This window comes from Bacillus sonorensis NBRC 101234 = KCTC 13918 (genome assembly GCF_001592005.1).
GTDB lineage: Bacteria > Bacillota > Bacilli > Bacillales > Bacillaceae > Bacillus > Bacillus sonorensis.
On record NZ_BCVZ01000006.1, the window covers coordinates 114,593 to 171,716 of the forward strand.

General features: G+C 47.6%; 57 protein-coding genes, 1 other RNA gene and 2 pseudogenes (1 of these 60 only partly in view). 34 read left to right on the plus strand and 26 right to left on the minus strand.

The genetic code is table 11. The annotated features are described in order from the left end of the window. The first annotated feature begins 18 nt into the window (after positions 1 to 18). From eno to BTR1S_RS09985, 3 genes are all read left to right on the plus strand, one after another. A complete protein-coding gene (gene eno / locus BTR1S_RS09975; RefSeq protein ID WP_006639135.1) occupies positions 19 to 1,311 on the plus strand; it encodes a phosphopyruvate hydratase in 1,293 nt (430 codons plus the stop codon). A 570-nt stretch (positions 1,312 to 1,881) separates the two neighbouring features. Then, entirely contained in the window at positions 1,882 to 2,832 is a 951-nt protein-coding gene (locus tag BTR1S_RS09980; protein WP_029419544.1) for an ABC transporter substrate-binding protein, read from the plus strand. A gap of 126 nt (positions 2,833 to 2,958) precedes the next feature. Then, a complete protein-coding gene (locus BTR1S_RS09985; protein ID WP_006639133.1) occupies positions 2,959 to 4,752 on the plus strand; it encodes a zinc ribbon domain-containing protein YvbJ in 1,794 nt (597 codons plus the stop codon). A 41-nt stretch (positions 4,753 to 4,793) separates the two neighbouring features. On the opposite strand, the gene BTR1S_RS09990 is transcribed toward BTR1S_RS09985, so the two are convergent. Next, positions 4,794 to 5,600 carry a DUF6574 domain-containing protein gene (locus tag BTR1S_RS09990; protein ID WP_029419543.1) on the minus strand — a complete coding sequence of 269 codons (807 nt, stop codon included), beginning with the start codon at positions 5,598 to 5,600 and terminating at the stop codon, positions 4,794 to 4,796. Between the two features lie 166 nt (positions 5,601 to 5,766). Between BTR1S_RS09990 and BTR1S_RS09995 the strand changes: the two genes are divergently transcribed. Next, positions 5,767 to 6,399, plus strand: a complete 633-nt coding sequence (locus BTR1S_RS09995) for an NAAT family transporter (RefSeq protein WP_006639131.1) — start codon at positions 5,767 to 5,769, stop codon at positions 6,397 to 6,399. A 68-nt stretch (positions 6,400 to 6,467) separates the two neighbouring features. Here the strand turns inward: BTR1S_RS09995 and BTR1S_RS10000 are convergent, their stop codons facing one another. Continuing rightward, a complete protein-coding gene (locus tag BTR1S_RS10000) occupies positions 6,468 to 7,004 on the minus strand; it encodes a GbsR/MarR family transcriptional regulator (protein WP_006639130.1) in 537 nt (178 codons plus the stop codon). A gap of 259 nt (positions 7,005 to 7,263) precedes the next feature. On the opposite strand from BTR1S_RS10000, the gene BTR1S_RS10005 reads away from it, so the two are divergent. The 4 genes from BTR1S_RS10005 to BTR1S_RS10020 are packed head-to-tail and all read left to right on the plus strand — an operon-like array spanning position 7,264 to position 10,703. Then, the gene (locus tag BTR1S_RS10005; RefSeq protein WP_006639129.1) at positions 7,264 to 8,406 is read left to right on the plus strand and encodes a betaine/proline/choline family ABC transporter ATP-binding protein; all 1,143 of its coding nucleotides are present in this window, start codon (positions 7,264 to 7,266) and stop codon (positions 8,404 to 8,406) included. Positions 8,407 to 8,422: 16 nt separating this feature from the next. Continuing rightward, the gene (locus BTR1S_RS10010) at positions 8,423 to 9,076 is read left to right on the plus strand and encodes an ABC transporter permease (RefSeq protein ID WP_006639128.1); all 654 of its coding nucleotides are present in this window, start codon (positions 8,423 to 8,425) and stop codon (positions 9,074 to 9,076) included. A 13-nt stretch (positions 9,077 to 9,089) separates the two neighbouring features. Then, the gene (gene opuCC / locus BTR1S_RS10015; RefSeq protein ID WP_029419542.1) at positions 9,090 to 10,007 is read left to right on the plus strand and encodes an osmoprotectant ABC transporter substrate-binding lipoprotein OpuCC; all 918 of its coding nucleotides are present in this window, start codon (positions 9,090 to 9,092) and stop codon (positions 10,005 to 10,007) included. An 18-nt stretch (positions 10,008 to 10,025) separates the two neighbouring features. Then, positions 10,026 to 10,703: an ABC transporter permease gene (locus BTR1S_RS10020; protein ID WP_006639126.1), complete on the plus strand. Its 678-nt coding sequence runs from the start codon at positions 10,026 to 10,028 to the stop codon at positions 10,701 to 10,703. 43 nt (positions 10,704 to 10,746) lie between these two features. Here BTR1S_RS10020 and BTR1S_RS10025 read toward each other — a convergent pair whose 3' ends face one another. Further along, a complete protein-coding gene (locus BTR1S_RS10025; protein WP_169802091.1) occupies positions 10,747 to 11,145 on the minus strand; it encodes a helix-turn-helix domain-containing protein in 399 nt (132 codons plus the stop codon). A gap of 152 nt (positions 11,146 to 11,297) precedes the next feature. Further along, positions 11,298 to 11,702, minus strand: coding sequence for a helix-turn-helix domain-containing protein (locus tag BTR1S_RS10030; protein ID WP_006639124.1), 405 nt, complete (start codon positions 11,700 to 11,702; stop codon positions 11,298 to 11,300). Between the two features lie 155 nt (positions 11,703 to 11,857). Between BTR1S_RS10030 and BTR1S_RS10035 the strand changes: the two genes are divergently transcribed. The 7 genes from BTR1S_RS10035 (at position 11,858) to ssrA (ending at position 17,037) form a co-directional block, all read left to right on the plus strand. Next, a complete protein-coding gene (locus tag BTR1S_RS10035; RefSeq protein WP_006639123.1) occupies positions 11,858 to 12,088 on the plus strand; it encodes a helix-turn-helix domain-containing protein in 231 nt (76 codons plus the stop codon). A 29-nt stretch (positions 12,089 to 12,117) separates the two neighbouring features. Then, a complete protein-coding gene (locus tag BTR1S_RS10040; RefSeq protein ID WP_006639122.1) occupies positions 12,118 to 12,402 on the plus strand; it encodes an AbrB/MazE/SpoVT family DNA-binding domain-containing protein in 285 nt (94 codons plus the stop codon). Positions 12,403 to 12,561: 159 nt separating this feature from the next. Then, positions 12,562 to 12,792, plus strand: coding sequence for a preprotein translocase subunit SecG (gene secG, locus BTR1S_RS10045; protein ID WP_006639121.1), 231 nt, complete (start codon positions 12,562 to 12,564; stop codon positions 12,790 to 12,792). A gap of 130 nt (positions 12,793 to 12,922) precedes the next feature. After that, a complete protein-coding gene (locus tag BTR1S_RS10050; RefSeq protein ID WP_006639120.1) occupies positions 12,923 to 13,669 on the plus strand; it encodes an alpha/beta hydrolase in 747 nt (248 codons plus the stop codon). 13 nt (positions 13,670 to 13,682) lie between these two features. Continuing rightward, positions 13,683 to 15,977, plus strand: a complete 2,295-nt coding sequence (gene rnr, locus BTR1S_RS10055; protein WP_029419540.1) for a ribonuclease R — start codon at positions 13,683 to 13,685, stop codon at positions 15,975 to 15,977. A gap of 112 nt (positions 15,978 to 16,089) precedes the next feature. Next, a complete protein-coding gene (gene smpB / locus BTR1S_RS10060) occupies positions 16,090 to 16,563 on the plus strand; it encodes an SsrA-binding protein (protein WP_006639118.1) in 474 nt (157 codons plus the stop codon). A 116-nt stretch (positions 16,564 to 16,679) separates the two neighbouring features. After that, positions 16,680 to 17,037, plus strand: a transfer-messenger RNA (tmRNA) gene (gene ssrA, locus BTR1S_RS10065). 427 nt (positions 17,038 to 17,464) lie between these two features. Here the strand turns inward: ssrA and BTR1S_RS10070 are convergent. From BTR1S_RS10070 to BTR1S_RS21850, 5 genes are all read right to left on the minus strand, one after another. Further along, a complete protein-coding gene (locus BTR1S_RS10070) occupies positions 17,465 to 18,007 on the minus strand; it encodes a YcxB family protein (RefSeq protein ID WP_006639117.1) in 543 nt (180 codons plus the stop codon). A 383-nt stretch (positions 18,008 to 18,390) separates the two neighbouring features. Next, positions 18,391 to 18,876, minus strand: coding sequence for a DUF6022 family protein (locus tag BTR1S_RS10080; RefSeq protein ID WP_006639115.1), 486 nt, complete (start codon positions 18,874 to 18,876; stop codon positions 18,391 to 18,393). Positions 18,877 to 18,986: 110 nt separating this feature from the next. Continuing rightward, a complete protein-coding gene (locus BTR1S_RS10085; RefSeq protein WP_006639114.1) occupies positions 18,987 to 19,388 on the minus strand; it encodes a YrvL family regulatory protein in 402 nt (133 codons plus the stop codon). 71 nt (positions 19,389 to 19,459) lie between these two features. Next, positions 19,460 to 20,614 (minus strand): oxalate decarboxylase, encoded by a 1,155-nt coding sequence (gene oxdC, locus BTR1S_RS10090; protein ID WP_029419539.1) that lies wholly within the window; start codon positions 20,612 to 20,614, stop codon positions 19,460 to 19,462. Positions 20,615 to 20,707: 93 nt separating this feature from the next. Further along, positions 20,708 to 20,857 (minus strand): YvrJ family protein, encoded by a 150-nt coding sequence (locus BTR1S_RS21850; RefSeq protein ID WP_006639112.1) that lies wholly within the window; start codon positions 20,855 to 20,857, stop codon positions 20,708 to 20,710. A gap of 156 nt (positions 20,858 to 21,013) precedes the next feature. Between BTR1S_RS21850 and BTR1S_RS10095 the strand changes: the two genes are divergently transcribed. The 4 genes from BTR1S_RS10095 (at position 21,014) to BTR1S_RS10110 (ending at position 23,681) form a co-directional block, all read left to right on the plus strand. Then, on the plus strand, positions 21,014 to 21,595 hold the full coding sequence (locus BTR1S_RS10095; RefSeq protein WP_029419538.1) for a sigma-70 family RNA polymerase sigma factor: 582 nt from the start codon (positions 21,014 to 21,016) through the stop codon (positions 21,593 to 21,595). After that, positions 21,570 to 21,788 (plus strand): sigma-O factor regulator RsoA, encoded by a 219-nt coding sequence (rsoA, locus tag BTR1S_RS10100; protein WP_162148100.1) that lies wholly within the window; start codon positions 21,570 to 21,572, stop codon positions 21,786 to 21,788. Before BTR1S_RS10095 ends, rsoA begins: the two co-directional genes overlap by 26 nt. Before the next feature lie 197 nt (positions 21,789 to 21,985). Continuing rightward, positions 21,986 to 22,954, plus strand: coding sequence for an oxygen-dependent tRNA uridine(34) hydroxylase TrhO (gene trhO, locus BTR1S_RS10105; RefSeq protein ID WP_006639109.1), 969 nt, complete (start codon positions 21,986 to 21,988; stop codon positions 22,952 to 22,954). Positions 22,955 to 23,045: 91 nt separating this feature from the next. Next, a complete protein-coding gene (locus tag BTR1S_RS10110) occupies positions 23,046 to 23,681 on the plus strand; it encodes an FMN-dependent NADH-azoreductase (RefSeq protein WP_029419537.1) in 636 nt (211 codons plus the stop codon). Positions 23,682 to 23,712: 31 nt separating this feature from the next. Here the strand turns inward: BTR1S_RS10110 and BTR1S_RS10115 are convergent, their stop codons facing one another. Further along, a complete protein-coding gene (locus BTR1S_RS10115; protein WP_034326662.1) occupies positions 23,713 to 24,765 on the minus strand; it encodes an oxidoreductase in 1,053 nt (350 codons plus the stop codon). A 175-nt stretch (positions 24,766 to 24,940) separates the two neighbouring features. Here BTR1S_RS10115 and BTR1S_RS10120 point away from each other — a divergent pair, with 175 nt between their 5' ends. The 4 genes from BTR1S_RS10120 to BTR1S_RS10135 all read left to right on the plus strand — a co-directional run bounded on the left by BTR1S_RS10120 (position 24,941) and on the right by BTR1S_RS10135 (position 28,914). Next, entirely contained in the window at positions 24,941 to 26,116 is a 1,176-nt protein-coding gene (locus BTR1S_RS10120; protein WP_029419536.1) for a macrolide family glycosyltransferase, read from the plus strand. Positions 26,117 to 26,396: 280 nt separating this feature from the next. After that, positions 26,397 to 26,870 carry a MarR family transcriptional regulator gene (locus BTR1S_RS10125; protein WP_006639105.1) on the plus strand — a complete coding sequence of 158 codons (474 nt, stop codon included), beginning with the start codon at positions 26,397 to 26,399 and terminating at the stop codon, positions 26,868 to 26,870. A gap of 111 nt (positions 26,871 to 26,981) precedes the next feature. Then, on the plus strand, positions 26,982 to 28,211 hold the full coding sequence (locus BTR1S_RS10130) for an MFS transporter (protein WP_029419535.1): 1,230 nt from the start codon (positions 26,982 to 26,984) through the stop codon (positions 28,209 to 28,211). A gap of 22 nt (positions 28,212 to 28,233) precedes the next feature. After that, positions 28,234 to 28,914, plus strand: coding sequence for a peptidase E (locus BTR1S_RS10135; protein ID WP_029419534.1), 681 nt, complete (start codon positions 28,234 to 28,236; stop codon positions 28,912 to 28,914). 29 nt (positions 28,915 to 28,943) lie between these two features. Here the strand turns inward: BTR1S_RS10135 and BTR1S_RS10140 are convergent, their stop codons facing one another. Further along, a complete protein-coding gene (locus BTR1S_RS10140; protein ID WP_029419533.1) occupies positions 28,944 to 30,131 on the minus strand; it encodes an MFS transporter in 1,188 nt (395 codons plus the stop codon). 201 nt (positions 30,132 to 30,332) lie between these two features. Between BTR1S_RS10140 and BTR1S_RS21855 the strand changes: the two are divergent. From BTR1S_RS21855 to BTR1S_RS23215, 10 genes and pseudogenes are all read left to right on the plus strand, one after another. Next, positions 30,333 to 31,506, plus strand: a pseudogene (locus BTR1S_RS21855) (SDR family oxidoreductase). Between the two features lie 52 nt (positions 31,507 to 31,558). Next, positions 31,559 to 31,948: a sensory rhodopsin transducer gene (locus BTR1S_RS10155; protein ID WP_029419530.1), complete on the plus strand. Its 390-nt coding sequence runs from the start codon at positions 31,559 to 31,561 to the stop codon at positions 31,946 to 31,948. Next, positions 31,941 to 33,161 carry an L-rhamnose isomerase gene (rhaI, locus tag BTR1S_RS10160; RefSeq protein ID WP_029419529.1) on the plus strand — a complete coding sequence of 407 codons (1,221 nt, stop codon included), beginning with the start codon at positions 31,941 to 31,943 and terminating at the stop codon, positions 33,159 to 33,161. The genes BTR1S_RS10155 and rhaI overlap by 8 nt, the downstream gene beginning before the upstream one ends. Beyond that, positions 33,158 to 34,648, plus strand: a pseudogene (locus BTR1S_RS10165) (rhamnulokinase). Before rhaI ends, BTR1S_RS10165 begins: the two are co-directional and overlap by 4 nt. A gap of 77 nt (positions 34,649 to 34,725) precedes the next feature. Beyond that, the gene (locus BTR1S_RS10170; RefSeq protein ID WP_006639099.1) at positions 34,726 to 35,487 is read left to right on the plus strand and encodes a DeoR/GlpR family DNA-binding transcription regulator; all 762 of its coding nucleotides are present in this window, start codon (positions 34,726 to 34,728) and stop codon (positions 35,485 to 35,487) included. Between the two features lie 83 nt (positions 35,488 to 35,570). Beyond that, positions 35,571 to 36,119 (plus strand): DJ-1/PfpI family protein, encoded by a 549-nt coding sequence (locus tag BTR1S_RS10175; protein WP_006639098.1) that lies wholly within the window; start codon positions 35,571 to 35,573, stop codon positions 36,117 to 36,119. Positions 36,120 to 36,221: 102 nt separating this feature from the next. Continuing rightward, positions 36,222 to 36,527, plus strand: a complete 306-nt coding sequence (csoR, locus tag BTR1S_RS10180) for a copper-sensing transcriptional repressor CsoR (protein ID WP_029419528.1) — start codon at positions 36,222 to 36,224, stop codon at positions 36,525 to 36,527. Positions 36,528 to 36,622: 95 nt separating this feature from the next. Continuing rightward, positions 36,623 to 36,832 carry a copper chaperone CopZ gene (gene copZ / locus BTR1S_RS10185; RefSeq protein WP_006639096.1) on the plus strand — a complete coding sequence of 70 codons (210 nt, stop codon included), beginning with the start codon at positions 36,623 to 36,625 and terminating at the stop codon, positions 36,830 to 36,832. 78 nt (positions 36,833 to 36,910) lie between these two features. Continuing rightward, positions 36,911 to 39,346, plus strand: a complete 2,436-nt coding sequence (locus BTR1S_RS10190) for a heavy metal translocating P-type ATPase (protein WP_029419527.1) — start codon at positions 36,911 to 36,913, stop codon at positions 39,344 to 39,346. Further along, positions 39,343 to 39,477: a hypothetical protein gene (locus BTR1S_RS23215; RefSeq protein WP_255265710.1), complete on the plus strand. Its 135-nt coding sequence runs from the start codon at positions 39,343 to 39,345 to the stop codon at positions 39,475 to 39,477. The genes BTR1S_RS10190 and BTR1S_RS23215 overlap by 4 nt, the downstream gene beginning before the upstream one ends. A 41-nt stretch (positions 39,478 to 39,518) precedes the next feature. Here the strand turns inward: BTR1S_RS23215 and BTR1S_RS22795 are convergent, their stop codons facing one another. From BTR1S_RS22795 to BTR1S_RS10265, 15 genes are all read right to left on the minus strand, one after another. Beyond that, positions 39,519 to 39,743: a hypothetical protein gene (locus tag BTR1S_RS22795; RefSeq protein WP_006639093.1), complete on the minus strand. Its 225-nt coding sequence runs from the start codon at positions 39,741 to 39,743 to the stop codon at positions 39,519 to 39,521. A gap of 24 nt (positions 39,744 to 39,767) precedes the next feature. Continuing rightward, positions 39,768 to 40,619: a tagatose bisphosphate family class II aldolase gene (locus tag BTR1S_RS10200; RefSeq protein WP_006639092.1), complete on the minus strand. Its 852-nt coding sequence runs from the start codon at positions 40,617 to 40,619 to the stop codon at positions 39,768 to 39,770. Positions 40,620 to 40,642: 23 nt separating this feature from the next. After that, positions 40,643 to 41,101 carry a PTS sugar transporter subunit IIA gene (locus BTR1S_RS10205; protein ID WP_029419526.1) on the minus strand — a complete coding sequence of 153 codons (459 nt, stop codon included), beginning with the start codon at positions 41,099 to 41,101 and terminating at the stop codon, positions 40,643 to 40,645. A 5-nt stretch (positions 41,102 to 41,106) separates the two neighbouring features. Further along, positions 41,107 to 42,510, minus strand: a complete 1,404-nt coding sequence (locus BTR1S_RS10210; RefSeq protein WP_006639090.1) for a PTS fructose transporter subunit IIC — start codon at positions 42,508 to 42,510, stop codon at positions 41,107 to 41,109. A 16-nt stretch (positions 42,511 to 42,526) separates the two neighbouring features. Next, positions 42,527 to 43,441, minus strand: coding sequence for a D-tagatose-1-phosphate kinase (tagK, locus tag BTR1S_RS10215; RefSeq protein ID WP_006639089.1), 915 nt, complete (start codon positions 43,439 to 43,441; stop codon positions 42,527 to 42,529). Positions 43,442 to 43,524: 83 nt separating this feature from the next. Beyond that, positions 43,525 to 44,313, minus strand: coding sequence for a MurR/RpiR family transcriptional regulator (locus tag BTR1S_RS10220; RefSeq protein WP_006639088.1), 789 nt, complete (start codon positions 44,311 to 44,313; stop codon positions 43,525 to 43,527). A gap of 129 nt (positions 44,314 to 44,442) precedes the next feature. Then, complete coding sequence (locus BTR1S_RS21860; RefSeq protein ID WP_081723766.1) at positions 44,443 to 44,772, minus strand: four-helix bundle copper-binding protein; 330 nt, start codon at positions 44,770 to 44,772, stop codon at positions 44,443 to 44,445. A 107-nt stretch (positions 44,773 to 44,879) separates the two neighbouring features. Further along, positions 44,880 to 45,815 carry a metal ABC transporter substrate-binding protein gene (locus BTR1S_RS10230; RefSeq protein ID WP_006639086.1) on the minus strand — a complete coding sequence of 312 codons (936 nt, stop codon included), beginning with the start codon at positions 45,813 to 45,815 and terminating at the stop codon, positions 44,880 to 44,882. A 19-nt stretch (positions 45,816 to 45,834) separates the two neighbouring features. After that, positions 45,835 to 46,692, minus strand: coding sequence for a metal ABC transporter permease (locus tag BTR1S_RS10235; protein ID WP_006639085.1), 858 nt, complete (start codon positions 46,690 to 46,692; stop codon positions 45,835 to 45,837). Further along, a complete protein-coding gene (locus tag BTR1S_RS10240; RefSeq protein WP_006639084.1) occupies positions 46,692 to 47,435 on the minus strand; it encodes a metal ABC transporter ATP-binding protein in 744 nt (247 codons plus the stop codon). Before BTR1S_RS10240 ends, BTR1S_RS10235 begins: the two co-directional genes overlap by 1 nt. A 226-nt stretch (positions 47,436 to 47,661) precedes the next feature. Beyond that, positions 47,662 to 50,598, minus strand: a complete 2,937-nt coding sequence (locus BTR1S_RS10245; RefSeq protein ID WP_029419524.1) for a glycoside hydrolase family 3 C-terminal domain-containing protein — start codon at positions 50,596 to 50,598, stop codon at positions 47,662 to 47,664. 13 nt (positions 50,599 to 50,611) lie between these two features. Then, positions 50,612 to 52,924: an alpha-xylosidase gene (gene yicI, locus BTR1S_RS10250; protein ID WP_029419523.1), complete on the minus strand. Its 2,313-nt coding sequence runs from the start codon at positions 52,922 to 52,924 to the stop codon at positions 50,612 to 50,614. Between the two features lie 16 nt (positions 52,925 to 52,940). Then, positions 52,941 to 53,759, minus strand: a complete 819-nt coding sequence (locus BTR1S_RS10255; protein ID WP_006639081.1) for a carbohydrate ABC transporter permease — start codon at positions 53,757 to 53,759, stop codon at positions 52,941 to 52,943. A gap of 2 nt (positions 53,760 to 53,761) precedes the next feature. Further along, entirely contained in the window at positions 53,762 to 54,652 is an 891-nt protein-coding gene (locus BTR1S_RS10260) for a carbohydrate ABC transporter permease (protein WP_006639080.1), read from the minus strand. A gap of 25 nt (positions 54,653 to 54,677) precedes the next feature. Continuing rightward, complete coding sequence (locus BTR1S_RS10265; protein WP_006639079.1) at positions 54,678 to 55,895, minus strand: ABC transporter substrate-binding protein; 1,218 nt, start codon at positions 55,893 to 55,895, stop codon at positions 54,678 to 54,680. A 258-nt stretch (positions 55,896 to 56,153) separates the two neighbouring features. Between BTR1S_RS10265 and BTR1S_RS10270 the strand changes: the two genes are divergently transcribed. After that, positions 56,154 to 57,124, plus strand: partial view of a heavy metal translocating P-type ATPase gene (locus BTR1S_RS10270; RefSeq protein WP_006639078.1) — the beginning only. 1,144 nt of this gene lie beyond the right edge of the window; 971 of the gene's 2,115 nt are visible here — the first part of the coding sequence; the start codon lies at positions 56,154 to 56,156; its stop codon lies beyond the right edge, outside the window.

Genomic DNA, 57,124 nt, shown 5'->3' on the forward strand with positions numbered 1-57,124 from the left:
TAAAGGAGAGAAACAAACATGCCATACATTGTTGATGTTTATGCACGTGAAGTATTAGACTCCCGCGGTAATCCGACGGTTGAAGTTGAAGTATATACAGAATCAGGAGCTTTTGGACGCGCACTTGTCCCAAGCGGCGCTTCCACTGGTGAATATGAAGCTGTCGAGCTTCGTGACGGCGACAAAGACCGCTACCTTGGAAAAGGCGTTTTAACTGCGGTAAACAACGTAAATGAAATCATTGCTCCGGAGCTTCTCGGCTTCGATGTGACAGAACAAGTGGCGATTGACAAATTGCTGATTGAACTTGACGGAACTGAAAACAAAGGCAAGCTTGGCGCAAACGCGATCCTTGGCGTATCAATGGCCGTTGCCCGCGCTGCCGCTGATTTCTTGCAAATTCCTCTATATCAATACCTTGGAGGATTCAACTCTAAAACGCTTCCTGTACCGATGATGAACATCGTAAACGGCGGGGAGCATGCAGACAACAACGTTGACATTCAAGAATTCATGATCATGCCTGTCGGTGCGGAAAACTTCCGCGAAGCGCTTCGCATGGGAGCTCAAATTTTCCACAGCCTGAAATCAGTCCTGAAAGAAAAAGGCCTGAACACTGCTGTTGGTGATGAAGGCGGATTTGCTCCAAACCTTGGATCAAACGAAGAAGCATTGCAAACGATCGTTGAAGCGATCGAAAAAGCCGGCTTTAAACCTGGCGAACAAGTAAAACTTGCAATGGATGCTGCATCTTCTGAGTTCTATAACAAAGAAGACGGCAAATACCATCTTGCAGGCGAAGGCGTCGTCAAAACGTCTGCTGAAATGGTTGACTGGTATGAAGAGCTTGTTTCTAAATACCCAATCATCTCTATCGAAGACGGACTTGACGAAAACGATTGGGAAGGCCACAAGCTTCTTACTGAGCGCCTTGGCAAAAAAGTTCAGCTTGTCGGTGACGACCTCTTCGTTACAAACACGAAAAAACTTGCTGAAGGCATCAAAAACGGCGTAGGCAACTCCATCCTGATCAAAGTTAACCAAATCGGTACATTGACTGAAACATTCGATGCGATCGAAATGGCAAAACGCGCAGGCTACACTGCTGTTATCTCTCACCGCTCCGGTGAAACAGAAGACAGCACAATCGCTGACATCGCCGTTGCAACAAACGCAGGACAAATCAAAACCGGTGCTCCGTCCCGTACGGACCGTGTTGCGAAATACAACCAGCTTCTTCGCATCGAAGATCAATTGGCTGAAACTGCGCAGTACCACGGGATTCAGTCTTTCTACAACTTGAGCAAGTAAGCATAAAAAGAGCTTGGCCGCATGACGCGGCCAAGCTTTGTTTGTTGTTCGATGGTTTTAGCAAATAGGCGGGGAGGAATCCGGTAAGGCCAATTATGATGAAGCCTATAATAGATAATATCGCTATCATCATTGAGGAGAGAAAATCATGAAGGCTATATGCTGTGCTGGATAACATTATTCCCAATCCTAAGCTAATCAGAATTACTTTTTTATTTTTAAAAAGTAAATGTCCTGATTTCCTGAACTTGTTATAAATCAAAGGAAGACCAACATAGCACCCGATCATAAGTGCAAATAGCATTGCTAACATAAATTGCGGTAAAGTTGAAAAATCATTTGTTCCAATTATTTCACCAAATGAAACCGACCAACTGCTTAAGATAACAAATCCGAAAAGGTACAAAACCGACAGCACCAGTTTGAACATTTGCAAAGCCCCCAATCTTCCTTCATCTTACCATCAAATATGAAAGGTCTGCAGGATTTCATATTGACAATTCACATACACATTATATAATCTAATTGATAATGAAAATCATTTGAAAAAGGGGATACTTACATATGCCGATGAAACGAATAAAATGGGTTGCGCTTTTTGCGGCGCTTTTCCTGATCCTTTCGGCCTGCGGGAATCAGAAATCTGCAGGTTCGAATAAAGGCTCGGAAAAAACAAAAAGCTCATACGAGGTAAAGCATGCAATGGGAACGGCGACCATTAAAGGAACGCCGAAAAGGGTTGTCGTGTTAACGAATGAAGCGACAGAGGCCGTGCTTGCCCTCGGTGTCAAACCCGTCGGAGCCGTTCAGTCATGGCTCGGTGATCCGTGGTATAAGCATATCAAATCGAAAATGGACGGCGTTGAAAACGTCGGTACGGAAGTGCAGCCGAATATCGAAAAGATCGCCAGCCTAAAGCCTGATTTGATTATCGGGAACAAAGTGCGCCAGGAAGAAGTGTACGATAAATTAAGCGCCATCGCGCCGACCGTCTTTGCCGAAACGCTGTCAGCGGATTGGAAGGGCAACTTTAAGCTGGCGGCTGAAGCGCTGAATCAAAAAGAAAAAGGCGATCAAGTCATCGCCGATTTTGATAAGCGGGTTGCAGATCTTCGCAAAAAGCTCGGCGACAAGGTGAAGCAAAAAGTCTCACTCGTCCGCTTTACAGATGCCGATGCCCGCATTTATCATAAAGCCTCATTTGCCGGAACGATTCTTGACCAGCTCGGCTTTGCAAGGCCAAAAGGACAGGAAGCCAACGATTTGGGGCAACTGAAGGTGACAAAAGAACAAATTCCCGATATGGATGGGGACGTGCTCTTCTATTACACGTATGAGACTGGAGATGACAAAGCAAGCGCGATCGAGAAAGACTACGTCAATGATCAGCTTTTCAAAAACTTGAGCGTTTATAAAAAAGGAAACGTCCATAAAGTAGACGACGCCGTCTGGAATACGGCAGGGGGCGTTCTTGCCGCGAATCTGATGCTGGATGATATTGAAAAGTACTTTCTGAAGTGATCGTGCACCGCCAACCAAACGGGTGATTTACCATTCGTTTGGTTTTTTTATTTATGAAACACTCCTCCTTTTCGTAAATATAGTATAAAATAACTATTATAGAAACAGAATAATAGGAGGAAAGACATGAATTTTTGTAAAGAATGCGGGCGCGAGCTGTCAGAGCAAGCGCAATTTTGCAAACATTGCGGGACTCCTGTGAATGGCGGACAAGCAGCCGCGGAAGAACCCGTCAATCAAGATCCGGTACATAAACGAAAAATCTCAAAGAAAAGCGTGATCATCTGGGCAGCGATTGCCGCGGGCTGCGTCCTCCTGTTTGCGGGCTATAAGACCGGAGAAGCACTAACCTCAAAGGAAAAATTGATCGGCGACTTTGAAAGCGCGCTTAAGCAAAACGATGAAAAGAAAGTCGCCTCACTGCTTCATTCATCAGACGTAGACTTGACGATTACGAAACAGAACGTCAAACCGCTGATGACGTATTTAGACGAGCACCCCGATGAGAAAAAAGACCTGATCAGCTCTTTGAAGGATCAGAGCGGGGACGGGCTTGTTTCCATCGAAAAAGCGGGAAAACAATTTTTGATTTATGACCGCTATGTGCTGAATGTGGAACCGGTCTATTTGACGGTTAAGACAAGCGAGAAAGGCGCCGGCCTTTACATAAACGACAAAAAGGTGCTGACAACGGAAAAGGAAAACTTCGAGAAAAAATTCGGCCCGTTCGTTCCCGGTTCGTACGATGTGGAAGCAAAGCTGAACTCCGATATCGGCGAACTGAAAAAATCAAAGCATATCAATGCGCTGGACGAGGACGCAAGCGCTGATGCGTCCCTTGATGCGCAAAAAGCGAAGCTCGTCTTTGACGACGGTTATGATAAGCTGAAAGGAACGTTATGGATCAACGGTCAAAAAGTAAAGATCAATCCTTTTCAAGGAACGTCCTTCGGTCCCGTACTGACAGACGGTTCAATGTCTGCTGCCGTTGAGGCCGAATTTCCCTGGGGGAAACTCAAAAGCGAAAAAACGCCGATTGACAGCACAGAAATACATGTCAACCTTGCTTCAGATCAAAAATTCATGAACGAGATGATGCAAAGGATCGCAAAGCATACGAAGGAAGAGGCAAAAGCTTTTGCAAGCGGAAACGCCGGAGAAATGACCGCTGCCGCCCCGGCTTATAAAAGCGATGTAAAAGATATGATTGAAGGCTTTAAAAGCAGTAATACCTATTTTAAAGACGCTTATTTATCGACCGAATTTGACTTGGATTCCTTCCATCTGTATAACGAAGACGGCAAATGGAAAACGGATGTCAATGGAATTGAAAAGCACAAATCGGCCTACTATGACGATTACAGCACGCCTGATTTGGAAGAAAACAAAAATGGATATACGTATACGCTGGTCTACTCTGATAACCAAAAGAAATGGCTTGTCGAAAAAAAGGACCCTGCAGGCTTGGCGTCCTTTAAAAACAAAAAAGAAATCAGAAATGACAAGCCGGAGGAATATACATCAGCATGGGCGTCATCAAAAGGGTCATCCAAAAACGCTTCAGCAGGCGAAGAACTGACAGATCATAAAGTCTATTCAGCAGTTGAAGACTATTTATACAATCTTCAAGATGCGATTAATCTAAATGATTTTGAACTCGTCGCCGACAGCCTGAAAAAAGGAAGTTCGCTTTATGCTGATCAAAAAGAGCTGGTCGCAAAGTTAAACCGCAGCAATATCGAAGAGGAAGTCGCCGATTTCAGCATCGAGAGCTGGGATCAAAACGGTTCAGACGCTACCATCAAAACAATTGAGAAGATCAATGTGATCAAAAACGGCAAAGAGCAGCTGAAAACGTATCATTGGACATATCATGCCGTTGTCGAAGACGGAAAGGTGCTCCTGACATCAATTGAATAGCAAAAAGGCTTTTTTCCACCTGGAAAAAAGCCTTTTTTTACTTAAAATATCCGGCCCAAAATCGAGCCGCCGAGCTTGCCCAAGTATTCAAAAAACAGGTCTCCCATCACCCGGACGGAAATAAATGTCATCAAATAAACAAGCAGTGTCGCGTACACGATGTCAACAGCGCCCTTTGCCCGCTCATGGTAGCTGTAAAGTACGGCCGGCGGGATTAAAAAGACGATGGCGCAAAGTCCGAATAATAAAACATGCATAAACAATGATGTCTGCATCAGCGATAAAAGCAAAGCAACAAGGATAATGACCGTAAAAGGAATCAGCACCGTCCCAAAACGGCCCATGACTTCTTTAAATGAAGCCTGAACCCTTTGAATTCTCACGCCGGCGTATGTAAAAACAAATAATAAGAAAATATAAATAGCAAAGGTAAATGCCGGCTTCAGCACGATATCAAAGAACGACGGCATAGCATAGGAGCGGCTGAATATTCCCGAATAGTGCCCCAGAGAATCAAAAAATCCTTTCAGGCCGAAATAAAAGATCGACGGAACGGCAAGGGCAAATACCGCCATCGTTATGATGCTGTGCAGAAAATGCTGTTCTCCCGCGCTTTTCATCTCTGTGTACGGGTTTTTCAGCACCCTTATGCAGAACGAAAAGTACATGGACGAAGCCTTTTTCGTCGCTTCCACATACTTTTGAGCCTGCAATCTGTCAGCGGCATTCTGAACGCTTTCATCAGCTGCGGCATGATGGACGTTTTCGCTGTCCGCGCTCAGATTGGCACCGCAGTTTTCGCAAAATTTTCCGCCATCTGTTTGATGGCCGCATTTCGAACATGTCATAAAAGTAGATTCTCCTTCTTGAAATAGTTATTTTGTCCTATCTGAGAACTCATTATAAATGAAAATACAGTTGAATGTAATCACTTTATGAAAGTTTAATAAAGCGTCTCCCGAGGTAATAAATCGAATATCCGCTGATGTTTTATATCCAGAAAGGAGAGAACTTATGGTTTCTTTTATCATTCATGTTTTTGTTTCTTTGTTCGCCGTCACAAATCCAATCGGCAATGTTCCGCTCTTTTTGGCCCTGACTGAGGGCTATCAAGCGGAAGAGCGCACCGCTTTGGCGAGAAAGGCTGCCATTTTGTCATTTCTTATTTTAATTGCGTTTCTCATCTTCGGTGAATTCATCTTCAGGCTGTTTGCTATTAACATCCATGCGCTCAGGATCGCAGGCGGGATCTTTATTTTCGGAATCGCCTACAATCTGCTGAATGCCAAGCAATCGCACGTTCAGTCGCTCCATCATAACGAACACCGGGAAAGCAAAGAAAAGGAGGATATTTCCGTGACGCCGCTCAGCATTCCGATTATTTCCGGTCCGGGAACGATCGCCACTGTGATGAGCCTTTCAGCGGGGAGCCGCGGCCTGGTTCAGTTTGGCGGAATGATCATCGGGATTGCCGCTGTGCTGTTATTGACATTTGCGGCCTTCCATTATTCAACACTGATCACCAAAAGGCTTGGCCAGACGGAGATGAACGTCATCACCCGGTTGATGGGTTTGATTTTGGCGGTAGTAGCGGTCGGCATGATCGGAACGGGGCTGAAGGGAATGTTTCCGATTTTGGCGGGATAAAAAGCCGCGCGTTGAATTAAGCTGTGCGGCGCCGCCAAATGAAAAAGCTGCACGGTCTGCAGCTTTTTTTAAGGCTTTGGCACATATTTGAATATGTCATCGCTTTCAAGAAACTCAATCAGGCTGTCGAGCCATTGATAGTAATCAAGCCATTTTTTTGTTTCTTCCAGCAGGTCGTTGATCTTTTCTTCGGCTTCAGGCGAAAGGTTGTCCTCTTCCAGCGCCTCCAAAAGCTCATTTCTAATCTTTTTTCCGATCATCCGGTTTTTTTTGACGACTTTGCTCCAATTGGCGGTAAACAATGAAATAAACGTCTGGTAATAATCCTGTTCGACATCGTACAAGTCTTTGCGGACGCCTTTTTCAAAGACTTTTTCCGCTATATTTAAGTCGAGCATTTCACGCACGACCTGGCTCATTCTTGTTTTGCTCATACCCGTTTCTTCGGACAGCTCATTTAAGGTCAGCGGTTTTCTGTTCATGTAGATAATACCCAGCACGCGGCCGACAGTTGATGATATACCGTACGTATTCATATTTTCAGCGATTTTTTCGATAAAGTGTTCTTCCGCTTGTTTAATCGTTTGTAAAGCCTTTTCTTCCAAAGTATATCATCCCTTCCGACAGCCGATTTTACTGTCAACAATATACCATAAATTTGTTATCTGTTGAAAACGATAAAACGGGAGAAAATAAAAGGAAACGGTTGTTATTTTAAGCATAAACGATCTCATAAAGAGTAAACATATTTTTTTATGTCTTATTCAAATCATTTGAACATATTGTAAACTTTTTATTTTACAAAGTTTATCCTATAATAAATGAGATGTTGGATTTTTCAAAAAATTATTCGGAGGTGTGCTGATGCTGAAGTTAGACAATGTATCAAAGGTTTATAAAGGCGGCAAAAAGGCCGTCAGCAATATCAACCTTGATATAGAAAAAGGTGAATTTATCGTCTTTATCGGGCCCAGCGGATGCGGGAAGACGACGACGATGAAAATGATCAACCGGCTGATTGAGCCGACTTCAGGAAGCATTTACATCAATGGAGAAAACATCTTGGATCAGGACCCCGTAGAGCTTCGCCGAAAAATCGGCTATGTCATTCAGCAAATCGGGCTGTTTCCCCATATGACGATCCAGCAAAATATCGCTCTTGTGCCAAAGCTGTTAAAATGGCCGGAAGAAAAAAGAAAAGAACGGGCAGAAGAATTGCTTCAGCTCGTCGATATGGGCCCGGAGTATTTGAACCGATACCCGCACGAATTAAGCGGCGGACAGCAGCAGAGAATCGGGGTGCTGAGGGCGCTTGCGGCCGAGCCGCCGTTGATTTTAATGGATGAGCCGTTCGGGGCTCTGGACCCGATCACCCGTGACTCGCTTCAGGAAGAGTTTAAAAAATTGCAGAAATCATTAAACAAAACGATCGTATTCGTCACTCATGATATGGATGAAGCGATTAAACTCGCCGACCGGATCGTGATTCTGCGAGCGGGTGAAATCGTTCAGGTCGGAACGCCTGATGAGATTTTGCGCAATCCCGCGGATGAATTTGTCGAGGAATTTATCGGAAAGGACCGCCTTCTACAGTCACGGCCCGATATTGAGCGCGTCGAGCAGGTCATGAACCTGAATCCGGTCACCATCACAAGTGAAAAAACCTTGTCTGAAGCCATCCAGATGATGAGGCGCCACCGTGTCGACTCACTGCTTGTCGTTGATGAAAAACATGTTTTACAAGGCTATATCGATGTCGAAATCATTGACCAAAACCGGAAAAAGGCCGTCACGGTAGGCGAAGTCCTCAATACAGACGTCTATACCGTTCAGCAAGACGCGCTGATCCGCGATACCGTCCGAAAGATTCTGAAAAGGGGCTTTAAATACGTACCTGTTCTCAATGAAAATAAGCGCCTTGTCGGCATTGTTACAAGGGCGAGCCTCGTTGATATCGTCTATGACTCCATTTGGGGCGAAGAAGAGGAACATGCCGTCATCAATTAAGTGAGGAGGTGGAATGATGGATCAGGTGATTGATTTTTTGCAGAAAAACGGCGGGGAGATGCTTTATAAAACATGGGAGCACTTATATATTTCCCTTTTAGCAGTGCTGCTCGGCATCATTGTGGCCGTTCCGCTCGGTGTCCTGCTGACGAGAATGAAAAAGGGGGCAGGTGTCGTGCTCGGCGTCGTTAATATCGTACAGACTTTGCCGAGTTTGGCGATCTTAGCGTTTTTTATTCCCCTTCTCGGAGTGGGAAAGATTCCGGCGATTGTTGCGTTATTTTTCTATTCAGTCCTACCGATTCTAAGGAATACCTACACCGGTGTAAAAGGTGTCAATCGGAATTTGCTGGAGTCTGGAAAGGGAATCGGTATGACTGCATGGGAACAAATCCGCCTTGTCGAACTGCCTCTGTCGGTTCCGGTGATCATGGCGGGAATCCGTACGTCGACCGTCTATTTGATCGGCTGGGCGACACTCGCTTCATTTATCGGCGGGGGCGGTCTTGGCGACTATATTTTTATCGGACTCAACCTGTACCAGCCTGAATATATTATCGCCGGAGCCGTTCCGGTCACCATTTTGGCCGTGCTGATCGATTACATCCTCCTGAAAACCGAAAGCAAAGTCACGCCTGAAGGATTGAAAGGGATGAAGGAAGTTTCATAAGGAGTTGGCTGATATGCAGAAGACAACATTAAGATTGCTTGGAGCCATTATGCTGGTGTTTGCGCTTTTCAGCAGCGGCTGTGCGCTTCCCGGACTTGGCGGGGCATCTGATCAAACGATTAAAATCGGCGCGCAAAACCTGACGGAATCCGAAATTCTCGCCAATATGATCTCACTGCTGATCGAACATGATACAGACTTAAATACCGTACTGGTGAAAAACCTCGGCTCAAACTATGTGCAGCACCAGGCGATGCTTGGCGGGGACATCAACATTTCCGCCACGCGCTATTCGGGAACAGACCTGACGAGCACACTCGGCCTCGAAGCGGAAAAAGACCCGCAAAAAGCGCTCAACATCGTCCAGAAAGAATTTAAAAAGAGGTTTGATTATAAATGGTTTGATTCCTATGGATTCGATAATACGTATGCTTTTACGGTCAAGCAGGAACTGGCGGAAAAAGGGAACTACCAAACCATTTCTGATTTGAAAAAAGACGCGAAAACGCTGAAGCTTGGCGTTGACAATGCCTGGCTGAAAAGAAAAGGCGACGGATATCAGGGATTTAAACAGACTTACGGTTTGGAATTTGGTTCAACCTTTCCGATGCAGATCGGGCTCGTCTATGATGCCGTCAAAAACGGCAAGATGGATATCGTCCTCGCTTATTCGACAGACGGCCGGATCAAAGCCTACAACTTAAAAATATTAAAGGATGACAAGCGATTCTTCCCTCCGTACGACTGTTCCCCTGTCGTACCGGAGAAAGTGCTGAAGGAGCATCCTGAACTTGAAGGCGTCATCAATAAATTGATCGGAAAGATTGACACCGGGACGATGCAGGAGCTGAATTACGAGGTTGATGGAAAATTGAAAGAACCATCTGTTGTCGCAGAGGAATTTTTGAAGAAACACAATTATTTTCAGTGAACAGGAGGGAGCAGGAACATGGACGTTCTTCAACAGCTTTGGACGTATTACGCGCAAAACGGAGGCTACGTTCTCCAGGAATTTTTCCGCCACTTTTTAATGTCTGCCTACGGCGTCTTATTCGCAGCAATCGCCGGCGTTCCGGCCGGGATTTTGATCGCGAGATACCGAAAAATAAGCGGCTGGGTCTTTTCGGTCACGAACGTGATTCAAACGATTCCGGCCCTCGCGATGCTGGCCGTGCTCATGCTTGTCATGGGACTCGGCGCCAACACGGTCATCCTTTCCCTGTTTTTGTACTCGCTCCTGCCGATCATCAGAAATACGTATACGGGAATCGTCAGCATTGAGCAAGCCTACCTGGAATCAGGGAAGGCGATGGGGATGACGAAGCTTCAAGTGCTGAGGATGGTGGAGCTTCCCCTTGCATTGTCCGTCATCATGGCAGGTCTGAGAACCGCCTTGGTGATCGCGATCGGCATCACCGCCATCGGTACGTTTGTCGGCGCCGGCGGCCTCGGCGACATTATCGTCAGAGGGTCAAACGCCACAAACGGAACAGCGATCATCCTCGCCGGCGCAATCCCGACAGCGCTGATGGCCGTCATCGCCGACCTTTTGATGGGCTGGCTGGAGCGCGTCTTGAGCCCGGTTAAAAACAGCAAAGGGCGTACGCCCGATGCGAATGCTGTATAAGCTGAAAAAAAGCCGAATTTCTTCAAAAAAGAAATTCGGCTTTTTAAGGTTTCCGCTTTTGTGCTTCATTGACCAAAAAATGAAAATACTGTTCCAAATTCAGAATATCCTCGCGGGAAAGCAAGTCCCACTTTTCAGTCTCAAACAGCCACAAATCCTTTATATCCCGCTCTGCCGCTACATCATAAATGGTTCGGTATTCAGGCGGCTGTTCGCGGATTTCGCCCGCGGTCATGTAGCCGGCAATGTCCATTAACTGTTCATACGGAATTTTCAGGGCATCCGCCAATTTTTTGATCGTCGCCGGCTTCGGGACTCCAGGGTGCCCGTTTTCAATCCGGGAGATCGCCGCAGCGCTGACTCCGGCATACATCGCAAGCTGATTGACCGATAATTTTCTTTGTTCCCGCAGCTTTTTCAGCTGCTCTCCAAACGTTGTCACCGCCATCACCTCGGGAATCTCATGATATGTAACATTTTAATGCAATTATTGACTAAAGGAAACAGTTCAGAGGGAAAAATATTGACAAAAGTTAACGGCAGGGATAAAATAACAGAAGGAAATGCCGGAGGGCGAAAAATATCAGCGGAGGATCAGGATATGCCGTTCCGGCCGCTTGCTTCCTTGACGAGAAAGTTAAAATATTTATCAAGGTTCTCTATGTCCTTCTTTGAAAGGAGCTTCCATTTTTCGCTGTCGAACAGGGACAGATCTTCCAAGCCATGCCGGGAAACGATATCATAGATGGAATCATAGCCGCTTCTCGATTCCTGCACCGTGGTGGCGCTGATATAGCCCGCTGATGCCATCAATTCCTCATAGGGAATTTTCAGGGCGTTCGCAAGCTTCCGGATCGTCGCCGGTTTGGGAACCCCGCGCTTCCCGTTTTCGATTCTCGAAATGCCGGCAGAGCTGACGCCGGAATACATCGCAAGCTGGTTGACCGTCAGTTTTTTCCGCTCCCTTAATTGCCTTAAATGATCTCCAAAGTGTGTCATGGCAAAAACCTCACAATCTCTTATTATCAAATATTTTAGTATGAATATTGACTATAGGAAACATCTGGATGATAAAAGTATTGACAAAAGTTAACAAAGCGTTTATGGTTGATATAGATAAAAAGAAATATAAGAGTGGGTTAGGGGGAGATAAAATGGTAAAAAAGATTCATATCAGAAGAGATTTCGTCCTTCAATATATGATTGAGCATAATCTCTCTTTAAATCAGCTTGCCATCGAAATCGGCGTATCCCCGGCAACACTGAGCAGAGTTTTAAATGGAGAAAGGAGGCCGGGGCAGCTTGTCATCGGCAAGATGATTCAGTACTTCAATAAAAAGTTCGAGGATCTCTTTTACTACAAAGATGTTGACAAAAGTCAATAAGAAGGAGGAAAAAGGAGGCTTTTCAGACAATGAAGAATACCGGAATTGTAAGAAGAATCGATGAGCTTGGCCGGGTGGTCCTGCCGGTGGAACTGAGAAGGGTGCTGAATATCAAGGAAAAAGATCCGCTTGAAATTTACAGCGACGGCGACAATATCATTCTTGCCAAATATGCAGCAAACATGGCCTGTCTGATGACCGGTGAAATCACGACACAGAACAAAACGTACGCAGGCGGCAAAATCATCCTCAGCCCGCGCGGCGCCGAAATGCTTTTGGAAGATTTGCTGGAGGCCTTGTCCAACAGGAAATAATGTTTACATACAGTGAAGCGGTGTTCTCCCGCTTCTTTTTTGTATACGGCATTCTGCGCTGGAAAAAATAAAAAAGAACAGCAGAACAGCTCGTGACATGCGCTTGCTTTTCATGTAAAATAAAACTATTGTCAGCCAGTTTGTCTGGAGGTGTAGGGAATGGCCACATTTTTAACTGTATTATTAGTGATTGTCAGTATCGCACTCATCGTTGTCGTTTTACTGCAATCCGGTAAAAGCGCCGGATTATCAGGTGCAATTTCCGGGGGAGCCGAGCAGCTTTTTGGAAAGCAGAAAGCGAGAGGGCTTGATTTAATTCTTCACCGCATCACGGTAGTATTGACCGTGCTTTTCTTTTTCCTAACGATTGCACTTGCTTACTTTGTATAAGGCAATGAAGCATGAGGTCTGATATAGAAGTCAGGCCTTTTTCATATTCACCGGATTTTGCTATGCCGGTATGAAAGTTTGTTTCATGATCAAACGTGGAAGAATAGAATTGAAAAGGAGACTGCTAATCATGAAAATCGTCAAACCACAACCTTTCACATTTAAAGGCGGAAATAAAGCCGTCCTTCTTTTGCACGGATTTACCGGGAACACGGCGGATGTGCGGATGCTCGGAAGGTATTTGAATGAAAGGGGCTATACATGTCATGCGCCTCAATATAAAGGACACGGCGTGCCGCCGGAAGAGCTTCTTCACACAGGGCCGGAAGACTGGTGGAAAGACGTCATGGACGGCTATGACTATTTAAAATCAGAAGGCTATGAACAAATTGCGGCTTGCGGACTGTCGCTCGGGGGAGTTTTTTCCCTGAAATTGGGTTACACTGTACCCGTGAAGGGAATTGTTCCAATGTGCGCCCCGATGTACATCAAAAGCGAAGAGACGATGTATCAAGGTGTGCTTGATTACGCCCGGAATTATAAAAAGTTTGAAGGGAAATCCTCGGAACAGATTGACGCGGAGATGGAAGATTTCAAAAAAACGCCGATGAACACGTTAAAAGCTTTGCAAGAGCTGATCGCAGACGTCAGAGAGCATGTGGACATGATTTACTCGCCGACGTTTGTGGTGCAGGCCCGCCATGATCATATGATTAATACAGACAGCGCGAACATCATCTACAATGAAGTCGAAACAGATGATAAGCACATTAAATGGTATGAAGAATCAGGACATGCCATTACGTTGGATAAAGAGCGGGAGACGTTGCATGAGGATGTGCACCGGTTTTTAGAAACGCTGGATTGGCAGACATAAGGAGGTCTGATTAGTGGAAAAAGAAGAATTTATGGATAAGCTTCTTGCCTTTATGAAGGAAGAAGCGTATAAACCTCTGACAGTTCAGGAACTGGAGGAGATGCTTGAGATCACAGATGCAGATGAATATAAAGAGCTTGTCAAGGCTTTGGTGAGTCTTGAGGAAAAAGGGCTCGTCGTCAGAACGAGAAGCAACCGGTACGGATTGCCGGAAAAAATGAATTTAATCAAAGGGAAGATTTCGGCGCACGCAAAAGGCTTTGCGTTTCTTCTTCCTGAAGATTCCTCTCTTGATGATATCTTCATTCCGCCGTCCGAGCTGAATACGGCAATGAACGGGGACACGGTGCTCGTCCGTCTGAGCACGCAGACCGGCGGCACAAAAAAAGAAGGAACGGTCATCAGGATCATCGAACGGAATGTCGAGAAAATCGTCGGAACGTATACTGAGACGAAAAGCTTCGGCTTTGTCATTCCGGACGACAAGAAAATCACGAATGACATCTTTATCCCGAAACACGCCAAAAACGGGGCTGTCGAGGGCCATAAAGTCGTCGTCCGCCTGACAAGCTATCCTGAAGGACGGATGAGTGCGGAAGGAGAGGTCATCGAGATTCTCGGCCACAAAAACGACCCGGGCATCGACATCCTTTCGATCATTCACAAGCACGGACTGCCGGGAGAATTTCCCGCCGAAGCGATGGAGCAGGCCAACGCCACTCCGGAAACCATCGATGAGCAGGATCTCAGCGGCAGACGGGATTTGCGCGATCAAACGATTGTGACGATCGATGGCGCGGATGCGAAAGATTTGGATGATGCCGTCACCGTCACAAAGCTGAAAAACGGCCACTATAAACTCGGCGTCCACATTGCCGACGTCAGCCACTATGTAACAGAAGGCTCACCGATCGATAAAGAGGCGTATGAACGGGGAACGAGCGTTTATTTGGTGGACCGGGTGATTCCGATGATTCCCCACAGGCTGTCCAACGGAATCTGTTCTTTGAACCCGAAGGTCGACCGGCTGACCATGTCCTGTGAAATGACCATCAATAGACAGGGACAGGTTGTCGAGCATGAGATTTTTCAAAGCGTCATCAAAACGACTGAGCGGATGACATATTCGGATGTCAACAAAATCCTCGTCGATGATGATGAAGAGTTGAAAGAGAAGTATGAAGCGCTAGTGCCGATGTTTCAAGATATGGAAGAGCTTGCGGCCATCTTGCGGGAAAAGCGGATGGAGCGCGGAGCGGTCGATTTTGATTTTAAGGAAGCGAAAGTGCTTGTCGATGAAGAAGGAGCGGCCAAAGACATCGTGCTGAGGGAGCGTTCGACAGCGGAAAAGCTGATTGAAGAATTCATGCTTGTCGCCAACGAAACGGTTGCCGAGCATTTCCATTGGATGGATGTTCCGTTTATTTACCGGATCCACGAAGACCCGGACCAGGAAAAACTGCAGAAATTTTTGGAGTTTGTCACGACATTCGGCTATGTCGTCAAAGGAGCGGCCGGAAGCATCCACCCGAAGGCGCTGCAAAAAGTGTTGGATGATGTCAGGGACACCCCTGAAGAAGCCGTGATTTCAACGGTGATGCTCAGATCGATGAAACAGGCGAAATACGACCCGCAAAGTTTGGGCCATTTCGGTTTGTCGACTGAATTTTACACGCATTTCACATCGCCGATCCGCCGCTATCCGGATTTAATCGTCCACAGGCTGATCAGGACGTATTTGATTCAGGGAAAAACGGATGAAGTGACGAAAGGGAAATGGGCCGGGCTGTTGCCGGAATTCGCGGAGCACACTTCCAATATGGAGCGCAATGCCGTAGACGCCGAACGGGAAACGGATGACCTGAAAAAAGCGGAATATATGATGGATAAGATCGGTGAAGAATTTGACGGCGTCATCAGCTCGGTGACGAACTTCGGGATGTTCGTTGAACTGCCGAATACGATTGAAGGGCTCGTGCATGTCAGCTTCATGACCGATGATTTTTACCGCTTTGATGAACAGCATTATGCCATGATCGGCGAAAGAACGGGCAATATCTACAGGATCGGCGACGAAATCACGGTCCGCGTCGTTGACGTCAATAAAGATGAACGAAACATCGATTTTGAAATTGTCGGCATGAAAGGTTCGCGCCGCAGGGAAAAACCGAATGCCAATAACAAGAAGAAGAAAGCGTCATCTGAAGAAAAAGGCGATTGGTTCACACGTCCGAAAAAGAAAAAAGTGAAGAAAAAACGCGGTTTTCAAAACGCACCAAAGCAAAAAAGAAAGAAAAAGAAGAAATAAGCGGCATGCTTCAACTAAAAGGCGGCGAATTGTAAGACAGGCGCTGATTTGATAGAATAAAACGTATTCGCTGCCTTTTGGAAAGCAAGAGCAAGCGGGAGGAGGTTGCCGTATGCCAAAGGGAGAAGGGAAGGTCGTTTCCCAAAACAAAAAAGCAAACCACGACTATTTTATAGAAGAAACATATGAAACAGGAATTGTTCTGCAAGGAACCGAGATTAAATCCATCCGCGCCGGACGGGTGAACTTAAAGGACTCATTCGCCAAAATCGAGAGGGGAGAAGTATTCCTGCACAATATGCACATCAGTCCGTACGAGCAGGGAAACCGGTATAACCACGATCCGCTGCGGACAAGAAAGCTTTTGATGCACCGCAAGCAGATCAACAAGCTGATCGGCTTGACGAAAGAGCAGGGATATTCGCTTGTACCGCTCAAGCTGTATTTGAAAAACGGCTTTGCCAAAGTGCTTCTCGGCCTTGGAAAAGGGAAAAAGAGATATGACAAGCGCGAAGATTTGAAGCGGAAAGACGCGAAGCGCGAAATTGAAAGAGCATTCCGCGACAGGCAAAAAGGCTTGATCTAAAGCCAGAACTCATGTTATCCTATATGAACGTGATCACAGACATTACCATTTGGAATTGACGCGTGATCTTGTTATAATAGTGATGCAGCCAGTTATCCGGCTTCCTTTTCATCCAAGGGGACGTTACGGATTCGACAGGGACGGATCGAGCTTGAGCTGCGAGCCGAGAGGCGATCTCGTAAAAACGCACCTAAATATAACTGGCAAATCTAATAACCAGAACTTAGCACTAGCTGCCTAATTAGCGCAGCGAGCTCTTGCCCGCATCGCCTATGTGCCGGTTAAGAGCCCATAACCAAGTAGGCTACGCTTGCGCTTCCGTCTGAGAGCGCAGGAAGAGACTCATCAGACTGGCTCTCTGAAGGCCCGCCCGCAGGCACGACGATGAGCGAATCCAAATATGCAGGGCTACGCTCGTAGACGCTGAAGTATCGACGTTTCTGGACGTGGGTTCGACTCCCACCGTCTCCACCATACATATGATGGTGGTTTTTTTTGTTTTTTGGGGATTTTGTGTTTTTGTTCAGGAACAGTGAACCGCTTAAATAAACCCATTAGTACAAATTGGCTGCTTTTTTTGCAGGTCAGCCAAAACAGTATTATTGGCAGCAATAATACTGAAGTCCAGATGAATCTTCACAACTCCAAGATCACCAGCAGATTGGTTTTGCTAATGATTCATTCCAAAAATGAAACCAATGACAATCAAGTCTATACCTAAGATTCCTTTACAGGTTGTTTCTTTCTATGAGATAAAATCATGTCAGAATTCGGCCCCATCAGGTGTGATGGACCATTTTTTGGCACCTTATAAGTGATGGGACTTATTACATATATTAAGAAGCAAAACAATTGCAGGCTGAAAATATGCCATATAAAAAAGAGGGGGAGACCCCTCTTTTTAAGATTGCCATTTTACTTTTTTGGCCTGTCCATATTCAGTCACAAGCTGTCTGAACGAATGAAGCTCATTTTCAAATGTGAAATAACGTTTCGGTATCAAGATCAACTGGCTGCTGGACGTTTTCATGAGGAATAGGCGTTTATATTCTGTTACTGCCGTCACTTCATGCCATTGAAACAACGTATCGGAATTCTTAGATTGAATCTGAATCCCCTGTGGATTGATGGTATATGTTCGTTTGCGTTTTAACCGTTCATTTTTTCGAAATCCAATTTGCATCCGGATATAAAAAAAACCAATCAAAAGTAGCGTTAAAATCATTGAAAGTACAATAATGAGAAGGCCATTCAACAGCAATTCGAGTGTTTCACTATGATAAACGGTAATCGGCAGCCTCTCATCGACGGAAAACACCCAGACAAACAATAGAAAAATAAAAATAAAATAAAGGAGTGCGTATTTCTGAAGCCAATAAAAAAAGAAAGATCTCATATCTTGTAATGTAAATTTTCCCTGAAGAAAGACGCTGTGCTGGATCATACGTTTACTGCACCTCAAACATGTTTTCCTTTAATCTTAGCATAAAATCTCATTTATTCATAGAAATGGATTCCGGATTGGTTTTGTCTTTCTGAGCAAACTGTCATTGCTGCCAAGTACGCCATCGAAAATAAGCTGACGGCGACCCGGGGACTGCTGACTTGATTAAAAAGAGCTTTCCCGGCATTTTTTGCTGAAACAGTATGATAAAAAGACAGTAGAGTTAACAATATTTCGAACATTCTCATGATGCTGGTCTTATATATAACGAATCGGCTGTTTGATGAGTTTCAAAAGCTTCCTTGGGTTTCATGTAAGTGAAAAAACCGCTGGATGACCCAGCGGCTGCAGCATATAAATGTTTAAAAGCAGATCGTAGCAAGCTAGTTCTCCTTTATCTGTTTAACGGCAGCGACAATCAGGCCCCTTTCTGTGTCTTCCAAAGTGTAAATCTGAGGGGCATGAGGCACATCAAACCCGGCATGGGAGTGATAGAAGTCAAAAAGCATCGTGCCGACCGGGTGTTTTTGCTGATCGGCGATGACAACCCAAAACACTCGTGAGCGGCAGTTGTCAGCTCCCCATTTTTCCATGGACTGTCTAAAGTTCAAGCCTTGTCCGATGAAAAAATCGCCTTTTTTCACATCTTGAATCGTTATATAGCCGGATTGTTCGAGGCTCTCAAATACAGGAGGGAGCAGTTTATCCAAGTAAAGCCCGTAAGTCGCGTCCTCTAATTCGGGAAACGCTTTTAAAAATTCCTCCCGATGGTTGTCGAGCGTCTTTTTCCAATAAACGTTCACATAGCTTTGCACCTGTCCGCCGATTTCTTTGATCGACATGTCCTGCCTGAAACTTATTGTGTTCATGGACGAAAACCTCCTTTTAATCGCTGCATATCCAGTTTATAACATTCATGCAAATGATAAAGTTTGTGAGAACGTTGAGTCCTGCAATGAAGAAAACTTTATCATCCGATTTAGAATTGTAAGAGCGAACCGGACCTTTGGCGCGGATAAAGGATTTTATCGATTGTAAAAAACGAAACGGCGATCATCATTTCCGCCGAAGTCGTCAGCAGAATGTCGTCCAGCAATTCGTCCGCTGTGAAAATGGCGGCCCATAAACATCCGATTGTGATGATTTCGGCGGCGAAAACCGTGATCCGCCGATTGATGCGCAACAGCTTAATGCTGTGGATGAGCAGCTTTTCAGCCGGTTCCATGACAAAGGTCAGTCCAATATAAAAAAGCGTGAACAGAAGCAGGGACCCGACCGTTTGGTAAAATGCGCCCGGCAGATGAAAAAGGATCGAAATGCCGAGAAAGTGGGCGGAAAAAACGAATACAACCGATAAGCAGCAAATAGCGAAATGTTTCATGACACAACTCCTTTAAAATATGTATACACAGCCGAAGGCCTGCAGGATATGTCTCCTGCAAGCCTGGCTGGTTATTTTTTATCAAATTTAACGACCGGATGCTTTTCTTTGCAGAGCATGTTTGTAAACTCGCTGCCAACGTCAAGGTGCTGGCGGACAAGTTCTTCCGGAACGAGCGCGAGCCACTGGTTTAAAGAAATGTCAGCATAGTGGTCGTCTTTGAAAATTTCGAGGAAGCGAAGCGGTTCGTCTCCAGTATTTTGGACGTAGTGTCCCATCGCAAACGGCACATAGCCGACATCTCCGGCCCGGTAATTAAATGTTCTGGCATGTCCGTCAGCCGCGAAAACCGTCATTTTCGCTTCTCCGGAAATGTAATATTGCCACTCGTCTGTATTCGGATGCCAGTGCAGCTCCCGGATGCCTCCAGGTTCGACTTCCACAAGCGCAGATGCGATCGTTTTCGATGCTTTGAAATTAGTGGAATCTGCAATCCATACTTTGCCGCCGCTTGCCACGATCGGTTCCTGTTCAAGCAAATTGTAGCTGAAGGATTGAGGAACCGTTCCGTTCGGGCTTTCGACTTTGTCCTTCTCAAGCAATCCAGGGATCGCTTTTTGGAAAATATATTTTTCTTCAGCTGGAAGAGAAGCGACGACTTCTTTTGAAATGCCGAAGTTTGCGGCAATGACATCATCAGGCGTATGGGCCAGCCAATCCGTCACCTGGAAGGTGCTGTTTTCAGAGAAGGAGCCGTCATCGAAGACGAGCAGGAATTCGCAGCCGTCTTCAAGGCCTTGAAGCGAATGGGGAATCCCAGACGGAAAATACCATAAATCGCCCGCCTTCACATCTTCAATAAAGTTTCTGCCGTCCTGGTCGACAGCCGTAATCCTTGCTGATCCATAAATCACATAAGCCCATTCTGCTTCCTTATGCCAGTGCAGTTCTCTGATGGCTCCCGGTTTCAGCCTCATGTTGACAGACGCGATATTGTCGGAGACCGGCAGCTCGCGAACCGTGACTTCCCGTGCGTATCCGCCGTTTTCGAGACGGTTGTGGACATCGGAAAATGAAAATTTCATGTTTGAAACCGTTCCGTGATCTGTTTCAGGCGGCACGAGCATGTCCGGATTTTGCCGGTCGCGCTCAATGTTATGCGGAATTTTCGTTTCCGCTCCTTTTTCTCCTCTGATCGGCTGCGGAATTTGTTTGTTTTTTTCCATGTGATATCCCCTCTTTCTAAAAATGTAAAGGAGTGCTGAAAGGCCTTTCGTTTTCCCCTTCTGTCATGTTAAGTGAAAAAAACGGGGCCGAAGTCAATCACCGGAATCATTTTTTTCTTTGATCAATTCGATCAGTTCATCGATTTTCTTTTCAAAACGTATAAGCAGGTAAATCGCCAATACAGCGGGAAAGCCGACATTGCCGATTTGTTTTGCTGCTTCCTCAATAAATGCACTGTCCATTTTTACCACCTCCTATGTTATGAAGTGACGAAAGTTTGAAAAATGTAAGCAAAGAACTATTTTCTCTGAATGGGAACTTATGTTTGCATGTTAATAGAAGAGATGAGTTTACTTTTTTTTCATTTCTTTCATCTAAATAAATAGGAGGCGGTTTATATGATTGATCAAACGTTACTGCGTTCGAAAATCAAGGAGGTCACAAAGCATCCGCTTGTGAAGAATTTTTTGAGTAATCCCCGGTATGAGCGGCTTTTCAATCACGTATTGGAACATCCGGATTCTGAAGAGGCAGAGTGTCTCGATCGTGAATTTAAGCGGTTTTACAAAAACATCCGCATGATCAAATACATCAACTCGATGATCCGGATATTCTCCGTCGACTTTGATAAAAGAGTCCGGAAAAACCGAGAGCGCTTTCCACTGATGATCGACGACAGTCCAAACCTGTCTGAGCCGCCCCGCGGGGACCTGTTAGATGATGTTTTGGATCGAGAAGAGGATTTAAGCGAACATTTGCAGGACCAAATGCTCTATGAGGCGTTTTTGCAATTGACGGACAAGCAGAAAAAAGTGCTGGCGCAAATTTATCTTCACGGGGTATCCATGCAGGAAATTGCTGACTCTTTAGGAGAGTCGAGGCAAAATATTTCAAGAATTCATAAAAGGGCCATCGAAAAAATAAGAGTGCTGCTGAATTCTCAAGCAGAGGGGAATGATAACAGTGAGTCTGCACGATGAAAAAGACATTGAAAAATTGCTGGAAAACTTCACGCCGATGATCAAAAGCAAATTAAACAACACATCCTATCAAGAGAGGGAAGACCTTGAACAGGAGCTGAAGATGAAGATTTGCGAAAAAGCGGAGATGCTTTTATGTCAAGAGGTGCCTGGTTTTTGGGAGTTTATAACAGAATTGCTGAGGGCCCTTTAACCTGAGCTGTTTCGCTTGCGTAAAACTGCAAGAAGTGATAAAATTTTTAGCATTTGATTAATGGAATGTCCACACTGATTTCATTGAATTCATGGTGATGATTTGTTTTAATATGACTGAAGGTTTTCAAATCTAAATGGATGAGGATTCCATTTTTATCTTATAAAAATATGCATCAGATAGGTGGTTAAGATAACATGAAAAATCAATACCGAGTATTGTTGTACTATAAATATGTTCATATTGACAATTCCGAGCAATTTGCCGCAGATCATCTCAAATTCTGCAAAGAGCTGGGGCTCAAAGGCCGCATCCTGGTGGCAAGTGAAGGGATAAACGGAACTGTATCAGGAACGGTCGAACAGACAGAGCGCTATATGAACGAAATGAAAAATGATCCCCGTTTTGAAGATATGGTGTTCAAAATTGATGAAGCCGAAGGGCACGCGTTCAAAAAAATGCATGTCCGTCACCGCGATGAATTGGTAACGCTCCGTCTCGAAGACGATATCGACCCGAATGAACTGACGGGAAGATATCTTGAGCCGAAGGAATTTTATGAAGCCATGCAGCAGGAAGATACAATCGTCGTCGATGCCCGGAATGATTATGAGTATGATCTGGGGCATTTTCGGGGAGCGATCAGACCTGACATTAAAGCGTTCCGCGAATTGCCGGAATGGATCCAAAACAACAAAGAGAAGCTGGAAGGAAAGAAAATTTTGACCTACTGTACCGGCGGAATTCGCTGTGAGAAGTTTTCAGGCTGGCTGAAAAAAGAAGGGTTTGAAGATGTGTCCCAGCTTCACGGCGGCATCGTCACCTACGGGAAAGATCCTGAGGTCCAGGGCGAGCTGTGGGACGGCCAATGCTATGTCTTTGATGAAAGAATCAGCGTTCCCGTGAACCAAAAAGAGCATGTCATCGTCGGAAAAGATTACTTTACAGGCGAGCCTTGCGAGCGCTATGTCAACTGCGCCAATCCGGAATGCAACAAGCAGATTCTGTGTTCTGAAGAAAATGAGCACCGCTATTTGCGGGGCTGTACGCACGAATGCCGGGTTCATCCTCGGAATCTGTATGTCAAAGAGCATGGCCTGACAGAAGAGGAAGTGCGCGAGAGGCTTGAAAAACTGAATGAAGAAGAACAGGTTGCAAAGGGATAAAAGAAGCGTTCTTTTATCCCTTTTTTTTCTGAATATTTGCCGGCTGTTTTCTTATACTAACAAACAATAAAAGAAAAGGCAGGTTTCAGACATGACGAAAACTCTTTATATTACGGCGCATCCCCATGATGAAAAAACATCATACAGTATGGCGGCGGGGAAAGCGTTTATCGAATCGTACAAAGAAGCTCATCCTGATGATGAAGTGATCCACCTTGACCTTTATCGCGAAAACATTCCGCAGATCGATGCGGATGTATTCAGCGGATGGGGGAAGCTTCAATCGGGAAAGGGCTTTGAAGAGCTTTCAGAAAGCGAAAAAGCCAAAGTCGGCCGCCTGAATGAGCTGAGCGAGCAATTCGTGGAAGCTGATCAATATGTATTTGTCACACCTCTGTGGAATTTCTCTTTTCCTCCTGTGATGAAAGCTTATTTTGATTCGGTCGCTGTTGCGGGCAAGACCTTTAAATACACGGAACAGGGCCCAATCGGCCTGTTGACCGATAAAAAAGCGCTTCATATTCAGGCGCGGGGCGGCTATTATTCGGAAGGGCCCGCTGCCGAGCTGGAAATGGGCCAGCGCTATATCAGCATCATGATGCAGTTTTTCGGTGTTCCGTCGTTTGAAGGCCTGTTTATTGAAGGCCATAATGCAGAGCCTGATAAAGCAGAAGAAATCAAAAAGAATGCGATCGCCCGCGCGAAAGAATTGGGCCGGACATTTTAAAAGAGCCGCGGGAAGGCGCCCGCGGCTTTGATTATTTATTGAGCAAAACGGTCTTTTTCAATTCGCTGCTTTCCCTGGCCGCTTCGATAATCCGGATGACGGCAAGGCCTTCCTCGGCTGTGACGGGCAGTTTGCCGCCTTTGAGGATACTTGCAGCGAGCTCTTGGTAATACGTTACATAAGAACCTGGCAGCGTTTTCACGGTTTCTGTTTTGACCTCTTCCCCTTCGACAACGGTCAACTCCCCGTAGTGCTCCGGAAGATCGGCTCCCCACGATTCGCCGCTTGGTTTTTGCCCCGCTCTGAGCGCATCTTCCTGGCTGTCAATGCCGTATTTGATAAAGCTTCCTTTTTGGCCGTGAACCTGGTAGCGCGGTCCGTTTGCCGGGACGATCGAACCCGAATGGAGAATCGCCTGCAGTTTGCCGTAGTGGAGTACGATGTGGAAATAATCATCTGTTTCTGCACCGTCCCTTTGAGCTGCCACTTGAGCGGTAACGGCTTCAGGCATGCCGAATAGATGGAGAACCTGATCAATCAGGTGTGACCCCAAATCATATAGCGCTCCGGACCCCGGTCCTTTTTGCTCTCTCCAGCGCTGTCTGACATTTGGCCGATAGCGGTCATAGGAGGCGTGGAATGTATTGATGTCTCCGAGCCGGCCTTCGCTGATCAGCTGTTTGATCGTCAAAAAGTCGTTATCCCATCGCCTGTTGTGATATACACTGAGAAGTACGCCTTTTTCTGTGGCCAAATGAATCAGCTCTTCCGCTTCTTCAGCCGTCGCTGTCATCGGTTTTTCCAAGACGACGTGCTTTCCGGCGAGAAGGCATTCTTTAGCCGCTTCAAAATGAAGGCCGCTCGGCATCGTGACAATCACCAGATCAATGTTCGGGTCGCCTGTGATGTCTTCAATTGAGCTGACCGCTTCCGCTTCCGGAATTTCACTATTTACCTGCTCTTTTCTCGAAGTCATCACTTTTTTGATGTCGAATTCTTCTAAGACCGATAATAAAGGGGCATGAAAAACTGAACCTGACAGCCCGTAGCCCAATAACCCCGTGCGAATTCTGTCCAACTTCATTCTCCTCCCGTATGTTTTCTATGTATTGCTGTACGTATTTATTGTACCCTGTTTACCTTGATGAACAAACCTTAAGGCTTTCAATTCCTGCTAAATTCCCCCATGAGTTCAGACTTTAGTTAGTGGACTTTTACCGTTTTTTACATGTAGAATTTTTAGAATAAAGGAGTGTGAAATGATGGCGAATATTTTGATGATCAATGTTCCGGCCGAAGGCCATGTCAATCCTACCCTTGGTATCGCGAAGGCTTTCGCTGAAAGAGGGGACAATGTTCACTACGTTACGACCGAGAAGTTTAAAGAAAGGCTTGAAGCGCTCGGCGTCCATGTCCATCTTCAGCCCGATTTCATGAAGCAGCTTAAAGGCGTGGATTCGGTGCTGAAAATCATGATTCAGATTGCTAAAGATACGTTGTCGATCGTCAAAGAATTGGCTGAACAGATCGAATTTGATTTTGTTTATTATGATACGTTCGGCGCTGGAAAGCTTGCGCGGGATTATTTAGGGATTCCGGGAATCTCCTCATCCTCGTCATTTTTGTTTTCTGAAGAGTTTATGAAAAAACACGGTCCGATCAAAGCGGCTCAAGGAAATCCGGAGGTTGAACGTTTGATACGCGAGATTGAGGACCAATTTGGCGTAGTAGTGGACAGCCCGGCGCAATTTATGAGAAATGACGGCGAATTGAATATCGTGTATACAAGCCGTTATTTTCAGCCTGACAGCGGTCAGTACGGTGATGAGTATGTTTTTATCGGTCCGAGCTTTCCGGAGCGGAAAGATTCGCGCCGCGGCTTTCAGGTGGAAACTCTCCGCGGAGAACGGGTCCTTTATATTTCAATGGGGACTGTTCTCGACAACAAAGAAGCCTTTTTCAATACGTGTATTGATGCATTCTCCGATTTTCAAGGGAAGGTTGTCATCGCCGCCGGAGAAAGGGCTGATCAAAGCCGGCTGAAAGAGGCGCCCGGCCATTTTATCATTTCTTCTTATGTACCCCAATTAGAGGTACTGCAGCAAGCCGACGTCTTTATCACTCATGGCGGAATGAACAGTGTGAATGAAGCGATTCATTACGAAGTCCCGCTTGTCGTGATTCCGCATGATAAAGATCAGCCTGTTGTCGCCGCACGTCTAGCCGAGCTTGGGGCAGGCTACACACTATCAGAGGACGATGTGAACGCTGATACATTGAAGGAAGCTGTAAATGAAGCTGTGGAAAATGCAGCCTATTTGCAAGGTATTCGGAAGATTAAGGACAGTTTTCAACACTCAGGCGGAGTGCGGCGTGCTTTAGAAGCCGTTGACCGATTCGTGGAAGAGAAGAAGCAGAGCCTGGGAAATCGGTAATCATTCCGGCCGTCCTTGCGGAACATGGAAGAGAGAGGAGCCTGTACAATGCGGCTCACATGTATATAGCGGGGCTTGCCTTTGGCAAACCATTGGGCTATCACTAACAGGATCTCAAACCGCTTTCCGGGTGGAAAAACAGTTTTATCATTAAATCTCTAAAAGCATATTTTGCGGTCATCATCCCGTGGAATATGCTTTTTTCCTTGCTAATATTATTGTTAACTGGTAAACTATATTTTAGTTAACTGGTTAACAAAAATAGAAAGGGATGAATAAAGTGGAAAACAGCATTTATGAACAGGCATTTCAAGCCGTTCAGGATTTTATCCTCAATCGGGAAAAGCGGACGCAGCATGTACAGCAGGAACTCGCGAAGGAAGCTTTAAAAGGCGAAGAAAACCTGCCTCAGCATTGGACGATCACACAACTGCACATCGTTTCTTTAATCAATGACGGCCAATCCTTGGTCAACAACGCTTATCTTGCCGAAAAGCTGCACGTTTCCAAAGCGGCGATCACAAAAGCGACAACCGTTTTGCTGAAGCACGGTATGATCGAGTCCCGCAAAAAGCCGAACAACAACAAAGAATTGTATTATACGCTGACAGAGGAAGGCGAAAAACTGGCAGCGGTCCATGACCGCATGCATGAGATTGCAAAAAAACGCTATATCGCATTGTTTGAACAATTTTCAGAAGCGGAGCTGGAGACCGTTATCCGGTTTTTAGGCGAATGGTCTAAGCATATGTGATGGTTGGACATCGACCGGACGATGGCGGCGTTTCAGAGCGGGCCATGCGTCACGCCGCCGCGGATTTTTTCAGCCCGCAGATTCAATCAAATAAAGGCAGGCGTTTTTAAATTGAAGCCCTTGAAATCAAGTTCTTCATTCATTTTGTACTTAGTGTGTATCAGTGCATTTTTTGCATCGTTAAATCAAAATGTTTATTCACCGATTATTCCTTTAATCAGAGATTCGTTTCATGTTTCGGTTTCGATGGTGAATCTGTCAGTTTCCATCTTTATTTTTATTACGGCGGTGATGCAGATTATTTTGGGCTCGATTGTTGATGTTAAAGGCGCGAGGTTTGTGATGCTGGCAAGCATCGGCTTAACCGTCATCGCCAGCATCGGCTGCGCCGCCTCTCAGGATTTCACGCTGTTTCTGATGTTCAGAGTGCTTCAAGCGGTGGGAACAGCAGCGCTGCCTCTTATTGCAGCAACGACAATCGGCGGCTTATTTGAAGGAACGAAGCGGGGCAGTGCGATGGGGACTTATCAAATGCTGCTTTCCGTAGCTCCGGCAGCGGCGCCGATACTTGGCGGTTTTATCGGTGAACGCTACAATTACCCGGGCATTTTTTGGCTTCTGACCGGGCTTTCCGTCATATTGCTTTTGGCAAATGCGCTCTACTTTCCCCGCGAAGAAAGAAGGGAGAAAGCAAATTTGAACGCAGGGAAACTAGTAGCCCACTACAAGGCCATCTTTACAAACAGGTCGGGAAACGCAGTGTTAATACTAGGCTTTCTCATTTTTCTCGTTTATTTTTCCGTTGTCGTTTATTTGCCGATTTTATTAACGGACAGCTATCATCTTGATTTGAACATTGTCGGTTTGCTTTATTTGCCGATCGCGGTCAGTACGATTGCCGGGAGCATTGTGTTTAAATGGATACAAAAGAAGGTAGCGCTCAGACACCTGTTTTTGTGGGGCAACCTCACGTCAGCCGGCAGCATTGTCTTTTTTAGCTTCACCCATTCAACATCGCTGTTTTTTATGTCGATCGCTTTGATCCTGTTCGGCATGACGATGGGGCTTATCCCGCCTCTGTTCTCCACGATGATGGCAAACGAATTTGAGGAGAGCAGGGGCAGTGCGTTAGGGATGTTTAACTTTATCAGATATACTGGAATGGCCTGCGGCCCGATGATATCGGCATTTTTCCTGGAAAGGCTGCCTTCGGTTTTCGTTTTTTGCTGTTTTGGAGTGCTGTATGGGGCCGTTGCCCTGGTGATGCAGATGGTGATCGGGAAAAAAAGCGGCTCAAAAGGTATACACAAACAAAGCAAAAAAACTGTCCGTTCGTCATAAGCTGGTGAAATGAGGTGGTATTATGCGGAAATTGTTTTTTTCCGGAGGCGGAGATAGGGAACAGACTCGTACAATAGATCAGCGTTTTGCAGAGGAAATCGATAAAGAGAAGCCTTTACTGTATATTCCCGCTGCGATGGATGCCTCCCGTTTTCCAGATTGTTTTCGGTGGATACAGGGCGTCTTCCAGCCGTTAGGCTTACACGACATCATCATGTGGACGAATCTTAAAGGCAAGAGCATCCGGGATTTGAAGGAGTTTTCGGCTGTATACATCGGCGGCGGAAATACATTTCGTCTGTTGAAACACGTGACTGACACCCGTTTTATCGATATTTTAAAAGACTATGTGGAACAAGGGGGAATCATCTACGGCGGAAGTGCGGGCGCTATCATATTCGGGAAAAATATCATGACCTGTTCGCATATGGATGATAACGATGCGGGAATAAGAGATGTTAACGGTTTGGGCCTTACGGACGAGTATTCGATTTGGTGCCACTACCATCATGAAGATGACCCGCTGATCAAAGCATTTATGAAACAATATGACACGCCGGTGATATCATTGCCTGAAGAAACAGCCATTTTGGTTGAAGACACCGGGATACAGGTCATCGGAACAAAGCCTGCCTATGTTTTTAGAGGAGAGGACAGGACCGTTATCCATGAAAATGATGTGATAAAAAAAAGCTCCACATGATCCGAATGTGGAGCTTTTTGATTTGAACGCTATTCCCAAACTTCTTTCACTTGCCGTTTCTCTGATGCATAAGCGAACATCGTCAGCATCAGTCCGAGGGTGGTCATCAGCGCGCCGCCTGTGGCGAGATAGGTGTACGATTTGGACGCATTGAGAATAATGCCTCCGATCCAAGCGCCAAGCGCGTTGGCCAGGTTGAAAGCGGCAATGCTGACCGAAGTCGCAATCGTTGTTCCGTGCTCAGATCCGGCGACGACTTTGGTTTGTAAGAGCGGGACTGTTCCGAACGCGCCCGCTCCGAATAAAAAGGTCATCATAATGGCGCCTGCCGGATGTCCGGCTGCAAGCGGAAAGACGGCAAGAATGCACATCAACGTGATCATCACCCCGATCATTGAGCGGGTCAGCAGATGGAACGGCACTTTTCCTGCATAAAAATTGCCGACGACACCGCCGAAGCCATATGCGAAAAGAGCAGCTGTAATGCCGAGGCTCCCGAAACCGGCTGAGTGCCTCAGCATCGGTTCAATGAAGGTATAGGCGATAAACACGCCGGAGTAGCCGAATATCGTGATGGCAAAGGAATAGAGAACTTGTTTATTTTTAAACACACTCCATTCATGGATCAGTTTCGGAACGACTTTTGGTTTTTTATGCGGCACGGTCAGGGCGATTCCGGTGAAGCCGATGAGACCGAGAATCGCGATTATTAAAAAGACAGTCCGCCAGCTGAAAAGGTCTCCTAAATAAGAGCCGAACGGAACACCGAGCATCAAAGCGATGGTTAATCCGCCATTCATTGAGGCTGCAGCGGCGGCCCTTTTTTCAGGCGGCACCATTTCACTGACGAATACCATTGTCGTCGCAAAAAATGCTCCATGAACGGATGCGGATAAAATTCTGGATATCAATAAAACCGTAAAGTTTGGCGCGAATATACTGAGCGTATTGGCCAAAACAAAGATCCCCATCAACCCGAGCAATACCGGCTTCCGCGGCAGCTTTACCGAGAGGATCGTCACAATCGGCCCTGTCAGACAGACGCTTCCTGCGTAAGCCGTAACCAGCAGTCCGGTGGATGAAATCGGTACAGAGAGATCCTTTGAAATAGAAGTTAAAATGCCCATGACGACGTATTCCGTAAAGCCGATGGAAAACGTGCAAATCATAAACATTATAATGATCAGCTTGACTGGTACATTGTGTTTTCTGTTCATTGAATCATCCCTCCTTAAAAAAACATGAATTTATATATTAAAAGATGAAGAGGGGAATTTCAACCTTTTTTTGGCTGTGGAATATGTTTCTCAGGCAGATTTAAAAATGATATTTGCAAAAAAGCGCTTACAAAAAACAAGATATGCTACTCTATAAACAAGCATATTCAAAAATAAACAAAAGCAAACGGAGTGGTTCGTATGGTGAAATATTTGTGGTCTGATGAGCAAGCGGCAGCATTGACGCCTGGGTTAGATGAGCTCGTATACCGTTCCAACCTGATCGGTTCCGACCGTTCGGTATGCAACTGGGGCGGCGGCAATACGTCGATGAAAACGAAAGAAACAGATTTTCGGGGCAGGGAAATTGACGTCATGTGGGTGAAGGGAAGCGGATCAGATTTGGCGACAATGTCAGCGGGACAATTTACCGGATTGAAGCTTGATGACGTTCGCCCGCTAATCGAGCGCGATCATCTGTCTGACGAAGAGATGACGGCTTATTTGGCGCATTGCATGATCGATAAGAGCCATCCGCGGCCATCAATCGAGACGCTTTTTTGCCATTTTCCCATGTTGATCATACACATCCGGATGCGATCATCAGCATTTGCTGCGCTGACAGCGGGAAGCAGATCGCCGAAGAGATTTTTGGCAGCCGTTTTGTTTGGGTGCCTTATGTGCGTCAGGCTTTACTTTATCAAAAATGATTGCCGAAGGAGTCAAAAACAATCCTAAAGCAGAGCTTGTCGTAAAATTTGACGTCACAAAAGAAGATGAGGTTCAGGCCGCTTTCAAGAAGGGCGCCCTGCTGTACGGGGGAATTGACATTGTTGTCAACAATGCGGGGCTTGCGACATCAAGTCCGATTGATGAGACGAGCCTGGAGGAATGGAACCTGAATATGAATGTGCTCGGAACAGGATATTTTCTTGTCGCCAGAGAAGCATTTAAGCAAATGAAAAAACAAAATCTCGGGGGAAGCATGGTGTTTGTCGGGTCGAAAAATTCCGTCTATGCCGGTAAAAACGCGGCCGCTTACAGCTCGGCAAAAGCGATGGAAGTCCATTTGGCGAGATGCGTCGCTGCTGAAGGCGGTCCATACGGAATCCGCGTCAACTCCGTTCTGCCTGACGCCGTCCTCCAAGGATCGGCCATCTGGGATTCGAAATGGCGCGAGGAACGGGCGGCCGCCTACGGAATTAAACCGGAGCAGCTTGAAGAGCATTACCGAAAGCGGACGGCTCTTTCCGTCAACATTTATCCGCGGGATATAGCCGAAGCGATCGCTTACTTTGCATCAGAAAAATCGGCAAAAACAACGGGGTGTATGCTGACGGTCGACGGAGGCGTGCCGGCCGCATTTTCGAGATAACCGAAAAGGCGGCGCGAAGGGGCCGCCTTTTGAAAACAAAGGGGGAAATGGGATGAAAGGAGAACATCATTGGATCATTCCCGATGGTTTTATACCGCCGGTCAGTTCAGGCGATTTAACCAGCCACGAATCGATTTGCGTTTTAAATTGCTACGGCCGGGATGCAACGCTTGCGATCACCGTCTATTTTGAAGACCGCCCGCCGCTTGAGGGGATAGCCGAGACAGTCAAAGGAAGAAGAACTAAGCATATTCGCACGAGTTTGCTTCACGCTTCGGGAGAGCGTATTCCCGAAAACGCGCCATATGCCATCGAAATTGAAAGCGACATACCCGTTATCGTCCAGTACAGCCGATTGGACACAACCCAGCCGGAACTGGCGTTAATGTCGACAATGGCATATCCGCTAAAAACAAACAAGGGGATGAGTGTACATGAATGACCGCGTCTACGCCATATTTGAAGAGCAGCAAAAGGACAGGGGCATCAATTTGCCTGACGCAAAAGAAAAATTGAAAGCGCTTAAAATTGAAACGCCTTCTTGGGGATACGGCGATTCGGGCACGCGTTTTAAAGTCTTTCAGCAGGAAGGCGTCCCGAGAGATCCTTTCGAAAAAATGGAGGATGCATCAGTCGTCCATAAACTGACCGGCGTTTGTCCATCTGTCGCGATTCATATTCCATGGGACCGGGTTGATGATTATTCGAAATTGAAAGCGCATGCCGAAGAACTGGGGATCGCGATCGGAGCCGTCAATCCGAACCTGTTCCAGGACGATGATTACAAATTCGGAAGCGTCACGAACGCCGACGCGGATATTCGCAAGCAAGCGACCGGCCACCTGCTTGAGTGTGTGGATATCGCCAAACAAACCGGCTCCAAGGAGTTGAGCCTCTGGCTTCCAGACGGGAGCAACTACCCCGGCCAGGCCGACATCAGACAGCGGAAACACTGGATGTATGAATGTCTGGCTGAAATGTACAGCGCACTTGATGATGACATGCGCCTCTTAATCGAGTATAAATTTTTTGAACCTGCTTTTTACCATACCGATCTGGCCGATTGGGGCATGGCATACCATTTGGCGCAAAAGCTCGGCCCCCAGGCTGAGGTTCTCGTGGATACCGGCCACCACGCCCAAGGCGTGAACATTGAACATATCGTCGCCTACCTGCTTGATGAACAGAGGCTGGGGGGCTTTCACTTCAACAGCCGCAAATACGCGGATGACGATTTAATCGTCGGTGCGCACAATCCGTATGAGCTGTTTCTCATTTTCTATCAAATTTTGGACGCTTCCCGCGATTCTGACCCAAATGTCAGAAGAACGGCCGAACATATTTCATATATGCTTGATCAATGCCATAACCTTGAAGCGAAAATCCCGGCTGTGATCCGTTCGGTCATGAATGTGCAGACATACTATGCCAAAGCGCTCCTCATCAATTATGAGGACGTCAAAAAAGCGCAGGAGCGTCAAGATGTGCTCGCTTGTGAGGCGGCCGTGCGTGAAGCATTTGAAATCGACGTAAGACCGCTTCTATATGCCGTACGCGAAGAGATGAACGTTCCGGCTGAACCCCTGAAAGCTTATCAAGAAAGCGGATATGCCGAAAAAATCCTGTCGCGCGGCAAAGGCGGTGCAAGCTGGTGACGATCCTGGCTTTCGATTTGGGGGCGGGAAGCGGCAGAGCCTTTAGCGGGCATGTTGACGGCGGCCTGATCAAAGCGAAGGAAATCCACCGCTTTCCAAACCAGCCCGTACAGGCGGGACAGCATCTATATTGGGATATTCTCCGCCTCTTTCATGAAATCAAGCAAGGCATCTTGAAGGCGAAAAACGATTGCGGCCGAATCAGCTGCATCGGGATTGATTCCTGGGCGGTCGATTTCGGCCTCCTCGATCGAAACGGAGAGCTCTTGGGCAATCCTTATCATTACCGGGACCCTCATACCGACGGAATGATGGAAGAAGTATTGAGTGATCTCGGCAAGGAAAAGATATTTTCACATACGGGCATTCAGCTCCTGCCTTTCAATACCATTTATCAGCTTTATGCGCTGAAAAAAGCAAATCGCCTCTTTTGGAACGGGCTGAGACGCTGTTAATGATTCCCGATTTGCTGCGCTACTTTTTGACAGGCGAGAAAAAAAGCGAATTTACGAATGCCACGACAACCCAGCTGTTCAACCCGAAAACCTCCGGCTGGGATTGGGAGCTTATCAGCAGCCTTGGCCTCCCGGACGCGATTTTCGCAAAAGACATTCTAACACCCGGAAGTGAAGCGGGGCGCCTGTCGCCGTCCGTATGTGAAGAATTGGGTGTTCCGGCGGCGCCTGTCATCGCAGTCGGAGAGCATGATACGGCATCGGCTGTTGTCGGTGTTCCCGCTGAGTCAAAAGAATTCGCTTACTTGATTTGCGGAACTTGGTCTTTGATCGGGACTGAGCTTGAAGCGCCTCTTATGACCAAACAGGCGCTTGCTTGGAATTTTACAAATGAAGGCGGTGTCGGGGGTACCTTCCGTTTTCTGAAAAACATTATGGGACTGTGGATTTTCCAGCGCTGCCAGGCTGATTGGGAGAAAGACGGAAAACGGTATACGAGCGGGGAGCTTGTGAAGCAGGCCGCGCGGGCGGACGCGTTAGCATCATTGATCGACCCGGATGATGGCATGTTTCTCAATCCCGTCAATATGCCAGAGGCGATCCGGGGCTACTGCCGAAAGACCAATCAAAACGTCCCGGAAACGCCTGGAGAGATCATCCGCTGTGTGCTGGAAAGTCTCGCGCTGACATACCGCTTTGCGCTTGAACGGATGGAAGCTATGACAGGAAAGGAATATGAAGGTCTTCATATGGTTGGGGGAGGCATTCATAATGAACTGCTTTGCCAATATACAGCGAATGTGTTGGCGAGAAAGGTATGGGCGGGCCCCTCTGAAGCGAGCGCAATCGAAAAATATAGCGGTTCAGGCTCTCGCGCTCGATTTGTTTTGGGATGTTCAGGAAGCGCGGCATGCCATTCGCAGATCCTTTTCTCAACAAACATACGAGCCTGAAGATGCGCCGGCCTGGGATAAAGCGTACAAACATTTTAAGGCGCATATTTTGGGCGCTCTTTCCGGCCGGACACATTAAAAACATTTCCCGGTTTAGCGCTTATGCGCTATGATGGAAGAAACAGTGATTTTTACGTAGAGGAAGGAAGTAAACGGATGCTTGTAGCTGAAAGACACCAAAAAATCGTCGAACTAGTCAATCTGCGCTCGAGCGTACGCGTCACAGAGTTAAGCGAGCTATTTTCTGTCACAGAGGAAACGATCAGGCGCGATTTGGAAAAGCTTGAAAAGGAAAACAAGCTGAAAAGAAGCCACGGAGGAGCAGTCAGCGTGCAAACGGAAGAAGCGGAAGTGCACTTTCGGGAGCGCGAAATTACGAATGTCCTCGAAAAAAAGATGATTGCCTATGAAGCGGTCAAGCTTGTCGAAAGCGGAGAACGCATCATTCTCGATGCCAGCACGACGGCGTGGTATATGGCAAAAACGCTTGAAAACATTCCCCTCACCGTCATTACGAATTCGGTCAGAGTGGCGATGGAGCTTAGCAAAAAGGATAAAATCACGGTCATCTCCACCGGAGGAATGCTGCTTCCGCAATCCATGTCATTTGTCGGCCCGTTGGCGGAGCGTTCCCTTGAGATGTACCATGTGAACAAAACTTTCCTTTCCTGCAAAGGGGTTGATCCTGCAAAGGGGTTGAGCGATTCAAATGAATGGCAGGCCCTTCTGAAAAAGCGGATGATCGATATCGCCGATCAGACGGTTATTATGGCGGACAGCAGCAAATTTGGAAAACGGGCGTTTTCGCAAATCGATCAGCTTCATGACGGGCACGTGGTGATTACCGATTCAGGCATTGATGAAGAATCGCTGGCCGCATTGAAGGAAAAAACGGAGGCGGTGACGATTGTCGGCTAAAAGAGCTCCGAGCGCTTGGTTTTAAAAGAAGGCCTGAATCGGATACAATAAAAGGGTAGACTAAAAAAAGGGAGATGTTTTGGATGGCGAAAAAGGTACTGATTGTAACGGGTGACGCAGTTGAAGCGCTTGAAGTGTATTACCCTTATTACCGTTGTCTGGAAGAAGGCTTTGAGGTGACGATTGCGGCGCCGAAAAAGAAAAAGCTCCATACGGTCGTTCATGACTTCTTAGATTGGGATACATACACCGAAAAACCGGGCTATTTAATCGAGGCGCACGCATCATTTGATGAGGTTGATCCGTCAGAATACGACGGCCTTATCATCCCGGGCGGACGCGCTCCCGAATTCATTCGGATGTATGACTCATTATTAAAGATCGTCGCCCATTTCTTTGAGGAAAATAAACCGGTCGGCGCCATTTGTCATGCGAGCCTGATTTTCACCAGTCTGAGAGAACATCTGAAAGGACGCGAGCTGACCGCTTACATTGCGTGCAAGCCTGAAGTTGAAGCGTCAGGCGCTACCTATATTGAAGAAAAGCTGCATGTTGACGGAAACCTTGTCTCAGGGCATGACTGGTCCAACCTTCCGGAATTCATGAGAGAATTTTTCAAAGCGCTGAAATAATACAGAAGATGACCCCATCTGCTCGGGGTTATCTTTTTTAGACATCATTCTGTTTACATTTTATAATGATATTACCGCCATGTAAGAAAGAGAGGTGTTCCAATGACAGCACATCATGAAGAACATATGCTGAACCCCAAAAGCTCAAAGGAAAAGGAGCAAATTACAAACCGGTTAAAAAGAATTGAAGGACAGGTCAGGGGCATTCAGAACATGATTGAAAACGACCGTTACTGCGTCGATATACTCGTTCAAATTTCCGCAGTTCAAGCCGCCATGCAAAAGGTGGCGTTCAGTCTGCTGGAAAATCATACCCATCATTGCGTGGCCGACGCCATTCAAAGCGGCAAAGGCGAAGAAGCGATTGAAGAGCTGCTGGACGTGTTTAAACGCTTTTCAAAATCATAAAAGAACTAATGAGAAGAATGTTTTCTTGAAATACCCTACAGGGGTATGGTAATATGAAATTGATCAATATCATCAAACCTTGGGAGGCTTTCAATATGGAACAAAAAACGCTTGATGTGAAAGGAATGTCCTGCAACCATTGCGTTCAGGCCGTTGAAGGGAACGTCGGGAAATTGAGCGGCGTTGAATCCGTCAAAGTGGATTTGGGAAGCGGAAAGGTTGACGTTTCATTTGATGCAGACAAAGTATCACTGAAAGAGATCGTCGATGTCATCGAGGATCAAGGGTATGATGTCGCTCACTAGGGAAAAATACGCGCTGTAAGGGCGCGGTTTTTTCTGCGAGAATATATACCTATGGGGGGTATATAAGGAGTGAAGGATATGGGTGAACAAAAAGAAGCCACTCTTCAAATATCAGGCATGACATGCGCCGCATGTGCGGCCCGGATTGAAAAAGGCTTAAAACGTCTTGACGGGGTTGAAGATGCCAATGTGAATCTGGCGCTGGAAAAATCGAAAGTCACCTACGATCCGGCGCGCGTTGATGTCGGGCAGCTGGCTGATAAGGTGGAGTCGCTCGGTTACCGCGTGGGGGCCGAAAAAGCGGAATTTGCGATTTTAGGGATGACATGCGCGGCTTGTGCAAACCGGATCGAAAAGCGGCTCAATAAACTGCCCGGTGTCAAAAGCGCACCTGTCAATTTTGCCCTTGAGACGGTGACAGCCGAGTATTTTCCAGGCGCCGCATCTGTGGACGACATGCAAGAAGCTGTTGAAAAGCTCGGCTACAAGCTGACATTAAAAGAAGATAAGAGCGAAGGCGGCGCGGCAGAGCAGAGGGAAAAAGACATCCAAAACCAGACGGGAAAATTCATATTTTCCGCCATTTTGTCTTTTCCGCTGCTGTGGGCGATGGTCAGCCATTTCAGATTCACGTCATTTATCTGGCTGCCTGATATGCTGATGAATGCGTGGGTGCAATTGGCGTTGGCCACCCCGGTGCAATTTATTGTCGGCAGACAATTCTACGTCGGCGCTTACAAAGCGCTGCGGAACAAAAGCGCCAATATGGATGTGCTCGTCGCACTCGGAACGTCGGCGGCCTATTTTTACAGCCTTTATTTAAGTATTGCCAGCCTCGGAACCAATGGACATCCAGAAGGCCTCTATTATGAAACAAGCGCCATCCTGCTGACGTTGATTATTTTAGGGAAGCTGTTTGAGGCTAAAGCGAAAGGCCGCTCATCTGATGCGATCAAAAAGCTGATGGGACTTCAGGCAAAGACTGCGACCGTCGTCAGAAACGGCGAAGAAATGACCGTGCCGATTGAACAGGTGCTGGCCGGCGATATCATGCACGTCAAACCCGGCGAAAAAATTCCGGCGGACGGAGAGATTGTTGAAGGCCGTTCAGCCTTGGACGAATCGATGATTACCGGTGAAAGCATCCCCGTCGACAAAACGGTCGGAGATCAAGTAATCGGCGCTACGGTCAATAAAAACGGATTTTTGAAAATCAGAGCTGAAAAAGTAGGAAAAGACACGGCATTGGCGCAAATTATTAAAGTGGTGGAAGAGGCGCAAGGGTCAAAGGCGCCGATTCAGCGGCTTGCTGACCGCATTTCAGGTGTTTTTGTCCCGATTGTCGTCGCGATCGCCATCATAACGTTCTTGGCCTGGTATTTGGCCGTGAATCCCGGCGATTTCGGCGCAGCGCTCGAAAAGCTGATCGCCGTTCTTGTCATCGCATGTCCGTGCGCGCTCGGGCTTGCAACGCCGACTTCGATAATGGCGGGTTCGGGACGGGCGGCCGAATACGGCATTTTGTTTAAAGGCGGAGAGCACTTAGAGACCGCTCACCGCTTAGACACGGTGATTCTTGATAAAACGGGGACAGTCACAAACGGAAAGCCGCAGCTCACAGATGTACGCCCCGAATCATGGCTGAATGAAACGGAATTCCTCACATTGGCCGGATCGGCGGAAAAAAATTCCGAGCATCCGCTTGCCGAAGCGATCGTTGAAGGCATCAGGCAGAGAGGAATCGATCCGGCCGATCCGAGCCGCTTTGAAGCGATACCCGGATACGGTATTGAAGCCGCTGTTGATGAGAAGCAGGTTTTGATTGGTACGAGACGGCTTTTGGAACAGCACGGGATCGATATTTCCCACGTACTTGGCAATATGGAGAAGCTTGAGAAACAAGGGAAAACGGCGATGCTTGCAGCAATTGACGGCCGGTTTGCGGGATTAATTGCCGTGGCCGATACGATCAAGGATACGTCGAAAGCGGCGGTTGAAAGGCTCAAGGATATGGGGCTTGACGTCGTCATGATTACCGGAGACAACCGGCGGACGGCAGAAGCGATCGCTGCCGAAGCGGGAATCGAGCGGGTGGTAGCCGAAGTGCTGCCTGAAGGAAAAGCGGAAGAAATCAGAAAGCTTCAAGCGCAAGGAAAAAAAGTCGCCATGGTCGGCGACGGCATCAATGATGCTCCGGCTTTAGCAGCGGCAGACACGGGTATGGCCATCGGAACAGGGGCCGACGTTGCTATGGAAGCCGCCGATATTACCCTGATCCGCGGAGATTTAAACAGCATCGCCGATGCGATCTCCATGAGCAAGCTCACGATCAAAAACATTAAACAAAATCTGTTCTGGGCGTTCGCGTACAACAGTGTCGGCATTCCATTCGCCGCCCTCGGCTTTTTAGCCCCGTGGCTCGCCGGCGCCGCCATGGCGTTCAGCTCGGTATCGGTCGTTCTGAATGCGCTCAGGCTGCAAAAGGTGAAACTGGATTGGAGGAATCCGTCTTGAAAAACAGAAAAGTGCTGATTTGGGCGGTTTCGGCGGTTGTTTATGTGGGACTCGTAATTGGCGTGTACAGCATTTTTTCCGGCCAGAATTCCACTCCGGATGAACAGCATCCGAGCCATCAGTCAGAATAATGTGAGGAAAGGATCCCCGGTTTGTTTTCCAGGGATCCTTTTCATTTTTTTGAAAGCGGAAAACATCTTGAAACAGAATGGAAGATGCACGCATCATAATCCTTCTGTTTCAAGATGGCTGAATGGCATTGATTTACAGACGGAACAGCGCCGATCTGTGACTGATGAAGCGGGATCGTAATTTTCCGGCTGTGGTTCGATCCGCCCGGCCGGCCCTGCGGCGGAGATGGATTCGTATTCCAGGCGGAAAGCCGGATGCCCTTCAAAAGGAGGCATCCGGCTTTTGCTGTTTAATATCTTCCGTTGCTCATACACATATAAATTTTTTCTTCGACGATTTTTTTCATCGCTTCTTTGGCGGGAGCCATGTATTTTCTCGGATCGCTCGCTTCGGGATGATCGTTTAGATAATGGCGCAGCTTATCGGAAAAAGGAATTTTTAATTCTGTCGCGATGTTCACCTTTGCGCAGCCCAGTTTGATGCACCTTCTGACGTCTTGTTCGGGAATCCCTGATGCGCCGTGCAGGACCAGCGGGATCGAGACGCGTTTTTGTATCTCGGCCAGCCGGTCAAAATCGATTTTCGGCTCTGAAGAATAAAGGCCGTGAGCCGTGCCGATCGCAACGGCCAATGAGTCGATGCCGGTTTTGTCGACAAACTCCTTGGCCGCATCCGGATCAGTGTAATATGCATCAGCCTGATCCACGACAAGATCATCTTCCTGTCCGCCAAGCCGTCCGAGCTCCGCTTCAACAGTGGCGTCTTTCTGCCGGGCATACTGAACGACTTTTTTCGTCATTGCGATATTTTCTGCGAATGGATGATGGGACGCATCGATCATCACGGATTTCGTTCCCAATGTCAATGATTCGCGAATATCATCGATGTGCTCATGATGGTCAAGATGAAGGGCGACCGGTACCGTGCAGCGCGCCGCAGCCGTCTCTGTGATCGCCTGGATGTAGTCGCGGCCGGCATAGCTGAATGTTCCCGGGGTCGCCGCAAGAATCACGGGCGACCTAAGAGCTTCCGCCGTTTCGGTCACGGCCTGCACGGTTTCGAGATTGTGAATGTTGAAGGCTGGCACCGCATAGCCGTTTGCCTGCGCGTCCAGCAGCATTTTTTTTGTATTTGTCAGCATTCCGATTCCTTCTTTCATAAGAATTAAGATATATAGGCTGAGATGGTGTACTGAATGGCTTCAGGGCTTTCCGCCTCAAGCAGCTGCCGTCTCACATCGTCATGAACGAGCATGCGCGACAGGGATGATAGCAGTTGCAAATGCGTGCTGTTTGCCTCGGCATCAGGTATAAATAAAGCAATGATGAACGTGACCGGTGTCTGATCAAGAGCGTTCCATTCAATACCTGTTTTGTTTTTCATTATCAATACGGCCGCTTCTTTTATGTCCTCAAGCTTTGTATGAGGGATGGCAAATCCGTCGATAAAGCCGGTCGTGCTTTCCGCTTCTCTTTTTGCCAAACCGTTTACGACCGCTTCCTTTGATGCTGCGATTCCCGAGTCATAGGCGATTTCGGCCAGTCTGTCAAAGACCTCAGCTTGCGATGACAATTCTTCGTGAAGGCAGATATGCTCTTTTTTTACAAATATCGTTGTGCTCATAATGATCAGCCTTTCTCAATTTTTTCATATGCCCGTTTTTGGTATAAGCCGTACAAGAAAGCGCCGATGAGCGAACCGATTAAAATCGACACGACCCATTGAAATGCTCCGTTGACGACTGGGAGGACAAGGAAACCGCCGTGCGGGGCCGGCACCTGAACGCCGAACGAATACGTTAAAATGGCTGATACTGATGAACCGATCATCAAAATCGGGATGACAGGGATCGGTTTTTTGGCGGCGAACGGGATGGCGCCTTCTGTGATGTGAGTGGCGCCGAGAATGAAATTGACGAGCCCGGCATTCCGGTCCTGCTGGCTGAAGTATTTTCGGAAAAACAAAGTGGCAAATGCAATGACGAGCGGCGGGGTGATGCATGCGGCAGAGACGCCGGCCATGAAATACTGGTTCCCTTCGGCAAGCAGCGCGGTTCCCGTGACATATGCCGCTTTATTGACTGGTCCGCCCATGTCGAAGGCGCTCATACATCCGATGATGAGGCCGAGAATGACGGGACTCGCTCCTTGAAAGTCGGCCAAAAAGTGCTTCATGCCTTCATTGATCGCTGTCATCGGTTCCACTAATACGAACATGACGGCTCCGATCAGAAAGATGCCGAGGACGGGATAAAGGAAGATCGCTTTTAATCCTTCAAGCGACTGCGGCATTTTTTTCAGTACATAAGATAGGCCGTAAATGATCAGCCCGGCTAAAAATCCGGAGACAATTCCGCCTAAAAAGCCGGCTCCGCCCGTACTGGCGATCATTCCGCCGATAAACCCGACAATCAGGCCCGGGCGTTTGGCCATTGAATCGGCGATATATGCCGAAAGGATCGGAACCATCAGCTGGAAGCCGAACGCGCCGGTTTTGTTTAGCAATTCGGCAAACGCGTTATAGCTTGGATGTTTCGGATCAGCGGAATGAATGCCGAATAAAAACGAGATCGCGATCAACACTCCTCCGCCGACGACGAACGGAAGCATGTGGGAGACGCCGTTCATCAGGTGTTTATAAATTTTCCGGCCGGCCGACCCGGATTCGATGATGTCTGTTTCTTCCGCTGTTTTTTCGGCTGTCTTTTTGCCGTAAATCGGTGCTTTTTTATTGATCAGCGTCTGAATCAGTGCTTCCGCATCCCGAATTCCGCGGGCGACGGGAACGTCAAGAACAGGCTTGCCTATAAAACGGTCGGCGCCCACATCCTTGTCCGCCGCAATAATCACCCCGTCAGCCTGCTTAATGTCCTCAGCCGACAGTTCGTTTTGCACGCCGACCTGGCCGTGGGTTTCCACTTTGATGTCGACGCCCAGCTTTGCTGCGGCTTGTTTTAAAGCTTCTTCAGCCATAAACGTATGGGCGATTCCGGTCGGACAGCCGGTCGCGGCAATGATTTTGATGTTTGCCATGTTAAAACCCCCTTTTTTATAAATGAGTGATCCGAATTTGCGGCAGGATATCATCGAGTCTGGACAAATCGCAGAGCCCTTTTGAAAAGGCCGTCAGCGCTCCTGCGGCCGACGCCTGCTTTAATGCGTCTTCAAGAGGAATGCCGAGCTTCTGTTTGCCGATGAACACCGCGAGCATGGCATCACCCGCACACGCGGTGTTGACGACTCTGCCTTTGGCTGATGTCACCTTTAATGTCTGATTGCGGTCAAAATATACCGCACCGTCCTTTCCGCGGGTGACGAGCACCCGTTCAGCCCCCCGCTCTAAAAGCTCCCGGCCGTAATAGACGATTTCCTCCTCTGACAGCGCTTTCTTCATATTGAAAAATGCGGCCAGTTCCTGTTCATTCGGTTTGATCAGGTAAGGGCGGTATGGAAGGCAGTCGAGAAGTGCGGGCGAGCTGATATCTAAAATCAGCTTTAAGTCCCGTTTGGCGGCAATACTGGCCAAAGCCGGGTAAATGTCTTCCTGAACGCCTTTTGGAAGGCTGCCGGAAACAAATAAAATGCGTCCCCGCGGAATCTCGCGAATTTTATGGATCAATTCCTGTGTCCGCTCTTCTGATATGAGCGGTCCTTTGTTGACAATTTTGAATTCACGGTGTGCGTTGATAAAAATATTAATCCGGGAAATTCCGTCAACCTTTACAAAATCGGTTGCGATGTTTTCTTTTTTCAGCTCATCTTCAATAAAGCGCCCTGTAAACCCCCCTGTAAATCCGAGCGCCGTATTGTCGAGGCCGAGGCGCTTCAGCATAAAGGAAATATTGACGCCTTTTCCGTTAGGCTGGTAATCTTCATCTGTCGTGCGGTTGACAATATCGGGAAGCAAATCACCGGTTTCCACAAACAGGTCGATGGCGGTATTCATCGTGCATGTATAGATCATGTTGTTTCCCCCCTTTATCTATGACTTCACAGACATTATGTCACAGATCAAAGGAGGGATGTTTACAGGTTGTGTAAAGGTTTTCAACCAGATGTTTCATGCGAGGTGCGAATCACGTATGAATCGAGCATAATGCGGGAGAGGACTTGCAGGGGCAGGCGTGAGCGGACTTCGTAATCCGGAAAAAAAGACTGTTCTCCTTTGAAACCGACCAGCACGATCTCAGACAGTTTTGCGAGCCTGGAGTCAATTCTTGTCGTCAACGTAATCGAGGAAATCGCCTGCAATTTGAAATTGGTTGCGGCCTCGACCAGTTCTTCCGTTTCCCCGTTCAGTGAGATAAACAGGCCTAGATCCTGTTTTGTCAGTGTTTTCGATTTGCCTCTGATAATGTTCGGATCGCTGTGCATTTCGCAGTTTTTTCCGAGCAGCTGGAGCTTGATCGTCATTTCCGTACCGATCATTTCAGATAAGCCTCTTGCAAAAATATAAATTTTTGCGGCATTGTTGATTTTCTGTATGGCGTCTTCAATCAGGCCGATATCAAGCATTTTGATCGTATCAAGGACTTCCCGTTCGTTTTTCAATATGGCCTGTTTGATCTGGCTGTCGATATCATCCATGAGGGGAGTATGTCCGAGCTGATGGCTCTCTTTCAATGCATATTTAAAGGAAGTGTAGCCGTCATAGCCGAGCTTTTTCATCAGCCTGACAATCGTAGCTGTTGAAACATTGGCATTTTCGCTTAGTTTCACGATCGACTGGGTTGAGATCAGGTCCAGGTGCTGATAAATATACTCCAGCAAATGGCGTTCGGAGTCGCTGAGTGTCTGATATGTGTCGGAAGTCATTTGGAACAAGCTGTCTTTCATATGGAAAACCCCCTTTTATAGTCATATTGTATCAGTTTGACAGGGGGAGAAGACTAAAAATCGCAGGGGGAGAGAAATAAAAAAACCGGCTTCATGCCCAAATGTTTGGACACGCCGGATGTTCTTTCATTAAGAAGCCATGTTTCTGCAGGCCTCGGCACATCTGAAACAGCTTTCAGCGCTTACCTGGCAATGGCTATGCTTATGGAAGCTGCACTCGTTTCCGCATGCTTCACAAACCTTTGCACACAACAAGCAAATATCTTCAGCATACGGGCTGTTCCGTGTCATTGCCTGGACGGCGGCATGGCATATGTCGGCGCATTCTCTGTCCAAGCGGATGCATTCGGCCATCATGGAGGCGTCTTCTTCCATTAGGCATTTGTCAAAGCACTCGTTGCAAAGCTGAAGACACTCCTGACAGGCTTTGATGCACTCATCATATGATACGTTTTCCACAGTAAACACTCCTTTTTCCGCGCTTTCTGTATACAGTACCCTTCGCGAAAATCGGGCAAACCTGACAAACGGCTGCAGATCCATATACAGCCACAGCCGTTTGCCATTTATTCCGCGAGTCCCTGATGGATGCGGTCAAGATTTTCTTTCATCATCTGATAATAGGATTCTCCGGCTTCACCCGGCTTGCCGATCGAATCGGTAAATACTTTTCCTTTGATCGGCACGCCGGTTTCGGCTGACAGGCTTTCCATACTTCGCGGATCAACGCTTGTCTCTACGAATAATGCCGGAACTTTCTTTTTCTTCACCGTGTCGACGATCTTTTTCATCTGCCCGGGGGTGCCTTCATTTTCGGTATTAATCTCCCAAATATATTGGGCGTCTACACCGTATGCCGCCGCAAAATATTTAAAGGCGCCTTCGCTTGTCACGAGGATGCGGCGGTCTTTCGGGATGTCATTAAAGCGGTCCACCGCTTCGACATGAAGCTTTTCCAGCTTTTCAATATAGGCCGCCGCGTTTTTTTCGTAGTCTTTTTTATGATCGGGATCTTTTTTGATCAGCGCGTCCCGTGCATTTTTAGCATATTGAATCCCGTTTTGAATGTCGAGCCATGCATGGGGATCTTCTTCTGTTTCTTTTCCTTTCGATGTGAGGTGCTTCGCTTTCACACCTTCGCTCAGCTTATAAACCGGGGCATCATCTCCGGCTTTTTCGGCCGTTTCAAGCAGCTTGGTAAACCAGCCGTTGCCTGTCTCAAGATTCAGCCCGTTATAAAAGACGATATCGGCATCCGTCGTTTTTTGGACGTCCTTTGGCAGCGGGTCGTATTCATGAGGATCTGTGCCGACAGGGACGATGCTGTACAAATCAATGTGATCGCCCCCGACGTTTTTGACGATGTCATAAAGGATCGAATACGTGGTCACAACTTTCAATTTTCCGTTTTCTTCACTGCTGCTTTTCGCTGAACAGCCGGCGGCGAGAAACAGCATCACAGCCGCCAGAAGCGCGAATTTTTGTTTGACGAACCGTTTCATTTGATTTCCCCCTCTATTTTTATTGAAGTGCTGCTCTTTTCCGTCTTGATCTCAATGATCTCCAGAGCACACCTTGTTTCGGTGAAAACATAAAGGCCAGACCGAACAGGATCGTAGCGGTAAGAACAATCGCCGCCCCAGATGCGAGATTGTACGTGTAGCTCAGCCCCAGGCCGATGACTGCCGACAAAGCGCCGAAGAAAGCGGCCATATAGATCATCACCCACAGCCGGTCCGTCAATAAGTATGCGGTGGCGGCAGGCGTGATCAGCATCGCGACGACGAGGATGATGCCGACGGTTTGAAGCGATGCGACCGTCACCATTGTCAAAAGCGTCATTAAAAAGTAATGGATCAGCCGGTTCGGCAAACCGTAGACGGCGGCCATCGTCGGGTCGAACGAAGTGATCAGCAGCTCTTTATAAAACAGAAAGACGGCTGTCAGGATGAGGATGCCGATGACAAGCGTGATCCACATATCTGATGAACGGACGGCGAGTACATTGCCGAATAAAATGTGGTACAGATCGCTTGAGCTTTTCACAAGCGTGATCAAAATGATGCCGACCGCGAAAAAGGCGGTAAACACGATGCCGATGGCCGAATCGTTTTTTATCCGGCTGTTTTGGCTGACATAGCCGATTCCGAGCGCGGTCAGTACGCCGGTGAAAACGGCTCCGAAGAAAAAGTTGACGCCCAGCATATAAGAAATGGCGACCCCCGGCAGGACGGCATGGGAGATAGCGTCGCCCATGAGCGCCATTCCCCGTAAAATGATGAAGCAGCCGATTACTCCGCAAATGATGCCGACCATAATTGATGTAAACAATGATTTTTGCAAAAAGGAATATTCCATCAGTCCATTGATAAATTCCATCAGATTGCCCCCCGTTTCGTTTGCAGAAATGAAAGCTGAGATTCATAGGCTTTCATCATTACGTCCGGCTCGAGGATTTCGGAGACGGGGCCTTTTTGAATCAGCTTTTTATTCAGCAGGATCAGTTCATTGAAGTAGCTGTCCGCTTTGCTCAGATCGTGATGCACCACGAGTACGGTTTTGCCTTCATCACGCAATTCCTGCAATATCCCGACAATCATCTCTTCACTGGTGACATCGATTCCGACGAATGGTTCATCAAGGCAGAACAGCTCAGCTTTTTGGGCGAGCGCCCTGGCGAGAAATACGCGCTGCTGCTGTCCGCCCGACAGCTCGCCGATCTGGCGCTTGGAGAAAGCGGCCATTCCGACTTTTTCAAGGCAATGGTGCGCCCAGTCTTTATGGCTTTTTTTCGGGCGGCGGATAGGCCCCAGCTCAGGATATGTTCCAAGCAGGACGGTATCGAGAACATTGATCGGAAATGTCCAATCCATGTCATTCCGCTGGGGAACGTACGCGATTTTTCTGCGAATCTCCTTCAAAGGTCTTTCAAGCAGGCGGACCTCGCCTTTATCTTTTGGGATCAATTCAAGGATCGCTTTTAATAGCGTCGATTTGCCGGCGCCGTTTGGCCCGATGATCCCGGCCATTTTCCCTTGGTCAATGGAGAAATTGATATCATGGAGCGCCTCGCTGCCATGATATGAAACATATAAATCTTTAACGGTCAATGCTTGTTTCATAGCTGTCATGAACCCCTTTCTATGTCTATATGAAATTAACCCTTATACAATATTTTTAGCTTGGCAACTTTTTTGTTGCCTTGAGACATTTTTTTTACCTAGTGCAACTTTTGGTTGAATTTTAATACATATCCTTTGACTTGTAAAGTTCAAAAATTTCTTAATAAATGGCCAAAGCCATGCAGAACGCGCTGCATGGCTTTGTAAATTTTTCTTTTTCTTCAGATTACCGGCGGAATTGAAACGTATCGAGCGCTATTTTTCCTTTGAACACGAAATAAACGCGATGGGTGCCTGTCGTTTTTGGGAGCGAAGTTTTGATTGTTTTCCAGTTTTGCAGTCCTGAAGTATCCGGCACGTTTAGTGAACCGATTTTTTTTCCTTTTACAGGGTGATCCAAATAAATGCCGATTTCTCCGCCGCCGCTGCTTGATACCGCTGCTTCAAACCGTTTTTCGCCTTGAAAGCTGGCCAGATGGAAGGCAATCCAGGCGTCTTCTGTATCCGTTTTTACCGCGTCTCCGCCGTGTTTGGATTCTTCAGTGATCCGAACGCCTTTATAATCATCGTAGTTTTCGGCCTTCGTTTTTTTGCTCATATTTCGTTTGGGAATGGTTTCTCCGTCTGCCGGAATTCGTTTCACCAGGCGGATATCCTCTGAGGAACTGCCGATCTTGATGCTGTAGGGGCCTTTTTCGACGGCGAATCTTTCTCTCGTGACGTCCCAAAAGGCGAGGTCTGTCTGTTTCAGTTTAAATGTGACGGTTTTCGTTTCTTTCGGTGAAAGCGTGATGCGCTGGAACCCCTTCAGATCCTTCTTCGGCTGCTTCACCCTTGTGTTGAATTCCGGCGAGGTATAGAGTTGGACGACCTCATCGCCTGTTCTCGCGCCTGTGTTCGTGACCTTGAAGCGAACCGTGACAGATCCGCCTTTTTTCAGGCTTTTGAAGGGGACTGTCAAACCGTGATAGCGAAACGATGTATAGGACAAACCGTGGCCGAACGGATAAAGCGGCCGATCTTCAAAATATTTGTATGTTCTTTTCCCTTTGATGATGTCGTAATCCATCATATCAGGAAGCTCATGGATGGATGCGTGCCACGTCTGCGTCAATCGTCCGCCCGGCGCTTTATCGCCGAAAAGGATATCAGCCAGCGCACGGCCGGCTTCCTGTCCGCCATGAGCGGAATACAAAATGCTGGGTACATGTCTGTCAGCCCAGTTCAAGGCGAACGGATAGCTGCTTGTAACGACCAGCGCTGTGTTCGGATTGGCTTTTGTGACAGCTTTTATCAGCTCCTCTTGTGCGGGAGGAAGGGTGATATCTTTGCGGTCCTGTGTTTCCCGGCCGTTGATATAAGGGTTGTTTCCGACAAAAACAATTGTTTTGTCCGCCGATTTTGCCAGTGCCGCTGCTTCTTCGACGGCGCTTTTGACAACGGTTTTTGCGAATTTTTCCGCCGCTGTCAGCGGCGTATCAGCCGAGGCTGTTAATGTCCCGTCCTTTTTGGCGGTGATGTATTTGCCGTTTGCCGTATTTTTGATGGCATATGTCCCGTCAGGCTGTTTTTCAAGCTGGAAGGTCTCCTTGACCGTCCAGCCGTTTGGCTGCTTTTGGTCCGGAACGACGCTGCCGTCCTCATGAAGTGATGCATAGCGGCCGTTCGCTTGAGCACGCAGCGTGTATATGCCGTCCCCCCAATCGGCCAAGTCGAATGTTTCGCGTTTTTTCAATTCATCTGCAGTTGCCGAAAGCGGTTGTTTTTCGTCTTGAGCTGTCACATATTTTCCCGTCAGTGCGGATCGAAAACCGCTTTGTTCGATTCCTTCCGCGAAAGAGACGCGGTCTTTGCCGATTTTGTCCGTGATTCCAGCAAGCGGGGTGATTTGATAAGGCATTGTCCCGCTGTACCAATCCTCATAAAGCGCATCTCCAAACGGGCCGATTACAGCGATCTTTTCATCCGCGCGCCGCTCGAGAGGGAGCAGCTGTTTGCTGTTTTTTAATAACACGATTGATTGTTCCGCGGTTTTTTTGGCAAGCTTTTGATGTTTCGGGCTGTTGATGACATTCTCTGTGAGACGGCTGTACGGATTGCGCTTATCCGGATCAAATTCGCCCGTTCGGAAGCGGAGGCTGAATACGTTTGCCAACGCCTGATCCAAGTCTTTTTCAGCGATCAGCCCTTTTTTGAGGGCGCCTGTGACTGCGTTCTTTGTCAATGCGGGATTTTCCCCCTGGTCTGTGAAGCTGTCAATCCCCGCTTTCAGAGCATGTGCATGCGCTTCTTCGTGATTGTCATAATAGCGGTGATCATTTACAATTCCTGATGGATCAAAAGCGTCGCTGACGATAAAGAAGTGCTTTCCCGCCCATTTGTTTTTGACGGCGGTGTGAAGAAGCGGGCTTAAAATGGCCGGTTTATCATTGATCGAATTGTAAGCGGGCATCAGTCCGTATGCGGCTTTTTCAGTAATCGCGGTTTCAAACGGCTTGATGTAATACTCCTGCATGTTCCGCGGGTCGATGCTGGAAGAGCTGAAGCCCCGGTCTGTTTCATTGTTGTAGCCGAGAAAATGCTTTAGTGTTGGAACCGTTTTCAAATAAAAAGGGTGGTCTCCTTTTAAGCCGGATGCATAGGCGGCTGATATTTTTCCTGTTAAAAAGGGATCTTCTGAATAGCCTTCTTCATTTCTTCCCCACCTTGGATCACGCAGCAGATCGACGACGGGAGCCCATACATTGACGCCGTTGGCGGCGGGATTGAGATGGTGAAAGCCGCGGACTTCGTCTCCGACCGCAGAGCCGACCCGCTTAATCAAAGCGGGATTCCAGGTGTGAGCGAGCCCCACAGCCTGTGGGAAAACAGTCGCTTTACCGAGCCAGGCGACGCCGTGAAGCGCTTCAGTGCCCGTTTTAAAAGCGGGAATCCCGAGGCGGGGGATGGCGGGCTGATATTGGTGCATGAGCGATACTTTTTCTTCAAGCGTAAGTCGGGAAATGAGATCGCTGACCCTTTTTTCGACGGAAAGCCCGGGGTTTTGAAAAGGGAATTCATATGCCGGTGCTTCAGCCGCCGCCGGGCGCGGCAGGCTGAAACCCGCGATTGAAAGGATTATGCATAGCGCGGTCGCTATGGTCATGCGGACTGACTTCAGCATAGTTTCACTCCTTTCAGAAAAAAATGACGACATCCCGCTGTTCCTCTTTCGGCCGAATCCCCGTTCCTTCTTGAAGGGCTTCCGCGGCTCCGTTTATCACGGAGCTGACGGGTGGATGGTTGCGGAGGATCAGCTTCCATTTCTTTTGAACGCCTGTTGAGTTGACTGTGATCGTATTTTGGTTTCGGACGGCCCTGATGGTCATTGATTCACCGTTTACATTATAGACCGCCTGTTCCGCCGAGCAGCCGTCTTTTAAGTGGTACAGGCAGAATGTGACGCCGTCGAGGTAGTCATAGTCTGGGCGGTCTGACACATTTCCGAGCGGAAGCAGGGTGTTTTCCCTGACGAAAAGAGGGAGCCCCATATAGCCGTATTGTTCTTCTTTCCACTCTCCGCCTTCTGTTTCTTTTCCTGTTAGAAGGTGTGTCCACGTTCCTTTCGGCAAATAGTACGAGACAGCGCCGTTTTCTTGAAAAACAGGAGCGACAAGCAGGCTGCCGCCGAGCATATACTGCCTGTCAAGCCAGTCACAGGTCCTGTCTTCGGGGAATTCGAGCAGCATCGCACGCATCACGGGAATGCCTTCTTTGTGTGCTTCATAAGCGGCGGCATACAAATACGGCATCAGCCTGTGCTTCAATTTGACAAAATATCTCATCACATCTGACGCTTCTTCGTCAAACAGCCACGGCACCCTGTACGATTCGCTGCCGTGGAGGCGGCTGTGCGTTGACAAAAGCCCGAATGCCGTCCAGCGTTTATACAAATCGGCAGAGGCCGTGCTTTCAAAGCCGCCGATATCATGGCTCCAAAATCCGAATCCGGAAAGAGAAAGGGACAGACCGCCGCGAAGGCTTTCCGCCATCGAATCATAGCTGGCAAAACAATCTCCTCCCCAGTGAACGGGAAATTGCTGGCACCCGGCCGTCGCCGATCTTGCAAAAACAACCGCTTCCTGTTCGCCGCGTTTTTCTTTGAGGAGATCGAAGACGGTTTTGTTATATAAAAATGAATAATAATTGTGCATTTTTTCAGGATCAGATCCGTCAAAATACACGGCGTCGACCGGGATTCTTTCGCCGAAGTCGGTCTTAAAGCAGTCCACGCCCATGTTCAGCAGATGTTCCAGTTTTGAACAGTACCAATCGCGCGCTTTCGGGTTTGTAAAATCGACGATCGCCATTCCCGCCTGCCAGCGGTCCCACTGCCACACATCGCCCTGGTCGTTTTTTAGAAAATAGCCGTTTTCCTTGCCTTCTTGAAAAAGTTTCGATTTTTGAGCGATATAAGGATTGATCCATACACAGATCTTCAGGCCTTTTTCTTTCAGACGGCTGAGCATGGCTTGAGGCTGCTGAAAAAAACGCTCATCCCATTCAAAATTGCACCATTCGAATTCTTTCATCCAGAAACAGTCAAAATGGAAGACGCTGAGCGGAATATCCCGCTCTTTCATCCCGTCGATAAAGCGGGTAACCGTTTCTTCCGAGTAATCGGTTGTAAATGATGTCGACAGCCAAAGACCGAAGGACCAGGCGGGCGGGAGAGCAGGTTTGCCGGTTAGCTGGGCGTATCGACTTAATACATCTTTTGGCTCTCCGCCAGCGATAATGACATAATCGAGAGATTCTCCTTCAACGGAAAATTGCGCTTTTGAGACGACTTCAGAACCGATTTCATAGGACACAAGCTCAGGATGGTTGACAAACACGCCATATCCTCTGTTTGACAAGTAAAACGGGATATTTTTATAAGCCTGCTCAGTGCTTGTTCCGCCGTCTTTGTTCCAAATATCGACGGATTGGCCGTTTTTCACAAATGCGGCAAAGCGCTCCCCGAGTCCGTAAATCGTTTCACCGACGCCGATATCAAGCTGCTCTCTCATAAATGTCCGGCCATCCTCTGCCGTAATATAGGCGAGGCTGTTCGGAGAGCTTTCTGTCAGCTTGCGCCCGGCGCGTGAAAATTGATAGCCCCAGCCGTTTTTGTACACGTTTACGCTCAGACTGCCGCTTTGGAATATCAATGCTTCGGCATCTTCCGTAATCAGCGGCTTCACGTCTGTCATTCGAAGTTCAAAACCGGGCTTGTTGTCGATTCTTCCTTTAAAGTGGAAAACCTGAACGCGGATCACGTCTTCAAGCGGGCTTGAAAACCTGACGGTCAGCATTCGGGTGTCCAGCGTGTCTCCCCTTTTCTGTATCGCTTTGACAGGACCGTATACAGTCAGTGACCGTCCGTCAATCCGGTGATCATAAGCTTCCTTTGGCGTATTGATGTCATAGCCGTCCCGGGTCAGCCAGTAGCCGTCGGAAAATTTCATATACAGCACCCTTTCTTTATTTAATTGAACCGCTCACAAGGCCTTTGACAAGCTGTTTTTGCAGCAGGACAAAGATCAAAATGACAGGCAGAACGGAAATGACGGCAAAGGCCATCAGATCATTCCACTCGATGCCATATTGGCTGATCACATTGTAGATGCCGGCCGTTAAGGGCCACAGCTCCTGATTTCTGTTAAACGTCAGGCTGAAAATCAAATCCCCCCACGCGAAAAAGAAGGAAATCGCGCCGCTGACGGCGATTCCCGGCATGGCAACAGGCAAAATGATGCGGATGAACGCTGTCAAACGGCTGCATCCATCTATTTTTGCGGCGTCCTCAAGATCTTTGGGAATCCCGAGGAAAAACGTTCTGAGCATCAACACCGAAAAAGGGATGCCAAGCGTTGCAGCGGCCAAAATCGGGCCGAGGTATGTGTTTAATAGGTTCAGCTTGTTAAACACGATAAACAGCGGCGTCAAAATGACGGTCGCGGGCAGCATTTGCGTGATAAGAAACAGCAAAATAAACAGTTTTTTTCCGCGGATTTGAAAGCGGGCCAAGCCGTAGGCGGAAGGCACCGAGAGCAGCAGGACGATGCCGGCCGCAGTTCCGGAAATCAGCAGGCTGTTTACAAAATATTTGGCGATCCCTTTTGCAAATACCGCTTGAAAACCGGCAATCTGAAAGGTCTCAGGCCAAAGGGAAGGCGGTGTTTGAAACAATTCCGCCCCGGTTTTGAAAGCCGTAACGACCATCCAGTACACCGGAAACAGAAAAATCGCCGTGATCAAAATTCCCAAACCGTTGAGGAACCATTCTTTGCGTCCCGGCATGATCACATCACCTCATCTTTTTTGATCAGCCGCAAATACACGAGGCTGACCAAAAGGAGAATGAAAAACAGGATATTGGCGCTGGCCGCTCCCATGCTGAACTGAAATTGATCAAAGGAATAGCGGTAGCTGACGGTTGATAGCACTTCAGTCGAATGAACAGGACCGCCTCCAGTCATCACAAAGACAAGGTCGAATACTTTGAACGTGTATATAAATCCGAGCATCATGACGACGATGATCACCGGCCGCAGTAAAGGCAGTGTGATATATATCAATTTCTGAAACCTGCCCGCCCCGTCAAGGCTTGCGCTTTCGTATACATCTTCCGGCAGGGAGCTGAGGCCTGCGGATATGAGCAGCATGTTGAAGGGAATGCCGACCCAAATATTGGCGATGATGACCGACCAAATCGCGGCATCCGGATTTGACAGCCATGGAACAGGGCTGTCAATGATCCCCCATGATAACAGGAGCTGATTGAAAATCCCCTCGTTTGAAGCCATCATAAACTTAAACAAAAGCGCCGTAACCGTCAGCGGTATCAGCCAGCTGACCATCATCAGGCCCCGCAGGAACGGGGCAAGGCGAAATTTCAAATTGAAAAACAAAGCAAGCAAAAAACCGATGACAAATTGGAAGATGACGCTTCCTGCTGTATATGCGAGCGTGTTTTTCAAGGACGCCCAAAATACTTGATCTCGGGCGAGGCGTTTATAATTCTCAAATCCTATAAACCCGGCATCATGAGAGGCCAAATTTGATAGGGACAGGTTCTGGAAGCTGAGCAGCAGATTGTAGATTAACGGGTAGCCGATAAGGGCAAGCATAAAAAGTACCGCCGGAAACATAAAGACATATCCTTCCCATTTTCGGATGAACGCTTTGATCATGATCCAACTCCTTACCCGCTTACAGCTAGTGTAGTGTTTTGATTTTCCGGGCGGCATCCTTCAGCGCGTCTTCCGGCGGTTTGCTTTCGCTGAGTGCTTCCTGAAGGGCCGTCTGCAATGCTTCGGACATTTTCGGCCAATCTTTCGAAGGACCCCGTGCCGAAGCAATATCCATAATCGGGATAAACGCCTTTACATGTTGATCTGTTTTCCAACGGTCCGATTTTTCAAGTATGTCTTTACGCGGCGGGAAAACGCCGGTCTCAGCCGTCAGTGTTTCAAGCCGCTTCGGATCGATGAGCCAGGTGATGAAATCCCAGGCGCCGTCAGCGTTTTTCCCTTTGACGACGGCGATGTTCTCCCCTCCGAGAGCGGAAGCAAAGGTTTTGTCTTTTGGAATAAAGGTGATCCCGTAATCCAGCTGCTCTGCTTCTTTCAGCCGTTCGATATTCCAAGAGCCATTGATCATCATGGCGAGCCGCCCCGCTGCAAACTGTCTGGCAAGGTCATCCTGTGTGGCATTTAAGACTTCTTTGTCCATCGAGCCGTCTTTTATTAAATCGGTTAAAAATTGAAGGGAAGAAACCGCTTTCTCTGATTGCAGATGATTGAACTCGGCGCCGGACGACAGGAGGAACGGATAAAACTGAAAAGCGCTTTCCTCCGATTTGACGGCGGACATCGCGAAGCCTTTCGTTTGGCCTTTGCTTGTTTTTTGGGCGGCCTTTCTCAGTTCGCTCCATGTTTTTGGCGGCTCCGCCAAACCGGCAGCACGCAGCAAATCTTTGTTGTAAAACAGGGCAAGCGCATTGCTTGCGAAAGGAACGCCGTAGTATTTTCCATCATAGCGTGCGGATGACAGCGGTCCATCGTAAAATTGATCGGTCTGTCCCCATGTTTCGATTCTGCCGGTCAAGTCTTCAAGAACCCCCATGGCGGCGAATGAGGCATTGTCAACATTGTCGAGAAAAACGGCGTCAGGAAGCGCAGCCCCAGCAGCACCGACGGAAAGCTGCTTTTTCACTTCGTTGAACGGGATATACTCTGTGACCACTTTATAGCGGTCCTGTGATTGATTGTACTGATCGACAAGTTCATGATAGAGCTCCTGCTGTTTCCCGGTAAAATAATCCCAGACTTTCACCTCTTTTGCCGCTTCGGCATTTTCGCCGGTGCTGCTGCAGCCTGCGGAAAGGAAAAGCAGAACCATAAGGCTGAACAGAAAAACACGTTTTTTTCTCAAGTAGACCACTCCTTAACTGGAAAAAGCTTGTTAGTCTAATAGCTAAACTAAGTATATTGGGAGGCTGCTTCCAATATGCCTTCTGAGTTTCGGTGTGGAACCGGGGAAACGGTGAACACCGTTTCGCTTGGAAGCCGGTGCATGTAGCTGATTGACACATTTTCATGCTGGGGCATATAATAAAGCTATAAACTATATGCGTATATGTTCATATATGATATAAATCGCTCCAGCTTGATATAAAGAAAGGTGAGAGAGATGGAAAAAGTGAAGCAGGAATATATGTTAAACGGCCTCGACTGCGGAAACTGCGCCCGAAAAATTGAAGACGGGGTCGCCGGGATGAAAGGAATTGAAGCATGCTCGGTCAATTTTGCGACAAGCACCCTGACAGTGACGGTCGCGACAAGCAGCGGGTCTGATATATCATCTGAGATTAAGAAAAAAGTGAACGCCATAGAGCCGCATATCAAAGTTGCGTTGAAAGAAGAGGCTTCACAAAGGGAACAGGGAGGCGACAAGCGCATCCAAAAAACGCTTGCGAGGCTTGCAGCGGGGACGGCATGCGGAGCAGCCGGATTTCTTGTTCCCGCCGGAGGGATGGCGGAATGGCTTCTCTTTTTCCTTGCTTACCTGATCATTGGCGGCGATGTTGTATTCAGAGCGGTCAAAAACATCTTTCAAGGTCGGGTCTTTGATGAGCATTTTTTGATGACCATTGCCACAGCCGGTGCTTTCATTATCGGACAATACCCTGAAGGGGTGGCGGTGATGCTGTTCTACCAAATCGGCGAGCTGTTTCAGGGAGCCGCTGTCAGCCGTTCCCGAAAATCGATCAGCGATTTGATGGATATCCGTCCGGAGTATGCCAATTTGAAAACGGAGGGCGGAGCTGTCAAAGTGTCTCCTGAAACCGTCGCTCCGGGCGATGTGATCATCATCAGGCCCGGGGAGAAAATTCCGCTTGACGGCCAGGTAGCAGAGGGAAGGTCAATGGTTGACACTTCCGCTTTAACAGGAGAATCCGTCCCGAGGGAAGTAGGGCCGGGCAAAGAGGTATTAAGCGGATTCGTCAATAAAAGCGGAGTACTCGAAGTGAAAGTCGAAAAAGAATACGGGGAATCGACCGTTTCGAAGATACTCAATTTGGTGCAAAACGCCGGCAGCAGAAAAGCGAAAACCGAAAATTTCATCACGAAATTTGCGAGGTACTACACACCGTTTGTCGT

Excerpts from the sequence above, each read along its gene's own strand:
- BTR1S_RS09995 (WP_006639131.1), top strand. The coding sequence starts at position 5,767 with ATGGTTTCTTTTATCATTCATGTTTTTGTTTCTTTGTTCGCCGTCACA.
- smpB (WP_006639118.1), top strand. The coding sequence starts at position 16,090 with ATGCCAAAGGGAGAAGGGAAGGTCGTTTCCCAAAACAAAAAAGCAAAC.
- BTR1S_RS10080 (WP_006639115.1), bottom strand. The coding sequence starts at position 18,876 with ATGAACACAATAAGTTTCAGGCAGGACATGTCGATCAAAGAAATCGGC.
- oxdC (WP_029419539.1), bottom strand. The coding sequence starts at position 20,614 with ATGGAAAAAAACAAACAAATTCCGCAGCCGATCAGAGGAGAAAAAGGA.
- trhO (WP_006639109.1), top strand. The coding sequence starts at position 21,986 with ATGAAAAATCAATACCGAGTATTGTTGTACTATAAATATGTTCATATT.
- BTR1S_RS10210 (WP_006639090.1), bottom strand. The coding sequence starts at position 42,510 with ATGGCAAACATCAAAATCATTGCCGCGACCGGCTGTCCGACCGGAATC.
- BTR1S_RS10220 (WP_006639088.1), bottom strand. The coding sequence starts at position 44,313 with ATGAAAGACAGCTTGTTCCAAATGACTTCCGACACATATCAGACACTC.
- BTR1S_RS10095 (WP_029419538.1), top strand. The coding sequence starts at position 21,014 with ATGATTGATCAAACGTTACTGCGTTCGAAAATCAAGGAGGTCACAAAG.
- BTR1S_RS10230 (WP_006639086.1), bottom strand. The coding sequence starts at position 45,815 with ATGAAACGGTTCGTCAAACAAAAATTCGCGCTTCTGGCGGCTGTGATG.
- eno (WP_006639135.1), top strand. The coding sequence starts at position 19 with ATGCCATACATTGTTGATGTTTATGCACGTGAAGTATTAGACTCCCGC.
- BTR1S_RS10040 (WP_006639122.1), top strand. The coding sequence starts at position 12,118 with ATGAAGAATACCGGAATTGTAAGAAGAATCGATGAGCTTGGCCGGGTG.
- rsoA (WP_162148100.1), top strand. The coding sequence starts at position 21,570 with ATGATAACAGTGAGTCTGCACGATGAAAAAGACATTGAAAAATTGCTG.
- secG (WP_006639121.1), top strand. The coding sequence starts at position 12,562 with ATGGCCACATTTTTAACTGTATTATTAGTGATTGTCAGTATCGCACTC.
- BTR1S_RS10155 (WP_029419530.1), top strand. The coding sequence starts at position 31,559 with ATGAAAGGAGAACATCATTGGATCATTCCCGATGGTTTTATACCGCCG.
- BTR1S_RS09990 (WP_029419543.1), bottom strand. The coding sequence starts at position 5,600 with ATGACATGTTCGAAATGCGGCCATCAAACAGATGGCGGAAAATTTTGC.
- copZ (WP_006639096.1), top strand. The coding sequence starts at position 36,623 with ATGGAACAAAAAACGCTTGATGTGAAAGGAATGTCCTGCAACCATTGC.
- BTR1S_RS10175 (WP_006639098.1), top strand. The coding sequence starts at position 35,571 with ATGGCGAAAAAGGTACTGATTGTAACGGGTGACGCAGTTGAAGCGCTT.
- BTR1S_RS10120 (WP_029419536.1), top strand. The coding sequence starts at position 24,941 with ATGATGGCGAATATTTTGATGATCAATGTTCCGGCCGAAGGCCATGTC.
- BTR1S_RS10255 (WP_006639081.1), bottom strand. The coding sequence starts at position 53,759 with ATGCCGGGACGCAAAGAATGGTTCCTCAACGGTTTGGGAATTTTGATC.
- BTR1S_RS10050 (WP_006639120.1), top strand. The coding sequence starts at position 12,923 with ATGAAAATCGTCAAACCACAACCTTTCACATTTAAAGGCGGAAATAAA.
- BTR1S_RS10205 (WP_029419526.1), bottom strand. The coding sequence starts at position 41,101 with ATGAGCACAACGATATTTGTAAAAAAAGAGCATATCTGCCTTCACGAA.
- BTR1S_RS10260 (WP_006639080.1), bottom strand. The coding sequence starts at position 54,652 with ATGATCAAAGCGTTCATCCGAAAATGGGAAGGATATGTCTTTATGTTT.
- BTR1S_RS10200 (WP_006639092.1), bottom strand. The coding sequence starts at position 40,619 with ATGCTGACAAATACAAAAAAAATGCTGCTGGACGCGCAGGCAAACGGC.
- BTR1S_RS21850 (WP_006639112.1), bottom strand. The coding sequence starts at position 20,857 with ATGGACAGTGCATTTATTGAGGAAGCAGCAAAACAAATCGGCAATGTC.
- BTR1S_RS10235 (WP_006639085.1), bottom strand. The coding sequence starts at position 46,692 with ATGGAATTTATCAATGGACTGATGGAATATTCCTTTTTGCAAAAATCA.
- BTR1S_RS10030 (WP_006639124.1), bottom strand. The coding sequence starts at position 11,702 with ATGACACACTTTGGAGATCATTTAAGGCAATTAAGGGAGCGGAAAAAA.
- BTR1S_RS10035 (WP_006639123.1), top strand. The coding sequence starts at position 11,858 with ATGGTAAAAAAGATTCATATCAGAAGAGATTTCGTCCTTCAATATATG.
- yicI (WP_029419523.1), bottom strand. The coding sequence starts at position 52,924 with ATGAAATTTTCCGACGGCTACTGGCTGACCCGGGACGGCTATGACATC.
- BTR1S_RS10020 (WP_006639126.1), top strand. The coding sequence starts at position 10,026 with ATGGACGTTCTTCAACAGCTTTGGACGTATTACGCGCAAAACGGAGGC.
- rhaI (WP_029419529.1), top strand. The coding sequence starts at position 31,941 with ATGAATGACCGCGTCTACGCCATATTTGAAGAGCAGCAAAAGGACAGG.
- opuCC (WP_029419542.1), top strand. The coding sequence starts at position 9,090 with ATGCAGAAGACAACATTAAGATTGCTTGGAGCCATTATGCTGGTGTTT.
- BTR1S_RS10135 (WP_029419534.1), top strand. The coding sequence starts at position 28,234 with ATGCGGAAATTGTTTTTTTCCGGAGGCGGAGATAGGGAACAGACTCGT.
- BTR1S_RS10070 (WP_006639117.1), bottom strand. The coding sequence starts at position 18,007 with ATGATCCAGCACAGCGTCTTTCTTCAGGGAAAATTTACATTACAAGAT.
- BTR1S_RS10085 (WP_006639114.1), bottom strand. The coding sequence starts at position 19,388 with ATGAAACATTTCGCTATTTGCTGCTTATCGGTTGTATTCGTTTTTTCC.
- BTR1S_RS09980 (WP_029419544.1), top strand. The coding sequence starts at position 1,882 with ATGAAACGAATAAAATGGGTTGCGCTTTTTGCGGCGCTTTTCCTGATC.
- BTR1S_RS10170 (WP_006639099.1), top strand. The coding sequence starts at position 34,726 with ATGCTTGTAGCTGAAAGACACCAAAAAATCGTCGAACTAGTCAATCTG.
- tagK (WP_006639089.1), bottom strand. The coding sequence starts at position 43,441 with ATGATCTATACATGCACGATGAATACCGCCATCGACCTGTTTGTGGAA.
- BTR1S_RS10010 (WP_006639128.1), top strand. The coding sequence starts at position 8,423 with ATGGATCAGGTGATTGATTTTTTGCAGAAAAACGGCGGGGAGATGCTT.
- BTR1S_RS10140 (WP_029419533.1), bottom strand. The coding sequence starts at position 30,131 with ATGAACAGAAAACACAATGTACCAGTCAAGCTGATCATTATAATGTTT.
- csoR (WP_029419528.1), top strand. The coding sequence starts at position 36,222 with ATGACAGCACATCATGAAGAACATATGCTGAACCCCAAAAGCTCAAAG.
- BTR1S_RS10240 (WP_006639084.1), bottom strand. The coding sequence starts at position 47,435 with ATGAAACAAGCATTGACCGTTAAAGATTTATATGTTTCATATCATGGC.
- BTR1S_RS10245 (WP_029419524.1), bottom strand. The coding sequence starts at position 50,598 with ATGCTGAAGTCAGTCCGCATGACCATAGCGACCGCGCTATGCATAATC.
- BTR1S_RS10005 (WP_006639129.1), top strand. The coding sequence starts at position 7,264 with ATGCTGAAGTTAGACAATGTATCAAAGGTTTATAAAGGCGGCAAAAAG.
- BTR1S_RS10115 (WP_034326662.1), bottom strand. The coding sequence starts at position 24,765 with ATGAAGTTGGACAGAATTCGCACGGGGTTATTGGGCTACGGGCTGTCA.
- BTR1S_RS09985 (WP_006639133.1), top strand. The coding sequence starts at position 2,959 with ATGAATTTTTGTAAAGAATGCGGGCGCGAGCTGTCAGAGCAAGCGCAA.
- BTR1S_RS10110 (WP_029419537.1), top strand. The coding sequence starts at position 23,046 with ATGACGAAAACTCTTTATATTACGGCGCATCCCCATGATGAAAAAACA.
- BTR1S_RS10190 (WP_029419527.1), top strand. The coding sequence starts at position 36,911 with ATGGGTGAACAAAAAGAAGCCACTCTTCAAATATCAGGCATGACATGC.